Origin of the sequence: Aeribacillus sp. FSL K6-1121 (assembly GCF_038003725.1) — a bacterium.
GTDB lineage: Bacteria > Bacillota > Bacilli > Bacillales > Aeribacillaceae > Aeribacillus > Aeribacillus composti.
In genome coordinates this window covers 3373015-3430685 of sequence record NZ_JBBOPS010000001.1, presented here as the reverse complement: position 1 = coordinate 3430685, position 57671 = coordinate 3373015, and the positions used below count along the sequence as shown (strand labels likewise).

Genomic DNA, 57671 nt, shown 5'->3' with positions numbered 1-57671 from the left:
TTCATTTGGCGGATTGCTTCCAAAAACGGCAATGATTCAATATCTCCGACGGTACCGCCGATTTCGGTAATAACGACATCAGCATTTGTTTCTCTGCCAGCGCGAAAAACGCGGTCTTTAATTTCATTCGTAATATGGGGGATGACTTGAACGGTTCCGCCTAAATAATCGCCTCTCCGTTCTTTTTTAATGACGGCCGAATAAATTTTTCCTGTTGTGACATTGCTGTACTTATTTAAATTAATATCAATAAAGCGCTCGTAATGGCCTAAATCGAGGTCAGTCTCAGCGCCGTCATCCGTCACGAACACTTCGCCGTGCTGATACGGACTCATTGTTCCCGGATCAACATTGATATATGGATCGAATTTTTGAATCGTCACATTCAACCCGCGGTTTTTTAGAAGTCTGCCAAGAGATGCGGCAGTAATTCCTTTCCCTAAAGATGAAACAACGCCACCGGTTACAAAAATATACTTGGTCATGCAAAAATTCCCTCCAGTTGCAATCTATCCTTTTGTTAATTTGCACAAAATAAATCGTCAGAAGGCATCAACAAAAAAATATGAAAGCTCCCTTCCTTTTCGGAAAGGGAGCTTTCATATTGTAATTTGTTTTCCGTACTTTTAAAGCCCAATTAAAATATTAGCGAGGAAAACTATGAAAGTCAACCCTTAAATTTAGGACATTATTGTTCGTCCAATTCTTCCTCATCGAGATCGAAATCAGCATCCAACTCGTCATCTTCTACATCGTAATCATCGTCAATTAGTTCATTATCAAAGTTTTCATCATCTTCTTCGTCCTCAAAATCATCGTCTTCTTCATCAAGATCAATCTCTTCTTCATCCACATAATCGTCAAGATCGTCATAGTCAAGATCGTCTTCAACCAAGTCTTCATAATCGTCAAGATCTTCTTCATCGTATGCAATCTTCGCTTTTTTCTTCTTCGTTTTAACCGTCGGCTGGGTTTCTTCTTCAATTTGATCGAGCGGATACCAGCTCTTAATGCCCCAGCTATTTTCCCCAATGCAAATAAATTTTCCATCTATATTTAAATCCGTATAAAACTGTGCAATGCGTTCGGTCGCTTCTTCCTCCGAAAGCCCTAATAAACTGCTAACTTCTTTCATTAATTCCTCAAACGGTATAGCTTGCCTTTTTTCGGAAAGAATAAGGTAAGCGATATCCACCATCGACATTTCTTTCAGCTGCTCCTGCGAGTATTGCGTTAAGCTCAAGGTCAGGCACTCCCTTTCTCGTCTTTCATCTATCTTTATTAAATGAAAGGGCAACGAAAATAGAATAAAGCATGATATAATTCCGAATGATGAAATGCCGCCCTTTCAGTGATGTACCATATGATACGTTTGCATACCATTCATTATAAACAAATTTTACAACTTTATGCTACCGTATTGTGTCTTGATTTTAAATTTTTTCGTCAAATTCCATTGTCTATCTTTCTATTTTTTAAAATCTTAAGGCGCCCTTGTGGCGCCTTTTAAAATTGCTTTCTATCTAATCATATCTTTATGAAATGAGCTCTTGCTCCTTCGATTCGCCAAAAACAGCTTTTTCCAGCAGCTCCGCTACATCGTACGTTTTCACTTTATTTTCAACCTCTTTTGCTTTCGTTCCATCTGTCAGCATTGTTAGACAATATGGACATCCGGAGCTGATCACGCTTGGATTGACAGCTAATGCTTGTTCGGTGCGCGCAACATTGATGCGCACTCCCGTGTCTTCCTCCATCCACATAAGACCGCCGCCGGCTCCACAGCACATGCCCGTTTCCCGATTCCGTTCCATTTCAACAACTTTTACACCTGGAATGGATGCCAAAATTTCACGGGGTGGATCATAAATTTCGTTGTATCTTCCAAGATAACAAGAATCGTGGAAAGTAATCGTTTCATTCACTTCATATTTCGGAACGAGCTTCTTTTCTTTCAACAGTTTTGCTAAAAGTTCTGTATGATGGTATACTTCGGCTTCAAAACCGAAATCCGGATATTCATTTTTAAATATGTTGTAAGCATGCGGGTCGATTGTAACAATTTTCTTCACATTATATTTTTCAAATTCGGCTATGTTGCTTGCAGCAAGCTCTTGAAATAAAAACTCATTGCCGAGGCGCCTCGGTGTGTCACCTGAATTTTTCTCTTTATTTCCTAATATAGCAAATTTCACACCTGCTTCGTTCAAAAGTTTAGCAAACGATAAAGCGATTTTTTGGCTGCGATTATCAAATGATCCCATGGAACCGACCCAGAATAAATATTCAAACTCCTCGCCTTGCTTTTTCAATTCCTTCACCGTTGGCACGTAGACATCTTCTTGTGATTTGCGCCAATTTTCCTTATCTTTGCGGTTTAGGCCCCACGGATTTCCTTGCCGCTCAATGTTTTGCATCGCCCGCTGCGCATCCGGATTCATTTTTCCTTCTGTTAATACAAGGTAGCGGCGCAGGTCAATGATTTTATCGACATGTTCGTTCATTACTGGACATTGGTCTTCACAATTCCGGCACGTCGTACATGCCCATATTTCTTCCTCTGAAATGACCTCCCCGATGAGGCTTGGATTGTAGTCGAGAGCCGCCGCCGCTTCACCTGTTCCCTTTTGCAGCGACTGAAGAGCCAACTGATTTCCTATCGTATTTTGAAATGCAAAGGCAGGCACCCAAGGGGACTTGGAAGTGATGGCAGCCCCTTTATTTGTTAAATGATCCCGAAGCTTTATGATTAAATCCATCGGCGAAAGCATTTTTCCAGTACCAGTCGCCGGACACATATTTGTACACCGTCCGCATTCAACACAGGCGTACAAATCGAGAAGCTGCGTTTGCCGGAAATCTTCAATTTTTCCGACTCCATATGATGTTTGAGTTTCGTCTTCAAAATCAATTTTCTCCAACTTCCCTGGATTTGACAAACGACTTAAAAAAACATTGGCAGGTCCTGCAATTAAATGGGCATGTTTAGACTGAGGGACATACACTAAAAATGTGAGCAAAATGAGCAGGTGCACCCACCAAAAAACGTAAAAAATAACAGCGGCGCCTGTTTCACCGACAAAGCCCAGCAGGAAAGCAGCCGATGAGGCAACAGGTTCACTAAAGCTTCGTTCATATCCCCTCCAAATCATGTACATACCGTTTCCAAGCAGTACAGACAGCATTAATCCGCTGATAAAAATAAGGACAAGTCCGGATTTAAACCCTCGTTTTAAACGGACAAGCTTTTCAATGTATCGCCGGTAAAAAGCAGCAACTACCGCTACTAAAATAAGGAGGGTAACAATTTCTTGGAAAAAGGTGAAAATCGGGTACAACGGTCCGAAAGGCAAATGGCTCCCCGGAATCAGCCCTTTTAAAATGAAATCAATCGCACCGAATTGGACAAGAATAAAGCCGTAGAAAAAAATAACATGAACCCAGCCCATTTTCTTGTCTTTTAATAGTTTTTTCTGTCCGAACACATTGACCCAAATCCGTTCGAAACGTTCTTTTACCTTCCCGTCGAATTCTTCTTTTTTTCCAAGTTTGATATAAGCAATTCTAGTTTGAATTAAATAAATAAACAAATACACTGCGTAAACGGTTACAAGCAAAAACGCAAAAAAATTAATCCATAATAGTGTATTCATTATTCTCCCCCATTCATAAAATCCCCCTGTTGTATTTGACTGAAATTTCGGACGTTTCTTAATTATATTATATAATGAATGAACGTTCAGTCAATTCACCAAATCGTTGAAAATCGGAACCATTTTTCCTTTGTTTCGTATATAATGACAGTTATTTATTTCTAAAATATTGAACAAATTCCAAAATTTATTTGTTAATTTTGCTAGAGGAGTGCCGGAAAAATGGATACGACTGACATTGTCGGGCTCATTAAACAACACCATCATCAAATAAAAAAAACTGTCAAAAGGACTGTGAAAAACGAATCTCTTGTTGATGATATCGTCCAAGAAGTTTGTATTAAAATATATATATATTTTCAAACGAATGATATGCCTACCAATATCAGCGCTTGGATTACGACTGTCTCAAAAAATACAGCCACCGACCATCTTCGAAAAATTCAACGAAACAATCATTTGCTAAACCATCTGCAGCAAGAAGCAATTTTTCACAACTGCTCAGAGTGGAATCCCGAATCCGAGGCCTTATTAAAACAAATGATTGAATACGTGCAAAATGCATTAAACGAAATGGATCCTAATACAAAAAAGATTATTCTATTGCGGCAGCAGGGATTATCCTATACAGAAATTGCCCAGCAGATGAATTTGCCTAAAAATACGGTGAAAACAAAAATTTTCCGCGGCCGAAAACAGTTAATGACATTTCTGCAAAAGAACGGGGTTTTTCAAAATGATTTATGAGGATGTTAGTTTTCAATATAACTAAGCGACCAATAATCTCTGCAACGACTGCCGGGCGTTTGCTGAACAACTCAAACAGCATTCACATCGCTGTGGAAAACTCTCTTGACCTAGCAATAGAGCCTGCAATTTACTTTTGGATCGCGCTTTTTGTTTTTCGCTTTTTTCATTGTCTGCTTTTCCATAGTCTCAGCTGGTTCAGCCTCATTTCAAAAAGCAGTATGATGGATCCTGTTTAATACAGCAAAAAATGAATAAGCTCTTCCCTATAATAAACAAAATACAAAAGGGGTTATAACTCAACAAACAGCACAGCTGTCGGAAAATAAATAGCATGTCTCCTTCAAATATATGCAAACAAAAAAGCAAAAAGCCCTTTTTCACACAATAACTTGTTGAAAAAAGGCTTTTTCTGCTCTCTTCGTTTTAACATCCTAGAAAATGAGGTGCGATTAGGTTGAAATCGGAAAGCATTCCTATTTCCCTTTTACTCGAATCATTTCCCACATCTAAATTCGTTACATTTTTTCAGGAGCGGATACGCCAATTAAGGTAAGGGCATTTTTCAGCGTGATTTGCGTTGCTTTCATAAGAGCAAGCCGCGCCTTAGATTTCATTTCATTGCTTGCATCAAGCACTTTTTCTGCATTGTAGAAGCTGTGTAGCACAGATGCCAGCTCAAAAATGTAATTCGTAATCCGATGCGGAATTCTTTTCTCTGCGGCTTCAGCGACAACGCCAGGGAATTCACCAAGCTTTTTTAACAGCTCTATTTCTTTCTCAGATTGAATTTCATTCAAAAGATCGCTTTCGTTTGCGTTGTAAGACAGGCCTTGCTCGTTTCCTTGGCGGAGAATGCTGCATACACGCGCATGAGCGTATTGTGCGTAATAAACAGGATTTTCATTTGATTCCGATACAGCCAAATCCAAGTCAAAATCCATATGCGAGTCGCCGCTTCTCATAGCAAAAAAGTAACGAACGGCATCCAAGCCGACTTCTTCGATCAATTCTCTCATCGTGACAGCCTTGCCAGTACGTTTTGACATTTTCACTTTTTCGCCGTTTTTAAAGAGACTGACCATTTGCATAATTTCCACTTCAAGAATATTTTGATCATACCCCAGCGCCTGAATGGCTGCTTTCATTCTCGGTATATAGCCATGATGATCCGCGCCCCAAATGTTTATCAGCTTATCAAAGCCGCGATCCAATTTATCTTTATGATAAGCAATATCTGGTGTTAAATACGTATAAGACCCATCCTTCTTAATCAACACTCTGTCTTTATCATCGCCAAATGCAGTAGAGCGGAACCATGTTGCCCCGTCTTGTTCATAAATGTGGCCGTTTTTCCGAAGCATGTCGAGCGCCTCATCAATTTTGCCGCTTTTGTATAGGGATGTCTCAGAATACCAAACATCGAAGGAAACGCGAAATTCTTCAAGGTCTTTTTTAATTTTCTCAAGCTCATATTTCAGACCGAGGTCACGGAAAAATTGCAGCCGTTCTTCTTCGCTTTTTTCAAGCAGACTGTCGCCATATTCATCAGCAATTTTTTTTCCGATTTCAATAATATCTTGTCCATAGTATCCGTCTTCAGGCATTTCCGCTTCTTTGCCAAGCGCTTCTAAATATCTTGCCTCTACGGACAGAGCTAAATTGTGAATCTGATTTCCCGCGTCATTAATATAATATTCCCGGGTTACATCATACCCCGCTTTTTCTAAAATGTTGCAAAGAGAGTCGCCGAATGCTGCTCCGCGCGCATGCCCTAAGTGAAGATCTCCCGTCGGGTTTGCAGAAACGAACTCCACTTGGATTTTCTTACCTTCCCCAACATTTGATTCGCCGTATTTGTCACCCGCTTGAATAATGGCTGGAATCAACTTAGTTAAATATTCATTATTCATGAAAAAATTAATAAAGCCCGGACCAGCAATATCAATTTTTTCAATGGATGCTTTCGCTCGATCAAAATGTTGAACAATTTCCTCTGCAATCGCCCGAGGCGCTTTTTTAGCTATGCGAGCAAGCTGCATGGCCATGTTTGTTGAGTAATCGCCGTGTGCTTTTTCTTTCGGCACCTCTAAAATAACTTCCGGAATTTGCTCCTCTTCTGCGATGTTTGCTTTCAATACAGCATTTTTTATTTCTTGTTTCAGCTGTTCCTTTACTTCATCTACAATGTTCATTCAATGCTCCTCCTTCTTAAATTGAATGCTTAAACTGTGTAAACGAGGGGTATCTCCATTTATTTCGAGCAAATATTCTATGCTAAGTGTACCATGTTTTTCTTCATCTGTATGCCAGATAAGCGATTTTGTCTCTGCTGCGAGCTTCAGCGTCCCGTACGGTGTTTCATAATTGGCATACGTTTTTTGTCCCTGCTTGAAGCGCTGTCTTAAGCGAATGCCCCCGGAACGTATGAGAGTCGTTTCCTTTTCGCTGATTTTGATTAACGTCTTAACGGTTTCATCATCTTGAATCTCATCATAAACCAAATAAAAAGTGTGCTGCTTTTTGAAAAATTCCCCGGTTGTATAAAATTCAATCCGCTCTTCTTCTGTTTGATTTTGATAAATCTTATTTTGAACATAAATTTGAACAGGTACGCGCATGTCTTTATATCATCCTTTTTAGGGATTTATTCTATATTTTAGTGGAAATCATTTGCTGTTAAAAGCTTTATATTGGCCTTCCTGCCGCTTGACGCTCGATCCAAGCTGTTCAGCTTTTGAATAATAAAAAGCCATAGCAGAAGCACTATGGCAGAAAAATGACTTTACTTTCTTTTTGCCACCCAGCCTAATAACATTTCGCGAATCAATTTGCTCGCTGTATTCGCTGTTTGTTCTGAATGGTCATATACAGGTGCGACTTCAACTAAATCAGCGCCGACAACTTTCACATCAGAACGGGCAATTTCATGTATAGAAGCAAGCAGCTCTTTTGATGTAATGCCGCCAGCATCGACTGTTCCGGTTCCCGGCGCGTGAGCAGGATCCAGCACATCGATGTCAATCGTAACATATACAGGTCTTTGTGAAAGTTTCGGAAGAATCTTTTTGAGCGGCTCGAGCACTTCAAATTTGGCAATGTAAAGTCCAGCCTCTTTCGCCCATTCAAACTCCTCCTTCATCCCAGATCGGATGCCGAATGAAAAAATATTTTCCGGGCCAATCAAATCGCTTGCTTTCCGGATCGGAGTGGCATGAGACAGAGGCTCGCCTTCATAATGCTCGCGCAAATCTGTATGCGCATCGATATGAATGACCGCTAAATTTGGATATTTTTTATGCATCGCTTTAATGACAGGCCATGTTACAAGGTGCTCTCCTCCAATTCCGAGAGGAAATTTATCCGCTTTTAAAATTTTGTCCACAAACTCTTCAATCAACTCAATGCTCCGCTTTGCATTTCCAAACGGAAGAGGAATATCGCCTGCATCAAAATATTTTACGTCCCCAAGCTCACGATCTAAATAAGGACTGTATTCTTCCAATCCGATGGAAACCTCCCGAATGCGGGCCGGACCGAAACGGGAGCCTGGCCGGTAGCTGACTGTCCAATCCATCGGCATTCCATAAATAACTGCTTCACTTTCCTCAAAGCTTGGATGGCTTCTAATAAAAACATTTCCTGAATAAGCTTCATCAAATCGCATGGACATCACCCTCCTGTCTGAAAAAGCAAGAGGCTGATCCCTCTTGCTTAAACTGTATCATGCTATTCGCTTTATGTTCAGCTTTCCTAAAGGCTATTTAATTATTTCGGAAACAAACTTCGGTAAAGCGAATGCAGCTTTATGAATTTCTTTCGTGTAATATTTAGAATCCAAGTCAAAGAAACGATCGTCACTTACCTCAATTGGATCATATTTCTTCGATCCGATCGTGAACGTCCACAGCCCGCTAGGATATGTCGGGATGTTTGCAGTATATAGCCTTGTAATCGGGAAAATCTCTTTCACATCATGATAGACATTTTTTATCAAATCTGCCTTAAACCAAGGATTATCCGTTTGCGCGACAAAAACGCCGTCCTCCTTCAAAGCTTTGGATATTCCTGCATAAAACCCTTTTGTAAAGAGGTTGACCGCAGGACCGACAGGCTCGGTTGAATCAACCATAATGCAGTCATATTGATTTTCGCTTTGTGCAATGTGCATAAAGCCGTCGCCAACTTTCACTTCAACGCGTGGATCATCTAGTTTTCCGGCAATTTCCGGCAAGTATTTTTTTGAATACTCGATCACTTTGCCGTCAATTTCTGCAAGTGTTACTTTTTTTACACTTGGATGCTTCAGCACTTCACGGATAACGCCTCCGTCTCCTCCTCCGACAACTAGCACATATTCTGGCTTCGGATGAGTAAACAACGGTACATGGGCCATCATTTCATGGTAGACAAATTCGTCTTTTTGCGATGTCATTACCATTCCATCCAAGAAAAGCATGTTGCCGAATTCTTCTGTCTCCACTACCTCCAATTTTTGGAATTCGGTCTGTTCTGTATGTAAAGTGCGTTTAATTTTCATCGTAATCCCGAAATGTTCTGTCTGTTTTTCTGTATACCAAAGTCCTCCCAAGATTTAATCTTCCTTTCATATGTTTTTCCAATATCTTTCCCTAATTTGAACAGACAACACGTAAACCTCAAAAAAAGTATAGTGGAATCTATCAAAATTGCAAAGAATAAATTTCATTTTTCATAGGTGGAAGTTTAAAAACTTGCGAATCACCTCATACTGAATAACAAAACGAACGGGCTTAAGAGGTGATGGAAATGGAAGCGATGACGCCAAAAGGCATTCGTCTTACCATCAAAACAATCCGGGCATTATTTTTTATTCATTTTTTTGTTTTTGCTGCGGCAGCTATTTGTATTGCGGTTGTTTTGATTGCGGCTAAAGTACAAGGCGCTCCTTCCATTGTTGTGCCGCAATCAACTGTATTGTACGCAAGCAACGGAACGAAAATCGGTGAGGAGCATCACGGCGGCCGCCGTTTTTGGGTGGAACTTGATGAAATTTCACCCTATTTAATCAATGCGACAATCGCTATTGAGGACAAAAATTTTTATGATCATCACGGTTTTGATTTTAAACGAATAGCAGGTGCTGCCGTTGCCGATCTCAAAGCGATGGCAAAGGTGCAGGGAGCCAGCACAATCACCCAGCAATACGCAAGAAATTTATATCTTGGATTTGAAAAAACGTGGGCTCGGAAAATGACAGAAGCTTTTTATACCATTCGGCTCGAGATGAACTACTCGAAAGAAAAAATTTTAGAAGGCTATTTAAATACTATATATTATGGACACGGAGCCTACGGGGCCGAGGCGGCCTCCCGTTATTACTTCGGCAAAAAGGCAAAGGACTTGACGCTCGCCGAAGCCGCTCTACTTGCCGGCATTCCGAAAGGACCGTACTCCTATTCACCGATGGTGAACTATGATTTATCAAAAAAAAGACAAGAGATGATTTTGCAGACAATGGTCAAACAAGGATTAATTACAAAAAAAGAAAGTGAACTGGCTGCAAAGGAAAAATTAACGTTCAAAACGAACGAAAACACCAAAACAGAAAAGTTTGCCCCCTATTTTCAAGATGAGGTTATGAAAGAAGTAAAAGAAATATTGCAGGACCACCAATTAATTGAAACAGCCGGTCTGAAAATTTTTACTACTCTTGATCCAAATCTGCAAAAAATTGCTGAATCGACCGTAGAAAAAGTCATGAGGAAAGACTCGGATATCCAAGTTGCCTTCTCGGCAATCGATCCGAAAACAGGCGAGGTAAAAGCTCTAATCGGCGGACGGAATTATAAAGAGAGCCCTTTTAACCGCATGACTCAGGCAAAACGTCAGCCTGGTTCAACGATTAAGCCGTTTCTATATTATGCAGCCTTGGAAAATGGATTTACGCCGTCCACAACGCTGAAAAGCGAGCCGACAACGTTCCATTTTCAAAATGGAACAAACACATATTCCCCGGGCAACTACAATGGCTACTACGCAAATGATGAAATTACATTAATAGAAGCCCTTGCTTTGTCCGACAATATTTATGCTGTTAAAACCCATATGTTTATCGGTATGGATCAATTAATAAAAATGGGAAAGCTTTTTGGAATCGGAGAAAATTTTAAAATGGTTCCGTCGCTAGCTTTAGGAACTTCTCCCGTAAGGCCGCTCGATCTCATGAACGCTTACGGCATTTTAGCGAACGGCGGTCAAAAAATAAAACCGATATTTGTCCGTAAAATCATTGATAAAAATGGAAAAGTCTTATATGAGGCAAATGTTGAAAAGGAGCAAATTTTAAATGAACAAACAGCCTTTATCACCGCACATTTAATGACCGGCATGTTTGATCGAAAGCTAAACAGTTATACAACTGTTACAGGGGAAAACATTATCGATCAACTATCAAGGCCTTTTGCTGGGAAATCCGGGACGACAAAGACTGACAGCTGGATGATCGGATTTGCCCCGCAGCTCGTAGCAGGTGTATGGACAGGTTATGACAAAGGAAAGACGATTGACATGGTCGAGGAACGAGCCTATTCGAAAAAAATTTGGGCCGGCTTTATGGAAGAAGCGTTGAAACATGAACCTGTAAAACAATTTAAGCCGCCTGAAGGAGTTGTCGGCGTTTATGTCAATCCGGAAAACGGGCTTTTAGCGACGAAAGAATGTCCCGTCTCCCGCCTTGCGTATTATGTGAAAGGCACGGAACCAACAAAATATTGCATGGAGCACCTCGACAATATGGAAGAGCCGAAAAACAGCGGGCGGAAAAAAAAGGATGAACCATTATGGAGAAGGCTCATGCCGTGGTTTTAGACATATAGGCAAAATAAGGGTTTGCGCATAGTCTTGACGCAAGCCCTTATTTATTTTTCAAAGAAGATGCAGCTCCTATGATATACTATAAAAAAGGACGATATATATTTCAGATGTCATAACAAGAGGCCAGTCCTTGTAGAAATCGACCGATTATATTTATGTTACAGCTCTTATATTTTTCGAAAGCTTCAGCGAAAAATCTGAGGAAACATAAACGAAATAGCCGATTTCTACTATCCTTTTCATGCTTAAAAACACACGACTGAAAGGATTATCACAGCAATGAACGAATTATTAAAACAGCCGGAATGGAGAATCATCGATCATTCAAGCTTAGGACTCTTTTTTGATGCCAAGCAATCATTCGCTTACGATGATACGTTGTGCACGACAGTCGGGAGCGGTATGTCCCCCGCGACAGTCCGCACTTGGGTGCATCATGATACGATTGTTCTCGGCATTCAAGATACAAGAGCCCCGTTTTTAAAAGATGGAGTAGATTTTTTAAAAAAACAAGGATATAAAGTCATCGTTCGAAATTCCGGCGGGTTGGCTGTTGTTTTGGATGAAGGGATTTTAAACGTATCGATCATTTTACCGGAAAAGGAAAAAGGAATTGACATTAACCGCGGTTATGATGCGATGAAGGATTTAATCTGTTTCATCTTGAAACCGTATGGTGCAGAAGTCGAAGCAGGAGAAATTGTCGGTTCATATTGTCCCGGGAGCTACGATCTCAGCATTCACGGCAAAAAATTTGCCGGCATTTCTCAGCGCCGTCTTAAGAAAGGCGTAGCGGTTCAAATTTATTTATGCATCACAGGAAGCGGAGCAGCGCGCGCAAACGTGATTAAACAGTTTTATGACAAGGCGGCAAAAGGAGAAGCCGAACATTTCAAGTTCCCAAACGTAAATCCGAGCACGATGGCGTCTTTACATGAATTATTAAAGGTGAAGTTAACCGTCCAGGATGTGGTGCACGACCTTTTTGCAGCTTTACAACATTTGAGCGGCCGCATTTATTCCTCCAATTTAACCGACTTTGAACTGGAATTGTATGAAGCAAACTTCATAAGAATGATAGAGCGGAATGAAAAATTTTTGCCTAATATGTAAATCGGGAAGGGAGAATGTTATGTTTAAAAAAGTAGCTTCTGATGTTTTAGGATTAAGTGATATCGGCACGGTGATCAAGCCGGAGGATTATGATAAAGTGGACGCGGATGATTATGTCATGCATGAGGATGGGGAAAAAATCTACTTCCTCATTAAGTCGAAAACCGACGAGTATTGTTTCACAAACAAAGCGTTAATCCACGTTGACGGCACAAGCGCTGTCAGCAAAAAACGAACTTTAAAGCGGTATGACTACTATGCCCACCGCATTTCAAACGTTTTGCTTGAAACGGCAGGGACTATTGATTTAGATGTAGAAATCAAATTCCAAATTGGAAACACGCCTTTTTCCATTGATGTTCATAAAAAACATCTAGAAGAGCTAAAAGATTTGTATAAAGCGTTGATTAAAATAGAAGAAATTTCAAACGATCATGACAATTATATGGAGTATGCAAAACAAAGCCTGCAAATGGCCGCCTCTGTTTTCACCAACAACCGCATAAATGAAAGCAATATTTCCGAGCAATTTAAAGAAATTAACGATGTTGCGTTCAATTGGCTGATGAATGCGAAAAAGCAATACAATTTAAAAGATTACGGGTTTGTGTTTGACCTTTTTATCCAGCAATAAAACACTAATTAAGTGCCTAAAAAATAAATCAAGCAGAGAAAAACAAATCGTTTCTCTACTTGATTTTGTATGTTTGATTGAAAGTAGCTAGCGAATGCTTGCTACTCTTTAGTATGTTGCGGATAATGCCGCAATCCCTTTTTATTTTTTGTATGGCTATTATTCAAAATATCGAATAAGATCAGGCTGCCGCCCTTTGTCCTTTAAAAAACGCAGGCGGAGCGTCTTCCGCTATTCCGCCATTTTTTCTAGATTGCCGTTTCGATCCATTTTAAACGTTGTTGTCGGACGTTCTTCTTCCTCAAAGAGAACTAGCTTTCGAGCGCGGTTCATAATCTTCATAAGTGTTTCATAGTCTTCTTGAACTGTTTTCGATTCTTCCTCAAGCTTGGCAACCTTCTTCTCCAACTCTTCGTTTTTCTTAATCAGTTCTTCATTTTCTTTTTTCAAACGCTCGTTTTCTTGCTGCAAAGCCTCGATATGTTCGCTGTTCCCTTGGTAAGTTCTTAAAAATTCAATTACGCTATCCATTGTCAGCTCTACTTTTGAATTGGCTGCAAGCTCTGGATGATTATAATTCTTTGAATTTTGCACCGCATTTACTTCAGTAAAATCACCAGGCGACGCTTCAGGCGGCGTATAAAGCAATCGCTTCTTTGCAGTCTGGCCTTTCCCAAGTGCTCTCATTTTCTGCTTTCTCTGTTTTTTTGCAAGCTGCAAAGCTTTTTCATACTTATGGCGCACAACGGCGTTCCAGCGGAAGCCACAGGCGGCCGACGTGCGGTTCAGCTTATCACCAACTTCTTCAAAAGCGTTTAATTGCGTGCTTCCTTCACGGACATGCCGCAAAACGGTTTCTGCTAATAGCAGATCGTTTTCTTCTGTCCAAGCATCCTGTCTTGTTTTCATTCACTCTCAACTCCCTTATTCTTGAATAATACTATTTGTTCTAGCATCATTTTTTCCAAAAGATTAAAAATATATACAAGGATAGTAGATTTTTACAGAAAAGCGCTGTACTTGATTTCAAAAAACAGACAAGGTATACTACCCGATAGTGCTTATTCATGAAGAAAGGATTGTTCAAAAGGATGGCAAATGAGTTCCGTGTATGCGACGATTGTAAAGCGCCAAATTTAAAATCGCTTATTCCGAAATTAAAGAATTTGGATCCCGATGCTAAAATTGAAATCGGCTGCCAATCGTACTGCGGGCCCGGAAGAAAGAAAACGTTTGTATTTGTGAACAACCGTCCGGTCGCTGCGTTAACGGAAGAAGAGTTAATAGAAAAAGTGAAAGCAAAGCTTAAAAAATAAGAAACCGCCTTTTAAGGAATGAATGCTTCCTGAGGCGGTTTTTTATTTAAGGTTGTTGAACGACATGGACCCGATTTTCCTTTGTGCCTGTTTAGAATCGCACTTTGAAAAACGAGGTGTTCACCTGAATTTAAACAAGTTATAATATAATCATGTCAAAACGGAAGAGGGAAGAAAATGACCTATGCAAGTGAAAAGCTGCCAGAAGAAAAAGTTTTTAAAGACCCGGTTCACCGTTACATCCACGTTCGCGATAAAATCATTTGGGATTTGATCGGGACAAAAGAGTTTCAACGGCTGCGCCGCATCCGCCAGCTCGGGACAACTTTTTTAACTTTTCACGGTGCGGAGCATAGCCGATTCAACCACTCATTAGGCGTTTATGAGATCGTCCGCCGAATTGTTGATGACGTATTTCGCGGGAGACCGGAATGGAACGAAGATGAGAGGTTGCTAAGCTTATGCGCTGCCCTTTTGCACGATGTCGGACACGGTCCCTTTTCTCATTCGTTTGAAAAGGTCTTCCATCTGGATCACGAAGATTTTACCCAAGCCATTATTTTAGGAAATACAGAAATAAACCGCGTTCTCTCAAATGCAGGGGCGGAATTCCCGAAAAAAGTGGCAGAGGTCATTGCGAAAACATACAAAAATAAGCAGGTTATCAGCTTAATTTCCAGCCAAATTGACGCCGACCGAATGGATTATTTGCAACGAGATGCTTTTTACACAGGCGTTCAGTACGGCCATTTTGACATGGAACGCATTTTGCGTGTGATGAGGCCGAGAGAGGATCAAGTCGTCATTAAATACAGCGGCATGCATGCTGTCGAAGATTATATTATGAGCCGATATCAAATGTACTGGCAAGTATATTTTCATCCAGTAACGAGAAGCGCTGAAGTCATTTTGTCCAAAATTCTCCATCGAGCAAAAGCTCTGTATGAAAATAATTATTCATTCCAAGCAGATCCAGTCCATTTTTATTCGATTTTCAAAGGAGATGTTACAGTCGAAGATTATTTAAAATTAGACGAATCCATCATCCTTTATTATTTCCAAGAATGGCAAAAGGAAAAGGATCCGATTTTAAGCGATCTGTGCAACAGATTTATAAACAGGCGCCTGTTTAAATATGTGGAGTTTCAACCGTCCAATGAACAATTGATGAAGCTGATTGAACTAACGAATTTGTTCAAAAAAGCAGGCATTGATCCGGAATATTATCTTGTTGTCGACTCGTCTTCAGATCTTCCGTACGATTTTTACCGACCGGGCGAGGAAGAAGAACGGCTGCCGATCCATTTGCTCATGCCAAACGGGGAAATACGGGAGCTTTCAAGAGAGTCGGAAATTGTGGACGCCATTACCGGAAAGCGGAGAACGGATCATAAATTATATTTTCCTCTTGATTTTTTAAAAGATTTCTCGGAGAAACGAAACTTGAAAAAACAAATTTTAGAAATTTTGCAGCTAACTGACAAAGATGGATTTATTCTGTAGGTGAGGAGATGAAGGGTGTGTTAACCGAACACGCAAAATTAATGAAAGTGCTGTCCGCTTCGAAAGAGATCATCGGACGAAAAAAACTGCAAAAAATTATATTTATAGCAAAAAAACTTAATTATCCCTTTTATGAAAAATACGAATTCCATTTTTACGGGCCGTATTCAGAAGAGCTGACGCTTCGCATTGAAGAGCTTTGCAACATGGGCTTTATCAATGAAGTAAAAGAAAAAAAAGGCGGCTATTATCAATACAAATATTCCCTTACAAAGTCGGGACAGGAATTTTTAAGCCATTACGATTTGGACATGCCCGAATTGCAGAATTGCATAAATGAATTAAACGCCCAATCAGCACGTTTTTTAGAACTTGTATCAACCATTTTATATTTTGATCATTTGGACAAGGAAGAAGTGAAGGAAAAAGTATTCACGCTCAAAAAAAAGCAGCGTTATACGGATGAGGAAGTGGAGGAAGCTTATCAATTTATTCAACGATTGCAAGATCACAAATTCAGTGCAAAAATCAGCTGAATTTTCCCCTAAAAAAATGAAGAAAATCCTTTTTATGTATTTCAACCTTTTTATAGTATACTGTAAGCAAAGGAAATTGTTAGAATAGGAGGGCGCATTTTTGCCGTTTTTATATTACGATTTAGAAGTTATACCGTTTGTCATTATTGCTTTGATCGTCGGCTTCACTATCCATGAATTTTCACATGCATTTGTTGCCTATAAGTTCGGAGATCCGACAGCGAAAAATCAAGGGAGGCTGACCCTTAATCCGATCTCCCATTTAGATCCGATCGGTACTCTTTTAATATTTTTGGCAGGGTTTGGTTGGGCAAAACCCGTTCCGGTGAATCGTTTCTATTTTAAAAATCCCCGCTTATCCGGGGTATTAGTATCTGTTGCTGGTCCATTGAGCAATTTATTCATTGCCTTTCTCGCTTTTTTGCTTCTGAACTTTTTCTTTTCGTTTGGATTATTTGCTGGCTTATCTTATGATGGAGCCAGAATGGTTGAACAATTTTTTAATATTCTTATATCATTAAATATTATGTTGTTTATCTTTAATTTATTGCCGTTTCCGCCGCTTGACGGTTATCGCATCATTGAAGATTTAGCCCCGCCGGACATCCGCGCCAAGCTTACTCAATATGAAAATTACGGAGTGCTTATTTTTTTAATTATTGTTATCACCCCTTTGGATCAATATATTATTCATCCGATATTTAATTGGGGAAGCCGAGCCGTTATCACTCTTTTTCATTTCGTTTTACAACCGTTCTTTTAAAGGAGGGATGTTTACATGACAGAAAAAAAGAAAAAGGTCGAGTTCCAAATTATTAAAAACGATCCAACTGACGGCCATCGCGGCTTTGGAGCAGGCACCCTTAGCCTGGAAAATGTTTCCCCTGTCTTCATTGACATCGAGGAAAAAACGGCATTTGTAGATATCGGCGCAATGCATGCAAGGAGCCAGGTAGAACGCGGCATTAAATTTACTCATGTGAAAGAAGACGTTCCGAACGGAAAACCGTATTGGCTTGTATGGGTAACAATTGACAGAAAAGAAGATGGGCCATATTATGCCGGGGTTGCTGCCTGTTATATGACTGTTGATCGCGAGGCAAGACGAGGTTATAAATCATTGCCTGAACACGTAAACCGCATGGATAAATCGCTAAAACGGAACATCATTGTCGACCACATGGATGAAAGCTCGAAAAAAGTTCTTTCCGATTTTCTTCGAAACCATGATGAAGGCATGTGGGAGCGCTCAAGCGATGAATTAAAGCAAAGCCTTTCTGTTTAGAAGCGGAAGGGTTGTTGATTCAGCAAAAAATGTGAAAAGCAGGGAATTTTTGATGGAAAATTCCCTGCTTTTTGTTTATGCAAGCGCCTGAAGGGCTGTGATTATCGCTAATTTATATACATCTTCAACGTTGCAGCCGCGAGAAAGATCGTTCACTGGAGCATTCAATCCTTGGAGAATCGGTCCGATCGCTTCAAAGTTTCCAAGTCTCTGTGCAATTTTATAGCCGATGTTTCCAGCTTCAAGGCTCGGGAATATAAATACATTGGCATCGCCTTTAATTACAGATCCCGGCGCTTTCTTTTCCGCAACAGACGGCACGAAAGCTGCATCAAATTGAAACTCTCCGTCCAATATTAAGTCCGGAGCCATTTCTTTTGCCAATTCAACTGCTTTTGCCACTTTTTCTGTTTCCGGGGATGTTGCTGAACCTTTTGTCGAGAAGCTGAGCATAGCAACGCGAGGGTCGATATCAAACATTTTTGCCGTTTTCGCGCTTTCAATAGCGATCTCTGCTAACTCCTGACTGGTTGGAGCGATGTTGATCGCGCAATCAGCAAATATATATTTTTCCTCACCACGAACCATGACGAATACGCCTGATGTTTTTTTCACGTTTTGTTTCGTTTTAATGATTTGAAGAGCCGGCCGCACTGTATCTGCGGTTGAATGTGCAGCACCGCTCACAAGCCCGTCCGCTTCCCCTTTATAAACAAGCATCGTGCCAAAATAATTTTCATCCAAAAGAAGCTTCCGTGCTTCTTCTTCTGTCACCTTTCCATTGCGGCGTTCAACAAAGCTTTGAACAAGCTCTTCTATTCCACTGTAATTGGCAGGATTATATATTTTTGCACCTGCAACAGAAATATTTAAACTCTTTGCTTTTTCTTCAATTTCTGTTTCATCCCCAATTAAAATGGGCTGTAACAAATTTTCCTCTGTTAATCGGGAAACTGCTGTTAAAATTCGCTCATCCAATCCTTCAGGAAAAACAATTTTAATATTTTTTCCCGATATTTTATTTTTCAATGCTGCAAAAATGTCTGCCAAAACAAAGTCAGCCTCCTTAATCTTAAAACATTCTTTTAACATGAATTGTTCCATTCACTTTTAGCATACCCCACCTGCTCTTAAATTTAAAATGAAAAATTTCATCATAGCGCTTTCAACAGCACTTTTTTCTGTCACATAATTGTCATACTGTTTTACCCGGATATTCTCCCCTAAACTGTGGTATAGTAAACTTGTACATAGCCAATATGAGAGGTGACGAAAATGAGTGAAGAAGTTCGTTCAAATGAAGCCGTTGAAACGCTCGATGGTTGGTATTGTTTGCACGATTTCCGCTCGATCGATTGGAGCGCTTGGAAAACTTTATCTAGCGATGAACGCCAGGAAGCTATTCATGAATTTCTGAATTTGTTAGAAAAATGGAGTGCAGTGGAAAAAGACCAACAAGGCAGCCACGCTTTATATACGATCGTTGGACAAAAAGCAGATTTGATGATCATGATTCTCCGGCCAACGATGGAAGAATTGAATGAAATTGAAACGGAATTTAATAAAACAAAACTGGCTGAATATACAAGCCCAGCCTATTCATATGTTTCCGTTGTGGAATTGAGCAGCTACGTAGGCGGCGGAAATGATGAAGATCCGTATCAAAATCCATATATCCGATCTAGACTATATCCTATTTTGCCGAAATCAAAATATGTTTGCTTCTATCCGATGGATAAACGCCGTCAAGGCAATGACAATTGGTATATGCTGCCGATGGAAGAGCGCCGGAGCCTCATGAGAAGCCACGGACTTATCGGCCGCAAGTACGGAGATAAAGTAAAACAAATTATTACCGGTTCTGTCGGATTTGATGACTGGGAATGGGGCGTCACGCTCTTCTCTGATGATGTTTTGCAGTTTAAAAAGCTCGTATATGAAATGCGTTTTGATGAAGTAAGCGCCAGATACGGCGAATTTGGCTCCTTCTTTGTCGGAAACATTTTACATCCTGAAAAAATTGCAGCATTTTTACATGTATAAACCAGTACTGCTTTCAGTACTGGTTTTTTCTGCTGAAGACCTACCAATAGTAAGCAAGCAATCTAGCTGCATGCTTAATGTGCAAGAAAAAATGTCATGCTATACAGGAAGTGTAATAAATCACGATTTATCTCTTTCTTCACATGCAAAAAATAAAAGTACGGGAGATTTGAAGAAAAATTTCAATGGAAAGAATGGGCGAGAAAGCTTGTCATGCGCAGGCGCAGCCGAATTTGAAAGGCAAGCTTCATACCCGGAGCTGCGCCTAGAGATACTCTATGAAATTGAGTTTTTCTCTTGCGGCAAATGAATTTTCTAGTCCTATTTTATTTAATGGTTCTCATGAATTATCGCAATATCGCTGCTAACTCATTTGGTCTTGAGTAAAATGGCGAATGGTCTGTATCCAAAGTTACACATGCTCACATGGATTAGCTGAATACATTGCCCATTGACACTGGATGGTAATGGCGTTGACGTGCAGACATTCAATATAGTATTTTGGAACACTGCCGAATTTTCCTCTGTAAGGCTTAATTTCGTTGAAAGAACATTTAGTGCTTAAGGATTTAGAAGTGATTTCGCTGTGTCCGCATCAGCGTCGTCACAGCCCTCATAAAAAACATCCTGGTAAGCTTTCCTCTCTCAAGGCAGCAACACCTTCTTCTTCAAATAAAATCATATTAGATGAGACTTGAGCTTCTATATAGCAGGAATTATATCTGTCATAGCTTCTCCTGCAAAAAAGCGCTTACATATATGAGTGCCTTAACTTTTTCAAATCTGTATTCTGCGCTCTGCGAGACAACGATACCTCCCATACTATGCCCGACAAGGTAAACCGATTCTTCAGCATCATCTAAAATGGAACATGCTTTGTCAGTATAGCTCTTTAGCGAAACTTGTGAAATTGGTGTCTGATCTGAACCGTGACCGGGTAAATCAATCGCATAAACGGTGTGTCCGGCTTTTTCAAGCAATGGGGTGACTTTTCCCAACACCATGCACCATGCCAAGCGCCATGGATGAATACATATGCTGCCATTCATGCCACTTCTCAAAATATGGGGCTGTCCAGAAAGTTAAAATCCACTGAAAATAAAATATCATAAGCATTGATATATCAGCGTTTCTAAAACATTAAAGAGACGTCTATAAGCCGGAAAATCGACTTATTATTAGACAGCCCCTCATACTTTATAAGCTTCTTTTTTTCTTTTACAGAACAAATGATGTCGGAATGGGAATTTTTCCGAATGTCATAAAAAAGACTTCGTCGTCATACATTGGAATGAAAGATTACTATTTAGGCAATGTCTTTTAAAAAAAGGCAGGTGAAAAAATGGCTGTAATTCCCACATACTGAAGAAGATGTAAAGCTATTGGCCAGATTGATGAGAGCTGAAGCAGAAGGAGACGGAGATTTAGGCATGCTTCTAGTAGGCAATGTCGGTGTCAACCGTGTCCTTGCAGATTGTTTAGACTTTAGGGATATACGCACCGTTCGCAGTATGGTGTTCCAAAGTCCTGGAGGCTTTGAAGCCACGCAGAAAGGATATTTTTATCAGGCTGCAAGGCAAAATGAAATAGACTTAGCAAGAAAAGTTTTGAGAGGAAACCGCTACAATCCTGCAGAAACCGCTTTGTGGTTTTTTAAGCCATATGGCGATTGCCCTGCTACATGGTATAACCAATATAACTCAGGTCGATATAAATCCCATTGTTTTTATTTTCCTGCACAATCTGCTTGCCCAAGCGTATACAGATTTTAGGAGGTTGAACATGAGCAACAAAAAACAGAACCAACGGCAGCAGCAGGGGTATCCAGTTCCTGCAGTTACTCCTGTACAGCCAACCTATCCGTACGGATTTTACGCGCCCAGCGGGTCTGTTATCGGCGCCCCTCCCTCAGCTCAACCAAGCGGCACCAGCGGTCAAGCTGTACCCGGAATGCTTCCGCTTGAAGAATCCTATGTCGAAAACATTTTGCGCTTAAATAAAGGGAAATTGGCCACCGTATACATGACCTTTGAAAACAATCCTGAATGGCCGGCGAAAGTATTTCGCGGCGTCATTGAAGCTGCCGGAAGAGATCATCTCATTTTAAGCGACCCGCAAACAGGAAGGCGATATTTATTGCTGATGGTTTTTTTGAATTACGTCACTTTCGATGAGGAAATCGTATATACATCCCCTCAAAGTCTCGCTTCTTATCCACCAAGATAAGAAAAACGCTAGACAGAGAGAGGCCGGTAGGAATGCTGCAAGACGCTTTATAATTTCTTGAACAGCGCCCTGCCCTTGTCTAGCTTCCTTGTCAAATAGACAGAAGTCTAAGCAGGACAGAAGTCTAAGCAGCCTTGCTTCTTTAATGAAGCAAGGTTATTCAGCTTTTCTATGAGCTTTTATTTTCATTTCGATCTTACTTATATAAATAAAAGCACTTAAATTTCAAAAACGGCCAATAAAGCTTTTTTTCCCTTCGACTTAAAACGTATAATCGAGATTCAGAAAAAATTTCCGATTACCTCCCCCATTTCATCTAGGGCATTTTCCGCATCCATAGCAATAAAAAAAACCGGGCGTGAAAATTCCACGCCCAGTTTCTTCTACCAGAATTTAAATCCCGGTGAACTTGGTGCATTTTCAATGATATCGATGACCGGTACTGTATAAGCGATTACAATTAGCACAACAGACAGACCGATCCAAATTTTCCAATTTTCTAGAAGCAATGGCGTTTTTTCCGCATCTTCATGAACTTCACCAACTGGAAATTCTTCCGTTCCTTTTGGAGCAGCCACTGCCAAATTTATAACAATATAAAGAATCATCAAAATGGCAACGAATAAGATGGCTCCGCCAACCGCCATGATAGTTTGATAAGACATCCATTCCAACGCCTGCGGATGGTCTCCATATGTTGTATAAGCGGTCCGCCGAGGAGCTCCAAACAGACCAACTGTATGCATGGCTCCTGACATTAGGAACATACCGATGCACCAGAAAACGGTTTGAATGATCCCTAATTTATTTAATCGCGGTGTTAACGTTCTGCCTGTTAAATGAGGAACCAACCAATAGGAAATACCAAAAAACGTCAACGCTACAGTGGTGGCCACTGTTAAATGGAAATGTCCTGTTACCCATAAAGTGTTATGAACGACTTGGTTCATTTGGTTACTTGCATTAATGATTCCGCCTGCTCCGCCAGGAATAAAAACGAGCATTCCCATAAACGGTGCAAAAAAGCGAACATCTGTCCACGGAAGCTTTTTCACCCAGCCAAACAGTCCGCTAGCCCCTTTTTCTCTTCCGCTTATTTCAAATGTTGCAAACAAAGCGAAAGCTGTCATTAAAGATGGAACAATGACCATAAACGTCAACACAATTTGCAAAAACTTCCAAAACGGAGTGATCCCAGACTCTAGTATTTGATGATGGAAGCCGACTGGGATGGAAAAAAGAACAAACAGTACAAACGCCAGTCTTGCAAGCGAATCGCTGAAAATTTTCCCGCCTATTATTTTTGGAATGATGACGTACCAGCACATATAGGCAGGCAATAACCAGAAATACACTAATGGATGGCCGAAATACCAAAAAAGTGTTCTGCTTAACAGCACATTGATTTTATCGACTAACCCGAAGGACCAAGGAATAAACTGGAATAATACCGTTACTGCTACGCCCAATGTTGCTATGATCCATAAAATCATTGTGGCAACTGCCATAAAGCTTAATAGAGGAGACGGCTTTCCTTCATTTTTCTTTTTCCAGACAGCGTATTGGCTAAACATGCCAGCTCCGCTTACCCAGCTGCCGACTACAACAAGCGTCAGACCGATATAAAACCATGGCGATGCTTTAAGTGGTGCATAAAAAGTGTATAGAACGGTCGCTTTATTTAATAAGATCATAACCGTTGTAATCGCTGTTCCAATCGTCATAAGCCAAAAGCCGATCCAAGCCGACTTTTTGGCAAACGGAGTTAAATCACCTGTCGTCCGACTCATGGAAGCATATAAAAAACCAATGATAAAAAATGTTGTAAAAACAAGTGCCAACAAAACGCCATGAGCAGTCAAAAGCTGATAATACCCGATCCCTGCCGGAAGCTCAAGCGTTCCGCTTCTAACAAAAGCCTGCAATAACCCGGCAATCGCTCCTAAAAACAATGCAATATAACCAACTGCAATATGGGCGAGCGCCAGCTTTCCATCGTTTGGGTGAAGCGCTGTATTTTTCATGCTTTTGTCACCTCAATTTTCGTGCTCATCATTTGGTGCCCAGTACCGCAATATTCGTTGCAAATTATTAAATAGCTGCCGGGTTTATGGAATGTATGTGTAAGCGAATTCACATGTCCCGGGGTCACCATCATGTTGACATTTGTGCCAACGATTTCAAGGCCATGAACAACATCTTTGCTTGTCACGATAATATGAACTTTTGCTCCCTCCGGTATTTTTATGTCATTCGGCATAAAGGCAAAAGCTTGAGAAACTATAACAAGTTCGTATTCGTTGTCTCCAATTTTCTTTAAGCCTGGTTGATTAAACGGCTCTGTCGTATCGACTTTTTGCGGATCCAATGTGGTCAGATCACTCGGCGGATGATGACCTTGTGCAAATGCACTGATGCCCACGATTGTTAAAAACATCACAAGCGTACCTATACCTATTAATAGCCAAACCTTTTCAAGTTTGTGCAAATGCAAGATGATCCCCCTCCTTTATAATCGTTGAATAAATAAGTAGTAAACTCCAAACCAAGAAAGTATTAAAAAAAGAGCCAGCATAAGAACAGATAAAAAAGTGCCAAATAACGAATATTCTTTCTTTTGAGCAATTTCCTGCTCTTTTTTATCGGAGATGAATTCTTTTGCCACCCATAACACCACCTTTTCTTCTTTTAAAAAAATTGTAGTTTAGCTTACGTTAGTCAATCTGTGAAAAAAATCACATTTTTCATAGTACTTTTTGACAGTATGTTGAACAAAAAACATTGCATTCACACTGAATCTTCTATCATTAGGAAGCTAGGAGCCAAAATGAACGGGACACATTTTTGGATGAAGCTCTGGCTATGACCTTTGAATCGGTTAAGAAGGTCACCCTTTCATTTCTTTGCACAAAAAAACGCCTGTCCCGATATAGTAGACAGACGTTTATATTTACATATATTTAACTGCAGCAACAGCAAGAAGAACCCATGCAATTAAAAATGAAATGCCTCCAAGCGGCGTAATTGCACCTAACACTTTGATCTGCGTCACACTTAATATATACAGGCTTCCGGAAAACAGGAGAATACCGATGAGCATCAGCCACCCGGCCCAATTTGCATAGCCTGCCTGCGGATGCTGCTGCAAAAACAGAGCCGTGACAAAAAGGCCTATCGAATGGAACATTTGATATTGTACACCTGTTTGCCATGTCTCCAAATATTTTTGCGGAATTTTCCCTTCCAAACCATGGGCGCCGAATGCTCCTAAAGCTACAGACAAAAAAGCACCGACGGCTCCAAGAATGAAAAATATTTTCATCATCTTCACCCCTTTTTCCCTTCATCTTACCTTATCGTCCGTTTTTTTTAAATGAAGATTTTACAGATGACAAGATTTTGTTAGAAATCAAAAATAGATTCTCCATTTGCATCGTCTTCGACCAACAAACGTTCTTTCATTGTCAGCGTTTTGCTGTTTGCATTTCCGATCATTTTTTCCAGCTCTAATGGAGTTATTTCACTTTCGCTTTTTGGCTCTTGACTAGCTGAAAAATCATAATTTTCCTCTTGTTGATCCAAAATAACATCACATAAAGAACGGATGACAAGAAGCCGGGCTTTTAGATCATGAGGTGTTCCTGCTGCCTTTGCCTTTTTCAGTTCCTCCTCCATTTTTCCTATTATGCTTGAGACCGGTATATTCAACTCCTATCGCTCCTTATTGAAAGATAATGATCTTGCTTTTTTTTATCATATTTGATTTTTTCCTTATTGACAAACTTGTCTGCTTCATTCACTTTTCATAACAAACTTGTTACAATAAGTAAGGAATTTTTGAGCACAAGGAGGGCCTGCAGATGGACAATCAATATTTGCAAACAATAAACGGCGATTTATGGTTAACAGAAGATGAAAGAGAAAATTTAAAAATCAGCTATAGAATCAAAGAAGTGCTTTTTTCAAAGCAATCCCCTTTTCAACATGTTATGGTATTGGATTCATATGATTTTGGCCGCATGCTAGTGCTAGATGGAGTTGTGCAAACCACTTCTATTGATGGGCATATATATAATGAAATGATTTCCCATGTCCCGCTCAATCTCCACCCAAATCCGGAAAAAGTGCTGATCATCGGCGGCGGAGACTGCGGTGTTGCCAGAGAAGTATGCAAATATGATTCAGTGAAGGAAATCGATATGGTGGAAATTGACGAGCTTGTCGTTTCCGCATGCAAGGAGCATCTGCCTGAAGTGTCAGGAAACTTAAGCGACCCGCGCGTAAATTTCTTATTTATTGACGGCGTGAAATATGTAGAAAACAAACAAAATGAATACGATGTGATCATTGTTGACTCTTCTGACCCGATTGGACCGGCAGAACAGCTGTTTTCAAAAGATTTTTATACCAACCTATATAAAACGTTAAAAGACGATGGCCTCATGGTATGCCAAAGTCAATCGCCTGTTTTCCATTTGGATGTTTTAAAACGGTCTTATAGCCATATTCAATCTTTATTCCCGATTACAAAACTATACACAGCTGTTGTTCCTACATATCCGGGAGGACTATGGAGCTTTACAATCGGATCGAAAAAATATGAAGATGTAAAGTCGGACAATTTTTCGAAAGATACAAAATATGTAAATCAAGCCATTCTCGAAGGATGCTTTAAGCTTCCTGAGTTTTTGCAGCAAGCATTGAAATAATGGAGCTGGCCCAAAAGTCATTGAAAGTTGGCTTTTTGGGCCTCTATTTTTTTTGACAAAAAAACACACTTTCTAGTAAAAATGCAAGCGTCAAACGAACAATTAAGAAAGAACTGTGTGCTGCAAAATAAAGTACATAATATTGCAATCAGACAAAGACGAGAATTTGCTTAAAGAAACGCAAAAAGTGAGAGGCGATGGTAAAGCACCTCTCACTTAGATAAAATCTCTTTTGCAACTGGGAATTCGCCTATGCTGGTATTCGCCAGCTACTTTCAAAAATACAAAAGCCAATGAAGAAAAACGAGCTGTTTTCTCCACTTACTTCATTTAGCGACTTTATCAGAAAGTCTAAAATATGATATGTTGCTTATTTTTCAAACAGTTTACAAATAAATGGGATGCCAATCATCAAATGGTATTTTGATAACTTGATGAAACTATTTGTGAAATATACTCACCTACTAAAACAACTAATCCCGCAAAAACTGCGGAAAAAACGGCTTGTTTCATAATAATCATTTCTCCCCCAATTGGGGAAAGACTATAGAATATTTACTATAATTATACTTTCTATACTGGGACGCCAGTTACATATTCAGATAAAATAGCCCCTACGATAGCTCCTGCAACTGCTCCACCAATTCCACCTTTAATTATTGCTCGGAAATCAGTTTTAGTTAACCAGAATTCGACTCGGACGAGTGTGCTCTTTTATTATTTTGTTGAAAGAATCTTTTTGCATACTGGAAAAAGGTTATCTTCATCTTTTGCAAATTTTTTTAATAGGTTTTCAGTAACTTCAATTGGAAAACTTTGTTTGTCTTCATCAGTGAGAGAAAGTGTTTCAATGACATACTGATGAAACTCCTGAAGATTTGGAAATTCACCAGTTTTTCTATACATTCTTTCTGTTTTACTGACTAATAAGGTTAATTTATGATACTTAGTTGCATCAATATTTAATTTTAAAAGAACATAGTCTATATCATTTTTATCAATATGTTTGTTTGTTTCAACAAGTTCAACCAATAGTTTCATTACTTTACCCAGTTTTTGTGTTAATTGATATGTTTCTTTATCAAGTCTGTTAATTTGTTCAATTTCTTCTTCAATATGTTTAATTCTATCCTCTAATTCTTTCATTCATACTTCCCCTCCCTACCTATGTGTCTTACACTGGAGCCAAAAATTCAATAGCTTCTCTAATTACGGAGGCTACAATTCTAGCTGTGGTTTTTCCTAGAGGTTTTTTTAATGCTTGATAAACAGCATCTTCTATCTTACCATAGGTTAAATTTTCCACACTTTCTAATTTTCTTAAAGCAGGTTTAACGTAAGTATGCATTAAATTTCCTACTTTAACAGTTGCGTCTTTCCCTAAAGTTTTACCTACAAAATTAGTTATGGTAGTAGTGTTACTAATCGCCCATTTTAAAGCTTTTTTAACTGCATAGCTAGGAACAGAGTTTGTTTGAACGCCGCTAAGTCTAACTGGGTCAGTTACTGTAATAGAACCTGGTCTATCTAATTGATAATTTTTAGCAAAACTATTATAGTCGAGAACTAACTCTTTTTTCTCATTATTTAAAGCATCATAATCATTTTCAGTTGGTAATACAGTAGTTGATTCATTTGTCGCAGCACTTGTTTTATTACCTTCAAATCCTACGAATGTTGTTAATAGTATTGCTGTTTAAGATTAAGATACCTTTTTTTAACATATTTTTCCTCCTTGTAATAAATAAAATTGTTAGGAATGATCGTACTTTGTCAAATCCTCTACTCCGCAAAGAACAAAGCGATGCTTTTGTAGTCTTGAGATATTGGTCATTTGCTTCGAACCTCCTTTCTATTTGAAAGACGTTTTACAAGTCTATATTGCTTCAATATTTCCTAAAAAATCCTTTCATGCGCAAATATGACAGATTCCAATGCAATGACGAGGGTGCACAAATCTATTCTTGAAGAAAAACCGAGGCAGAAAGTGCGCCCCGTCATATTAAGGCAATCGGTCGTTCCGCAGATTTTCTTTTCGAGGGCTTTCGAAAGTCCAAACGGAGTTGGAATTGTGGCCATGGAACACAATCTATTGAAAGCGTCCGGAAAATCATTCACTTTCAACAGAATCTCCAAAAAAAAAGACGGATGAAGAAAAACTTTATGATGTTTCTTCATCCGTTTTATTTTTGGATAGTCCCTTTTTCATGTTTCCACTTATCACGCAAACGGCAGGCAGCAATTAAATGTCATTATCGCTGATGCACCAGTCAATTTCTTCTGATCCGATGGACTTTAAAAATTGATTTGCTTTAGAAAAAGGCCTGCTGCCAAAAAAGCCTCTGTTTGCCGAAAATGGCGATGGATGCGGCGACTCAATGACAAAATGCTTATTCATGTTAATCATTTCTTTTTTCGCCTGTGCATGCCTTCCCCATAAAATAAAGACGACTGGACGCTCTCGCTCGTTTAAACAGCTAATCACTCGATCGGTAAATTGTTCCCATCCTTTTCCTTTATGAGAATTGGCTAGTCCCTGCCTTACCGTCAGCACAGTGTTCAATAATAGAACACCTTGCTTCGCCCATTTGACAAGATGACCGTGGTTTGGAGGCTTGCAGCCGAGATCGTTCTCAAGCTCGATGAAAATATTTTTCAGAGACGGCGGCTGAGCAATCCCCGGCTTTACGGAAAAGCTTAATCCATGTGCTTGATTTGGTCCATGATACGGATCTTGGCCTAAAATGACAACCTTTACTTCTTCATAAGGCGTGTAATGCAAAGCATTAAAAATGTCGTACATATCCGGATAAATCGTATGATGGGCATATTCCTGCTTCAAAAATTCCCGCAGCTCTTTGTAGTATGGCTTTTCAAACTCTTCTTTCAACAGTCCCCACCAATCATTTTTTAAAATCTGCTTCAACGTTTGCCACCCTCTTAGCTTCTACTGATCTATCACTATTTTTAATGTTATGATGATTCGGCTTTTTTTGTCAAAGGGTGACAGCTGTCGCTAATATTTTGCAAAATGTTCCACATGAAACATTAAGGCTTTCGACAGAAGCAAGAGGGCAAAAATCGCAGTAAAGACTGAAATATCAACTTTTTTGCCGTTCCCATTATAAAGTGAGAAGCTTGGTGCCCTAAATGTACGAAAAACATTTGATGCATTTTTATCACGTTTAAACAAGCCGTAATGCTCCAAGATAACGCAAATGTTCTGACGATTCTATTGATTTTCGTCTGTTAGAAACTCGCAGGTAAACGGAATATCCATTCATTTTTAACTATTACCGAATAGCCAAATGAGACAAAGCTCGTCATTGAAAAAATGCTGAAACAGACGGACAAGGCCTACGACATCAAATATGCTGCCCCTCTCGATGCTTTAATGTGGCAGACGCCCATAAGGAAGGCATTTTAGGCGAGGGTCATGATCCTGAGGCACACCTCATCCCAATCATTTGCTAGAAGAGGTTTCTAGCTTGATGTCGATACACACGACGGAAATAATTTTTTTGCTTACTCCTTTATTCAAGTTCACAAAAAAATTATTTATGTTTCTTTTTGATTACAAATTTTTTCGTAATTGCAGCTTTTTTTGAATAGTTCTTTGCATAAGCACATAATTTTATAAAGAGAATGAACAGAAAGGACAGGTTTAAAAACATATGAGCATAAAGAAAATCTATATAGGTATCGCATTTATTTCTTGTTTCTTTTTTATTCTTTCATCACCAGTTGCAGCTGAACAAAAGATTGATGGTCAGCTGATCATAATAAACAAGAGCGTAAATAAACTGGCATTTTTTGAAGACGGAATTCTTCAAAGAGTATTTCATGTCGCAACAGGAAAATATGCTCAGCTAACTCCAGAAGGCATTTTCCCCATTGTCACAAAAATTAAAAACCGCCCTTATTTTAAAGAAAAGATTCCAGGAGGAGACCCGAGAAATCCATTGGGTGATCGCTGGCTTGGTCTTGATGCTTTAGGATATTATGGAAACAATTTTGCCATTCACGGCAATAATAATCCAAGATCGATTGGAACGTATGCAAGCAGCGGATGTGTCCGCATGCATAACGCCGAAATTCGCTGGCTCTTTGAAAAAGTTGAGCTGCATACGCCAGTCATTATTCTAAAATCCAATAAAAGCTTTGACGTTATTGCAAAAGAGCATGGATATTATACTGAACAAGGGGTTCCTGTCACTATTCGGAATGGAAGAGTGCTGTTTGCAAGGGAACAGTTAACGAAATCACCCGAAAATATGTATTCACCGCAGGGAGCTTTTGCTAAACAATAAACCATGGGGCGGAGACGGAGCAAGCAGCTGAATTACTCCGTTCCACTCAAAAGGTTTGCTGAATTAGACGAAATCGGGAAAGTATTGAGCATTTAGTCTCTCCGTTCCATGCGAAGCCAGTTGCAACATCGGGAGTGATCACGCTTCTTCTTGATGTTTCATAAAATCAACAGTTGCGATGATGCCTTGTTCGTAAGGAGTTTTTGGCAGCGGCCCGATTCTTTTTTCAAATTTTTCACCCGATAATACGACAGGCTCTTCGACTAAGTACATCATTTCAACCATTTCCTTCATCATCGGGCTGAATAACCCTAAAAAATAAATCATCGATTTCGTGACAACACTTACTTTCTTTTCATATTGAAGCTTTTCCCTCAAGATTTGAATAATTTCCCGTCCGGAAATAACTCCCGCCCCCGGTATATTCCAGTGCTCATGATAGGTATCGTCCCTTAATGCAAGCTCAACTAAAGCTTTGGCACCGTCCGGCAAAAAAATATATTCCCTCGGTATATTTAAATCCCCGATAAATTGAGATCGTTTATTTTGGACAACTTTTTTTAACGTATGATGCAACAATGTTTTTTCCCCACATGGACCGTAAAAATCGGGGAAGTGAGCGATCAAGTAGTCTACTCCACTCTTTTCCACCATTTCAGCAAGCCGCAATCGTATTTTTCCTTTTTTAGTATGAGGATTTTTCGGATCAGTCTCGGACATTGTTTTTCCATTTGACCGTCCATATGCATAAATATTATCAACGACAACAAGCTTAGCTTTTTCTTTTTTTGCTGCCGCCAGCACATTTTCCATGATGATCAATAGATCTCTCTCCCACTGCGGATACGGTATGTTAATGGCATGGAAAATCCATTCCGCACCTTCGCATGCTTGCAAGATGCTGGATCGATGGAGGGCATCTCCAGCGACAATGCTGACGCGATCGTTCAAACGGTGAAACATTTTTTTCATTTTTTCTGTATTGCGGGCTACGGCGACAACCTCAATATTCTCTCTATTCAGCAATTCATGAACTAAATTGTAGCCCATTCCGCCTGATGCACCTAAAATAACCGCTTTTCTCATCCTTTTTACCTCCGATCTTAAAATTAACCATTGGTCAATAATATGCAAAAAAGTAAATAAGCTTAAGTGCTTATTACTTTTTTCAACTTAAAAATCCTTTGATTAAAAAAGCAACATATTGTTCAGCAAGTCCTTCCATATCTTTATACTCAGCATCGGTCTGTACATATTTCGTTACAAAACCGCTTACTGCAAGAAACAAACACCAAATGACTGTTGGATTTGCTTTATCGGGAGCAAACTGAAAAATAGCCTGCGCAAAACGTTCATATGACTTATTCGGCTCTTGCTCCATCAGCATATCAAGCTCGAGATTTTGTGTTAAAAACATCAGCTTATAATGACTTTTATATGTCAGCCCGAATTCAATAAACTTTAACAAGATCGTTTTTACAGCTTCTTCTTTAGAAGAATACGAGGCTTGCAGCACTTTTTCTAACAGCCCGTCTAAAAATTGAAAATCCGTCTGCACAATTTTATAAAAAAGCTCTGCTTTATTTTGAAAATGATAATAAAGCGCTCCATGTGTGCAGTGCAATTCTTTGGCGATTTCTCGCATGGAAACATGTTCATATCCTTTTATGACAAAAAGCTCTCTAGCAGCATTCATAATTGCCTCTTTTGTTAATTCAGTGTCTTTTTTTCTTGGAGCCAATTGTTCCATTCCTTTCTTAACAACAACAAGCGTGCCTCTGATTTTGGCGTGTTGGCATTTAGCTGCATTCTTATTTATTAACCGATGGTTAATTATATTTTAATCCTTTTTTTGTTTTTAAGCAAATGTTTTTCTCTTCTTATGGTACAAACTGCTATAATGTTGTTATAAAATCTTTACAGCTGGATGGAGGTAACAAAATGACAATGAAAAAAGCCTTGACGATCGCAGGTTCCGATTCCAGCGGTGGAGCAGGTTTACAAGCGGACTTAAAAACGTTCCAAGAATACGGAGTTTATGGAATGACTGCGGTCACTACAATTGTAGCAATGGATCCTCATAACGGATGGCAGCATCAAGTATTCCCTATTGAAATCGATACCATAAAGGCCCAGCTCGCAACGATTATAGAGGGAGTCGGTGTAGATGCCATGAAAACCGGAATGCTCCCAACAGCAGAAATTGTCGAGCTGGCAGCAGATACAATTAAAAAATATAATTTAAAAAACACGGTCATCGATCCTGTCATGGTATGCAAAGGGGCAGATGAAGTGCTTTATCCCGACCATGCGGAAGCGATTCGCAATTCTCTGACAAAAGTCGCGACGGTTATTACTCCAAATCTCTTTGAAGCAGGGCAATTGAGCGGGTTAGGTACTATTCAAACGGTCGATCAAATGAAAGAAGCAGCTGCCATTATTCATGATCTTGGTGCAAAATATGTTTTGGTGAAAGGCGGCGGAAAGCTTGAACATAAATATGCTGTTGATGTTTTATATGACGGAAAGGATTTTGAAATCCTAGAAGGCGAACGAATCGACACAACCTATACACATGGTGCTGGGTGCACATATTCAAGCGCGATTACAGCTGAACTAGCAAATGGCAAAACGGTTAAAGAAGCCGTTTATTCCGCCAAAAAGTTTATTACAGCAGCCATCCGCCATTCCTTTCCTTTAAATCAATATGTCGGCCCAACTTGTCATGCCGCATTAAGATTATACGAATAAATAATAGAGCCGAATCGATTAGCTCACGACCATTGTGGCTGTTCGTTCGGCTCTTTTCATGTTAATAATCCATATTTTTAACTTTTTGCTTTACTTCCTCAATATTTCTCATTTTATTTTCCCAGCACAATTCGCTCAGATCAACAGGGTATTCGGCAGGATTTAAAATGCGTTTATATTCATCCCATAACAGCTCCAAATTTTCTTTTACATATGACCGGATTTCTTCCAATGAAGGACATTCATACGTAAGCTCGCCATCAACAAAAATATCGTGATGCAAATCCTTTGCCGTAAAATCGGTTACATATTTTTTGATAAATGTATGGACAGGATGGAACATTTTCAGCCGCTTTTCTTTTTGCGGCTGTTCAAAATGTAATGTAATATAATCTCCTTCAGCCCTCTTATCCTTGTTGTTGATAATTCGATATACATTTTTCAAGCCTGGTGTTGTCACTTTTTCCGGATTTGATGAAATTTTTATTGTATCGACTAATTTGCCGTCGTCCCCTTCAATGGCAACCAATTTGTACACAGCTCCCAATGCAGGCTGGTCGTAGGCGGTAATCAGCTTCGTTCCAATTCCCCACACATCGATTTTCGCTCCTTCAGCTTTTAAATTGACAATCGTATGTTCATCAAGATCGCTCGAAGCTATAATTTTTGCGTTATGGAAACCAGCATCATCAAGCATTTTTCTCGCTTTTTTGGACAGATAAGCCAAATCCCCGCTGTCAAGGCGAATACCGATAAAATTAATTTTATCGCCAAATTCTTTTGCAACCCGAATGGCATTCGGAACACCGGAGCGAAGCGTATCATATGTATCCACCAAAAAAACGCAGTCTTTATGAGTACTTGCATATTTACAAAATGCAACATATTCATCACGATACGTTTGAACAAATGCATGTGCGTGGGTTCCGGAAACAGGAATTCCGAAAATCTTCCCTGCTCGGACATTGCTTGTCCCATCAAAGCCGGCAATATAAGCTGCACGGGTTCCCCAAATAGCTGCATCCATCTCATGGGCTCTTCTTGTTCCAAATTCAAGCGCTGATTCATTTCCAATAATTTGTTTAATTCTTGAAGCCTTTGTTGCGATAAGCGTTTGATAGTTCACAATATTTAAAAGAGCTGTTTCAATAAGCTGCGCTTCCCCTAGAGGGGCTTCCACACGCAAAATCGGTTCATTTCCAAATACAAGCTCTCCTTCTTTCATGGACCGAATCGTGCCGGTAAAACGAAGGTTCTCCAAGTAACGGATAAAATCTTCTTTGTAATTCAGCTCTTCCCTTAAATAAGCAAGGTCCTCTTCTGTGAAGCGGAAATTTTGTATATAATCAATAATTCGTTCCAGGCCGGCAAAAACAGCGTAACCGCTCCCAAAAGGAAGTCTTCTAAAAAACAACTCAAAAACTGCCTTTTTTTGGTGGATGTCATCCCTCCAATACGATTCGACCATGTTGATTTGGTATAAATCGGTATGGAGCATCAAACTATCATCATTATACATTTTCATCATCATGAAACCCCCATAATATTTAATCGCTGTCTGTTCCATACGGAATGTTGAAATGTCCAAGAGGCCCATTTGTGTCTAGCGGCGATGATAGATGGATGAAGCCTGTTCAGCAAAAATTTGAAACCTTTCATAGCAGGCATCCCCTTCAAGCTTCCTTGCAATCTATCAGATCTTTCTAACGGGCTTAATCGTTGAAACAAATCTCAAGGACGAATCTCCATTATATTATGAAAGCACTAACCGTATTGTACTCCTTTCTATACCGTCATTCAATATTTGCCAAAATTAGTGTCCATTTTAAAAGCCGAAATTACCTAATCCTGCTTCTTTTACTATAAGAGAGCGATTTTGGCAAACTTGTCAAATAATCGGGATAATCCGTAATAATTCCATCGACATTCATGGCCATTAAATGTTGAATATCGTGTATATCTCTAGCTGTATAAGGCATAATTTTCATGCCGTTCTGATGAATCATATAAACTAATTTAGGGGTTACAAGCGCTTTATTCGGATTGATATATGTCGCAAATGCTGCATATTGCTGTAAATTCTCCTCCGTAATAGCGCCATGTCTATATCCGATGAGCACTCCAAGAGAAATCGACGGCAAGACACTGTGGAATTCCTGTAAAAAAGCGGTATCAAAGGATTGAACGACCACATTCAGTTGCTGATCCCCTTTTTCGATCAGTTCTTTTGCCAACCTCTCTACAATGCCGAACTGCTTTTTCGGTTCTTTGACTTCTATTAAAAAATTGATCTTCCCCCTGTATTTCTTAAGGACATCGCATAAAAGCGGTATTTTTTCTCCGGAAAATTTTCGATGAAACCAAGCTCCAGCATCAAATTGTTTTAGTTCTTCATATGTGAAATTTTTAACTAAACCTGACCCGTTTGTTGTACGATCAATCGTTTCATCATGAATAACGGCGAGCAACCCGTCTTTCGTCATCCGTACATCCAATTCTAAATAATCCGCCTTCATGTCAATAGCGAGATCAAAAGCTGCAAATGTGTTTTCCGGAGCATATCCAGATGCTCCCCGATGTGCGACGGCAATTGTTTTGTTGGGCTCTTTTTTAAAATGAAATATTTTATAAAAAAAGCGGTGAACATAATAACGAACATAATCAAGCATGCATAACCATCCCCGTTTTTTTTGGATTTATACTAAATAATAATCACTTACATTAATTTATAACATTTTTTTTACAATTTTACTCAACTTTCTCACAGTAAATTGGATTTCTAAGCCTTACGGTTAATGGGTTTGTTGGTTGTTTCGAATACTTCTTGACATAAAAATTTGCAAAAAAAAAACACCTCAACTTTTGGTATAGTTTAATTGTCCAGAAAAAACATTACCAAAAGCAGGTGAGGTGTCTCTTATTATGATAACGAATAACAGACTGAACAATCAACTACCAAAAGAAGTAAAAGCTATATTTGATGAACTTGAAATCTTAAAATATTTAAGGAAAGTGGGAATTAACAAGGGTTTCGGTTATTCCTGCGCCTATTTATTCCAGCTAGTTTTTAGTTTAGTTTTTGAAGGCAAAAATTTGTTTCGACTTCTTCAAAGTAAAAAAGCTAAAGATTTGCCGGAAAAAAACGCTATTTATCGCTTCTTAAATAACCCTCAATACAATTGGCGCAGGTTTTTACTTGTTTTGAGTACTTTCACCATTATGAAGGTAAGTAGTTTAACGAGACACGACCGTCCGAAAGTGCTGATCGTGGACGACTCATCTTATGAACGAAATCGCAGTAAAAAGGTTGAACTGCTTGCTCGCTGTTTCGATCATTCTTCTCAAAAAATGCGTTATTACAAAGGATTTCGTATGCTTACACTCGGCTGGTCAGATGGTGCTACATTTTTGCCTATTGATTTTGCTTTATTAAGCTCTACGAATTCCCAAATCAATGGGATTGATAACCGAATCGATAAGCGTACATCCGGTTATAAGCGGCGTGTCGAAGCTTTACAAAAAGCGCCGGAAGTTATTCCCAATATGATTAAACGGGCACTTTCTCAAGGAATCGATGCCTCATACGTTTTAATGGATACATGGTTTACCCAACAGCCTTTGATCAAGTCCATTGTGGATCAAGGGTTGGATGTTATTGGAATGGTGAAGGATACAAAACAAAGATATCAAGTGAACGGTGAATGGGTGAGCCTAAAAAAACTATACCAAACAGCTAAACCATCACAACATCAAAAGGGTATTTTGCGCTCTATTCACACAACGATGGCAAATGGCGTACCTGTTAAAGTGGTATTTGTCCGTAATCGTAATAAAAAGAGACAGTGGCTAGCTATTTTGAGTACAGACTGTACTTTATCGGATCAAGAAATCATTCGTATTTATGGGATACGTTGGGATATTGAAGTATTCTTCAAAACAGTCAAATCCTTATTGAAACTCCAAAAAGAGTTCCAAGGAAGATCTTATGATTCCATGATCAGCCATACCACTATTGTGTTTACAAGGTACATTGTTTTGTCTTGGCAAAACCGAGTAAGTACAGATTATCGAACATTAGGCGGCATTTTTTATGAACTTTGTGATGAAATCGATGAACTAGATTGGGCCTTTGCACTTCAACTACTCATTGAAATTCTTGAAGATGCACTTCAAAATGTAAATCAAAAGATTAAAAAATTCATCGAAAGTCAATTACGTAAATGGATTGTAGTTTTGCCTAATTATATCAAGGCTTATTTACCAAAATTGAGCTGCGAAAGTTGAGAATTTTATTTTTCTTTTGCAGGATATTTCGTTTTGGAATAGAATAGTATTTAGAATATAAAAAAATTTTTAATTAGCGCATCTTACAACACACCATTGTTTCCAGCCTGCACCTCATGATGAGAAGTTTTGGCCAAATCTCCTCTTCATAACACCCATTTCGCTTTTGTCCCGGATTATGTCCTATGCAAAAAATCTTAAGTTCAAGGAGAGTGATGGAATGATTAGAAAAGACGTGATGACAAAAACATGGGGAAATAAAGAAATTGTGACAAGTCCGTTTTATGGTGTCATAAAAAAAATTATGACCGAAGCAAAAAACCGGATTTATGAATGGGAACCGTTGTTTACCATTCAAACGGATGAGGGTACTCTTGTCCAAATCAGCGTCGGTATTGGAGGAATCATTGACAAGCTGTTCGTCAAAGAGGGAGATCGGGTTATTCCTGGAGCAGTCTTAGCATACATTGATGAAGATTTAATAGTCACTGGCAGCGATTAAGAATTAGGACCCCTAAGAAGAAAAAAGGGGTCCAGTAATAGCTACTTGTATTGAGCAACAACAATTTTTCTCAATCGGTTATTTAACGACTTAAGCATCCAATCCCGAAAGATCTCCTGTTTTTCTTCCAATGTTAAATAATACTCGGCGCCAGCTCTCCCCTTTGCAAGATCCGTTATATGTTTAATTGACAAGGCAGCAGCAACGGAAATGTTTAAGCTTTGCACAAATCCTTTCATAGGAATTACAAACGTTCTGTCAGCCATGTCAACCGCCTCTTTTGAAACACCGCTATGTTCATTTCCAAAAACAAGGACAGTCGGTCTGCTTACATCAAGCTTTTCAAGAGGAACAGCCTGTTCACTCAAATGGCTAACATATATTTGATATCCTTTCTTTTTTAATTGACTGATGGCTGCACTAATATCTGATTGATAATCAATTGTCAGCCATTTGTCTGCACTTTTCGTCACCAATTCATTAGGGGCAAAAGGCGCTCTTCCGGTGACAACCGTTACATTCTGCACGCCAAAAGCTTCGGCAGAACGAAGAACAGCCGCTTGATTATGGCCGTCATCCACCGCTTCCAACAATATGGATACGTAACGAGTCCGTTCCTTCAATACCTCATATAAACGATTCAGCCTTTCCGGCACAATCATATCAAGAATTTGGCGATCCTCATCATTTACAATCTTCTCTTTCAGCAATAATTCCACAATATTATTTTCTTTATTAACATTCACATCCCTTTACCTCCTTGAAAGCACGTGCGGGCAAGAAGATCGAACGTTCTCATTTATTATACGTCTTCTCCAAAAAAAATCTACCTCCTATAGCTGGAAACGTTATAGATCAGGTTAAATATAAACAGTTTATCCACATTATCTTTGTACTGTTTCGTTCGTACTCATTGGGCAAAAACAACAAAGTATAAACATTTGTTTTTTTAAAAGAAGAAAATTTCCGCAAAGCTTCTTTGTATATATCAACGGATATTCACAGGAAATCCCCCTACTATAAACAGCTTTTACACATATTTTATCCACATATCCACATTAGCTATCCACATTTCGTATTGGCACATTTGTTCCCTACTACATATATGATTAAATAATTCACATTTGTTGATAAACTTATCCACTTATGCACAGTTTACAAACAGAAAACACTCAATTGCTTGTTTTGAACAAAAAAATCCCGAAAAGAGGTCTCGTAACCTTTTTTCGGGACGCTTATGTTAATAGTGATGTTGATGGCCCAAGGACATAACCCATATAGACCCTGCAACAATGACAATTGCGATATAGATCCCGTAATAAATCATTGTTGCCTGCCAAGAACCGCTTTCTCCTTCTTTCATATGCATGAACAGCAAAAGCTGAATAAACGCTTGGCAAAATGCTAAAACGACAATTAACGTAATAATCGTATTTGTTGGCAGATCGGTTGAAAATGTAATCCACACCGCCAATAACGTCAATATTATGGACAACAAAAACCCGAAGACATGCTTCCAAGGAAATCCTTTTTCGTTTTGTGCCAAGTTAACTCACCATCCCTGTCAAATAGACGAGTGTGAAGAGGAAAATCCAAACGACATCAAGGAAATGCCAATATAGACTTGAAATAAACACTTTTCTTGCCGTATCCGCGTTAAGACCTCTTTTCAGCACCTGCAAAATGATAATCAAAATCCAAAATATCCCGATCGTGACATGAAGCCCGTGCGTTCCAACAAGAGTGAAGAAGGATGAAAGGAACGCGCTTGTTTGCATTGTTGCACCTTCATGGACAGCATACAAAATAAACTCTTCTATTTCAAAGTACAAAAAACCGATTCCCAACAATATCGTAACAATCAGCCAGCCGATCATACCGGCTTGCTTGCCTCTTCGCATTTCATAAACGGCAAGACCGCAAGTGAAGCTGCTTGTAAGCAGAAGAAAAGTTTCAATCAAAACTGTTTTCAACTCATACAATTCCTCGGGACCTGGTCCGCCCGCTGTTCTGGAGACGAGCACAAGATACGTAGCAAAGAGGGTGGCAAACAGGGCAAGCTCTGCCCCGAGAAAAATCCAAAAACCTAAAATATTTAATTGATTTTGTTTCGTTGAATACTCAAGTGGAAGATTCGATTGTTTTGGAGCAATTTCCGACATGTTACTCCCTCCCTGCTTCCGTCTGTTTAATTTCTTCGACCGGCACATAGTATCCATCATCATATTCAAAAGAGCGCAAAATCATGCAGATTATAACGCCGATCAATCCGATGATCGCAACCGGCATCCATTCGAAAACTAAACCGAATCCGGCTATAAAGAAGAAGATCGACATGATGAAAGGCCGCCCCGAATTTGATGGCATATGGATTGGTTTATATTCCGGCTTCTCTTCTTCTTTTCCTTCTTTCCGTTCCTTCTTCATCATCCACCAAGCGTCAAGACCTTTTACCTGCGGTGTTACGGCAAAGTTGTAATGCGGTGCAGGCGACGGAATAGACCATTCCAGCGTTCGGCCATCCCAAGGATCTCCCGTGAGGTCACGCTCGCCTTTAAAGTACGTGTACACAACATTAATACACAGGAAGATAAAGCCGATTCCCATCATAACTGCGCCAATAGTCGAAATGACGTTTAATTCCGTCCAGCCGGCATCTGCCGGATATGTGTAAATTCTTCTTGGCATGCCCATAAATCCTAAAACATATTGCGGCAAGAAACATACATTAAAGCCAAGGACGAAAAACCAGAACGTAATTTTGCCGAGCTTTTCATTTAAAATGACGCCAAACATTTTCGGATACCAATAATGAAGCGCTGCAAAGACAGCAAAGACCGTACCGCAAATTAACGTATTATGGAAATGGGCTACAAGGAAATACGTATTATGATATTGGTAATCGGCCGCAGCCATCGAAAGCATCACACCTGTAACCCCGCCGATGACGAAAGTTGGAATAAACGCCAAAGACCATAGCATCGCAGATGTGAATTTGATTCGACCTTTATATAAAGTGAAGAGCCAGTTAAAGATTTTTACCCCTGTCGGTATGGCTATCGCCATCGTCGATACAGAGAAAAATGCATTAACCGGGGCTCCTGAACCCATTGTGAAAAAGTGGTGCACCCAAACGAGCATACTTAATACAGAAATCGCCACCATGGACCAAACCATGGCTGTATAACCGAAAAGACGTTTTCTTGCAAACGTTGAGACAACTTCCGAAAAAACCCCAAACGCTGGCAAAATGGCAATATACACTTCCGGGTGCCCCCAAATCCAGAACAGGTTCGCCCAATGCATTGGCACTCCATCGCCTGAAAGCGTAAAAAAGTGAGTGCCAAATATTCTGTCCAACGTCATTAATGCTAAAGCAACCGTCAATACCGGAAAAGCGAAAACAACCAATATAGACGTAATAAGTGTTGCCCATGTAAACATCGGCATGCGCATTAAAGTCATTCCAGGAGCTCTCATTTTTAGAATCGTTACAATGAAATTAATACCGGAGATTAATGAACCGATCCCTGAAATTTGCAATCCTAATAAATAATAATTTTGGCCCGGCCCCGGGCTGAGTTCATTTCCAGCAAGAGGCATGTATGCCGTCCACCCTGCATCCGGTGAGCCGCCGATCACAAATGAAATGTTGAACAGCAAGGCGCCAAAGAAAAACGTCCAGAAGCTGAGTGCATTCAAATACGGGAACGCCACATCTCTAGCTCCAATTTGGAGAGGAACTGCAATGTTCATGATCCCGAATATGAACGGCATTGCCATAAATAAAATCATAATGGTTCCATGTGTAGTGAAAATTTCATTATAATGCTGTGAATCTAAAAACGTATTATTTGGCACTGTCAATTGGGCGCGCATTAAAAGTGCGTCTACGCCCCCTCGGAATAGCATTAATACGGCGGAAATAATATACATAATCCCTATTTTTTTATGGTCAACAGTCGTTAGCCACTCTTTCCACAGCCATTTCCATTTTTTAAAATAGGTTAATACAAAAACGATACCAATAATTGTTAATACAATGGCTGCATCCGCCATATATATAAGGGGTTCGCCGGTAACGAAAAATTCATCCCATTTCACAGCACGTTCCTCCTTCCTTCCGATTAATGTCCTTCGTGCTGATGGCTTTCATGTTCACGATTATCATGATGATCAGATTCAACTTCCTCCAATTTTATGGTACCGTGCTTTTCTTTTGCAGGGATATTGTCTAAATGCTCACCTGGTTTCGCAAAATCAACCCACGCCAAGTGTGTTCCAGAAAAAGTCAATTTATCTTTTAAAACTCCGACTTGGATGATTTCGTTAAATTGTTTTTTCGTCAGCAATGGAGCTGATGCTTGTGTTTCTTTCACCCATTTATAAAAATCTTCTTTTTCCATTGCGTTCACATCAAATGTTTGATGGGCAAATCCTTCTCCTGTAAAATTTGAATTCCGCCCTTTAAACGTACCGACATGATCAGCCTGCAAATAAAGAGTCATTCCCATTCCAGCCATATTATATTTTTGTCCGCCCAACTCTGGAATCCATAAAGCGCTCATCCCGCCGACAGCTGTCAATTTAAATTCAACTGGAACATCTTTTGGAATGTTGACATAATTGACTGTTTCAATATTTTCCTCCGGATAGCTGAAAATCCATTTCCAATCGGCTGCTGTCGCATGAATTACAATTGGTTCAACTCCTCTAGATTCCTTCGGCGGTTTTTCAAGCTCAAAAGTCGCCTTAACCGTTGGTATCGCCAATGCAATGACAATCAACACAGGAATAGCTGTCCAAATGATTTCCAGAAGTGTATTTCCGTGCTGGTCAGGAGGCTCATAATCAAGATTTTCCGGTCTCTCCCTGTATTTCCATAAAATAACGGCAAACAGCACAAAGATGACAACAATAATAAACAGCATAAACCAAATTGACCAAAGGATTAAATCCTTTTGAACCTCTGCAACAGGTCCTTTCGGATTTAATAAAACAAAGCGTTCACTGCAACCTGTCAACAAAAAAAGCAATGACAGTGGTAAAACCTTCATAAACAAGTTCAACCATTTTTGTTGTTGTGCCGGCATTTTCGATCCCTCTCAAATCAGAAATGTTTTAAATTTTCATAAAAAACCGACTTAATCGATTCAAAAATTAATTGAGTTGTAAATGAACTTTATCACATTTTTATCGAAATAAACTTTAATTCAAAAAACAGTCAAGAAACGATAAATTTTTTGTAAAATTTTTGCCACGAATCTGACACAATATAGAGAAATTCCGTTTTTTCAGGGAATCTCCTCTATATTTTCCAAATAAAAGCTGATGGGAATGTATTCGAGGGATATACGTGAAGAAGCTGAAAAATGACGTTTTCATCTGATTTCTTGAACCGATGTATCATTCTAAATTTGCCAAGTTGCCAAGTGAGGAAATAAGCAGAATGAGTTAGCAGCCGAGTCAGGGGAAAAATAAACAAATTCACGCTGAAAGGAAGAGTTCGGATAAATGACTTACATACAATTTTCTGTTCAAAAATAAAGCTCCTATCTTCATAAAATCGAGATAGGAGCTGAAGCTTTAGTTTAAATTCAATCCTTTTTTCTCAACAAATTGCTTCATGTACATTCTTGTCGGATTCGAAAGCATGCGAGCCATTTGACCAGTCCAAGTATCTTTGCGAATCCCGTTTGTTCGCTGATCATAATAATTGGATACTATTTCATTATATTGTTCAAGCTCGCGCACATATGCTTCTTGATCTTGCTTATATTCTTCCTCATGATAAATATGCTCAAAAGGTATTCTTGGTTTTTTCGCCGTTTCTTTTGCAGGGTAGCCGACAGTTAATGCAAAAAGAGGAATAACCTTGTTTGGAATTTTCAACAGCTTCGATACTTCTTCTAAATTATTGCGGATGCCTCCGATGTAGCAAATGCCGAGTCCCATTGACTCAGCCGCCAACGCAGCATTTTGAGCGGCCAGTGCAGCATCAATGAGAGCTACCATAAATTTTTCAGTGCTCCTCAATGAATCTTCTACATTTTTGCCTTCCATTTCACCAATGACTTCATGACGGTGCAAATCAGCGCAAAAAATAAATAAATGTCCGCTCTTCTCTACGTAAGCTTGGTTTCCTGCCTGTTCAGCGAGCTTTTTTTTCGTTTGTATATTTTTCACCCCGATAATGGAATAGGCTTGCATGTAACTTGAAGTTGAAGCGGCTTGGGCGCATTCGACAATTAATCGGATTTGCTCATCTGTCAAAGGCCGATCCTCAAAATGACGAACGGAACGGTGATTTAAAATGGTTTTGATAATGTCGTTCAACATAATCATCCTTTCTATGGTCTCACTTATTTTTTGAAAAATCACACTTCTTCCAATCCAAGTATTAACATGAAAATGCTTCTCTTTCAAATGATTCGTATTGAAAAATACGTTTTTTACAGCTCCTTTTTCAGTGAAGGCTCCAAGCACCTAATTTTACCATCGTATCTCAAACTATTCACTACAACGCTCCTGTATTGTAAACAACAAAATTTTTCAAATTTACGTTATTAGAAAAATTAAATTTTAAAAACGACCCTATAAACATTTCGCAATTTGTATGCGAATTTCTGCTTCTGTCCATTGATTTCCCAAAATAGGGCAGCACTTTTCTGAACCTAAAAAATAGGGATTGAAAAAACAAAAAAAATCATCTATTCTGATAATTATAGTTTCATATAGTGTTCCAAGCAGCAGGTGCGTCATATTGCGTCGGCAATATGCGCTTAAAAGGGAAGATTGGTGAAATTCCAACACGGTCGCGCCACTGTGATGGGGAGCTTTTGGCCATCATCCACTGTTTCAATTTTTGAAATGGGAAGGAGGATCGAAAGCGATGATCCTAAGTCAGGAGACCTGCCTGTTGTATGCACTGCCACCTACGCGTCATAGGGAGGAGTGATGAAGCCATGTTGAGATTTAAGCCCTTCATGTATCTCAACACGAGTTAGAGTCCACAATTCCCTCTTTCACGCGTAAAAAGAGGGTTTTTATTATGTGTTGAGATACAAATCAAATGGGGGTGTCATTATTGACATTAATTAGTTCAAATCTTGGCTATCCAAGAATTGGTGAAAGAAGAGAATGGAAAAGAGCGCTGGAATCATTTTGGAACGGAAACATTTCAGAAAGCAGCTTGGAGGAAACATTAAAAGATATACGTCTTCTCAATCTGAAAAAACAGAAGGAAAAAGGAATAGACCTGATTCCTGTCGGAGATTTTTCATTATATGACCATGTCCTCGATACTGCTTTTATGTTTGGGTATATTCCTTCTAGATTCCAGCATATGGAGCCGACTTCATTAAAAACATATTTTGCAATGGCTAGAGGCTCTGATGAAGCAGAAGCAATGGAAATGACCAAATGGTTCAACACAAACTACCATTATATTGTTCCGGAGCTTGAAAATAAAACGCCGGCGTTAGTAAAGAACCGTCTGCTTGAACTTTTTCAGGAAGCGAAAAACGAGCTGAATATTGAAGCAAAACCGGTTTTGCTAGGTCCAATTACTTTTTTAAAGCTGGCAAAACAATACGATCAACACGATTTTCATAAACATTTGTCTGCTTTAATTCCTGTTTACGTCCAATTGTTGACGGAACTTGCTCAGGCCGGTGCGAAATGGGTGCAAATTGATGAGCCGATTCTTGTACAGGAGCTAGATGATTCATCGATTCCTTTGTTTAAAGAGGTATACGATGCTTTCCACAAAGCGCTTCCTTCGTTAAATATCATTTTGCAAACATACTTTGAAAGTATAACCCATTATCAAGAAATTGTGTCTCTTCCTGTCGCTGCAATTGGCCTGGACTTTGTACATGATCATGGCGTCAATCTGTCGAACATCAAAACGCTCGGCTTTCCGAAAGACAAAATTCTCGCAGCTGGTTTGATCGACGGCCGCAACATTTGGAAAGCATCCTTAGTATCGAAAGCTAAGGAAATCGATGATCTTGCGCAATATGTAGATATTGATAGATTGATCATTCAGCCTTCATGCAGCTTGCTTCATGTACCTGTTACAGTTCAAAACGAACAGAGCTTGCCGTCCATATTGAAAAATGCTCTTTCCTTTGCTGATGAAAAATTGGATGAAGTAAATGAACTCGCTCAATATGCAAAAGGGAAAAGAACGATCGATGATTTAAAACAATATGACCGCTCTTATACGGATTTTATCCATTCTTCCTTTCGGACAAATGAGAAGGTTCAAGAGGCCGCCAAAAATATCGGAGCATATCCAACGAAACGCTTGGATTATACCGAACGGCAAAAACTGCATAAAAAAAGATGGAATCTGCCGATTTTACCAACTACTACGATCGGAAGCTTTCCGCAGACGAAAGAAATCCGGCAAATCCGCTTAAAATGGCGGAAAGGCGAATATTCAAACGAGCAGTATGAATCGGTCATCAATAATGAAATAAAAAAATGGATTGACATTCAAGAGCAGCTCGGTTTAGACGTATTCGTCCATGGGGAATTTGAACGGACCGATATGGTCGAATTTTTCGGGGAAAAATTAAATGGAATTGCTGTTACGAATAACGGCTGGGTGCAATCATACGGGTCACGATGCGTGAGACCGCCGATTATTTACGGAGATGTAGCATTTGATCAGCCGATGACCGTAAAAGAAAGCGTATATGCACAATCACTGACAAGCAAGCCTGTTAAAGGGATGCTGACAGGACCTGTCACGATCCTAAACTGGTCATTTGTGCGCAATGACATCGACCGTATAAGCGTTCTTCGCCAGCTCGCCCTTGCCATTCGCGAAGAAGTGCTAGCTTTAGAGAAAAATGGAATAGGCATGATTCAAGTTGATGAGCCTGCATTACGTGAAGGATTGCCTCTGAAACAATCAAAACAAAAAGAATATATCGAAGGAGCTGCTGAAGCCTTCAAGCTCGCCACCAGCTCTGTTCGTCCGGAAACACAAATCCATACTCATATGTGCTATTCGCAATTTGAGGATATCATGGAGGCAATTGATGACCTTGATGCGGATGTCATTTCTATTGAATCTTCCCGAAGCCATGGAGAGCTTGTTCATGCTTTTGAAACGTATCAATATAAAAGAGAGATTGGCTTAGGCGTATATGACATTCACAGCCCGCGAATTCCATCCGTTGAAGAAATGGCAAAAAATATCGACCGCGCCTTAGCAGTGCTTGACGTGCGCCAGTTTTGGGTTAACCCTGACTGCGGACTAAAAACAAGATCAGTGGATGAAACGATTAGTGCTTTAAAAGTCATGGTCGAAGCTGCGAAAACCTATCGAGAAAAAATAACTGCTGCACAAATTTAAGAAAAGTATGGCCCGATTCTCTCAGCAGTCAAATCCCGATAAAACCGGCAGAAATGTCAGTTTCTATACTTTCATTTAAAAAAGGAGCCTTGCCGCTCCTTTTTTACGTTTATAAAAGAAATCCCCTTTCGCCGACTTTCAAAAGCCGATCCTATATGTAAATATTTTATATCCACAAAATCTTATTGAAAAAAATGTTTCACATCGTTGCTTTCTTCAGTTGAGCTGCACTTTCCTTAACATCATCCGCTAGACAAATGGCAGAAATGACGGAGATGCCGTCTGCTCCGCTAGCGATCACCTGACCGGCGTTGGCGATGTTGATCCCGCCAATTCCGACAATAGGGATGTCGATCCCTTGTTTGCGCATGCTTTCAATCAATTTTGGACCTTGTGGCTTTTTTGCATCCTCTTTCGTGTTTGTAGAAAAGATTGGCCCCACACCGATATAATCAGCGCCTTGGACAACCGCCTTTTGCGCCTCTTCAATTGTATGTGCAGAAACGCCTAAAATTTTGTCACCGATTTTTTTCCGGACAAGATCAGCCGGTTCATCCTCTTGCCCGATATGAACGCCGTCTGCATCTAGTTCAATAGCCAGATCAACGTCATCGTTGACAATAAATGGAATGTGATGTTTTTGGCAAATAGCCTGCAGCTCTTTTCCAAGCCGCCATTTTTCTTCGCCTGTTAAAGCCCACGCACCTTTTTCACGGTATTGAAAAAGCGTAATTCCGCCTGCAATCGCCTCTTCAAGCACATCAGCAGGCTTCCTTTTGCAGTTTACACTGCCCATAATAAAATACACCTTTAGCAGCTCCCGCATTTTATTTGCCGACACTCGCGCCATGTTTATCACCTTTGCTTTATTTTTTTATAAAAGACCCTTTTTTCAGCAACTCGTCTCCCGTCACCTTTGCCAGCTGGTTCAATAATTCGATTTGAAAGCTTCCAGGACCTTTTTCTTCCGTTAAATCAAATGCGATTTCTGCAGCGACCCCATAAGTGACGAGGCTGGCTACTGAAGCAGCAAGAAAGTCCTTTTCAACGGCTGAAAAAGCACCGATAATGGAAGTCAATAAACAGCCTGTTCCGGTAACTTTTGTTAAAATTTGATGGCCGTTTTGAATCAAATACGTTGTCTTCCCATCCGTTGCCACGTCTTCTTTTCCGGTAATGACTGCAACTGTATTCAGCTCTTCGGCCGCTTTTTTGGCCAGCGAAACAGGATCAGCAGCTGAATCCGCCGCATCCACCCCTTTCATTGCAAGCTTTTCACCTATCACATTGGCAATTTCAGGTGCATTCCCGCGAATAACTGAGATGCGAACCTCCTTTAATATTTCCCGAACAGCTTCCGTCCGGTAAGGGGTGGCGCCCGCACCGACAGGATCTAAAATGACTGGAACCCCGTGTTCATTCGCTGATTTTCCTGCAATGATCATTGCTTCGATTACTTCAGGAGATAATGTGCCAATATTTAAAACGAGCGCGCCGGATATTTTCGCCATATCCGCAACCTCTTCCTTTGCATACGCCATAACCGGAGAAGCGCCGATCGCCAGCAAACCGTTTGCAGTAAAGTTGGTGACGACGACATTCGTAATGTTGTGGACGAGAGGATTTTGGGCGCGAACCTTTTCTAGCGCCAAAATCAATTGTTCTTTATTCATTTTCTCACTCCTTCTAGAAAGCTAAAGCACCTTGTCCAAGCTGCAAAGTGCATCATGGATTAGAAATTATTCCAACAACTGCCGTAATTCCCCAACAAATTCGAACGATAAGACAGAAGAATTTGTATTTTCAGGTTGATGCCAAAAGTTCCGTACCTGCTTTTTTATGATAATTTCTGCCAATTATTATACTCTCTTTTTATTTACAATCCAAATTTTCGTCTTCTTCATGAAAAATTTGCTCTTTATCCGCCTGCAATTGTTCATTTTAACATGACACTTTTTATGATATAATTTCAAATAAAACAATAATTTCGAATCAATATGCATGTTATTGAAAGAATATACATCTTTCATTTATAATAGACCAGTGAATGTCGAAACGAATTTCATTCTTTGATTCATTTATAAGGAGGTACTTATGAAAAAATATTTTAGCAAAATAATTGCACTTGCTGTTTTTATAAGCCTAATGCTTATACTTTCAGCATGCGGTGCAGGAGGTTCTGAAGACGATAAAGGAGCAAGCAGTGAGAAGAAAGAAACGTTAAAGGTTGTTACAAACGCAGCATACGCTCCGTTTGAATATATCGACAAAGGTAAAGTTGTCGGCTTTGATATTGATTTCATAAACGCTGTGGCTAAAGAGGCCGGTTACAAAGTAGACATTAAACATACCGGATGGGATCCAATGTTTGCTGAAGTTCAAAGAAAACAAGCTGACTTGGCAGCTTCCTCTGTGTCCATTACTGAAGACAGAAAGCAAACATACGATTTTTCTGTTCCGTATTTTGAATCAACTCTTATGATTTTAGTTCCTGAAGACAGTGATATTCAAAATGCGCTTGATCTGAAAGGCAAAAAAGTTGCTGTCCAAAACGGAACAACCGGTCAGACAGCCGCTGAAAAAATACTTGCCGGCGATGGAACGGTTAAAAAATTTGAAGACAACGTCCTCGCGATCATGGAACTTCTGAACGGAGGCGCAGACGCAGTTGTGGCCGATAACGCGGTTGTCAATGAATATATTAAAAATAATCCGGACAAAAAATTGAAAGCAATTAAAGATCCGGAAAATTTCGATTCGGAGTTTTACGGTCTAATGTTCGCGAAAGGAAGCAAATTAAAACCAGAACTTGACAAAGCGATCAATACACTGTTTGAAAACGGAACGTACAGTGAGATTTATAAAAAATGGTTTGGTGTCGAACCAGATATCGATATATTAAAAAATCAGCAATAATTTTCAGCATTCCACAGGTATTTTGCTTGTCCGGAATGCACGCGGGGAGATATATGTATGAATTTTCGTTTTGATCTCATAGCTGAATATGCACCCTTTTTCTTCCAAGGAACGCTTGTAACAATTGGGCTCTCTCTTGGTGCAATCGCCATCGGCACCATTTTGGGTCTTTTTATCGGCATCGGGAAAATTGCTCAAAATAAATTTATTCGCCTGCCCTTTTCATGGTACGTTACATTTTTCAGAGGCACGCCTCTTTTTGTCCAGATGCTGCTCGTTCATTTCGGGCTCGTACCGCTGCTAATCGGTGATACGAATGGAATTATAGCAGCAATTGTTGCACTTTCTTTAAACTCTGCCGCCTACATTGCAGAGATATTCCGTGCAGGTATTCAATCGATTGATAAAGGACAGATGGAAGCTGCAAGATCTCTCGGTATGAGCCATAAACAGGCGATGCGCTATGTCATTTTGCCGCAGGCGACGAAACGGATGATTCCGCCTCTTGGCAATGAATTCGTCATTTTAATAAAAGAGTCGTCAATCGCCGCCATCATTGCCACCCCTGAGCTGATGTATTGGGGACGGGCTATGCAGGGGCAATATTATATCGTTTGGGAGCCATACCTCACCGTTGCGCTCATCTATCTTGTTCTGACATTGTCCTTAAGCAAATTATTAAGCTTTGTTGAAAGGAGAACAACAACCGGATGATTCAAGTAAAACATTTAAAGAAAAGCTTTGGGAATCTTGAAGTGTTAAAAGACATCAGTGTAGACATTAAAGAAAAAGAAGTTGTATGCGTCATTGGTCCATCCGGTTCAGGCAAAAGCACGTTTCTTCGCTGTTTAAACAAGCTTGAGGACATTACGGCAGGACAGGTTATCGTGAACGGTCAAGATATTACAAATCCAAACTTGGACATTAATAAAGTTCGCCAAGAGGTTGGAATGGTGTTTCAGCAGTTTAACCTATTTCCGCATAAAACAGTGTTGGAAAATATTACACTTGCTCCGATAAAAGTAAAAGGAGTCTCGGAACAGGAAGCAAACGAAAAAGCTTTGCAGCTGCTGAAAAAAGTGGGATTAAGCGAAAAAGCTTCAAGCTATCCAAGCGAATTATCAGGGGGCCAAAAACAGCGCGTTGCCATTGCCCGCGCTCTTGCAATGAATCCTAAAATCATGCTTTTCGATGAACCTACATCCGCCCTCGATCCAGAAATGGTCGGTGAAGTGTTAACAGTTATGAAAGAATTAGCGGCGGAAGGAATGACGATGGTCGTCGTGACGCATGAAATCGGATTTGCCAAAGAAGTGAGCGATCGAGTGATTTTCATGGACGGCGGATATATTGTAGAGGAAAACACACCTAGCGAGCTTTTTAACAATCCTAAACACGAACGAACAAAAGCTTTTTTAAGCAAAGTGCTGTGAATAAGGCAAGTATCCGGCATGCGGGTTGACTTAAACTCCTTTTCAATCAAATCTCATACGAATTCATTTCGGACAAGCCGAAAAGCTTGTCCTTTATCTTTTTCTCAATGGAGCTTCTCCCCTCTTACGCACTACGCACTCGTTCTTCATATATTATTTGCCATCAGCATCCAAAAGTGTTTGGACGGTAAGCCTTTCGTATATTTCCCAGCCTGAAGTTCCTGCTTGGAAGTACTATTTGAATTGTCGTAGCATCGCGGCTTGTACCAAAGTTGTTCAGTTTTTGAAGACTGACATTTCTCATCTTGGATTAGAAAGCAGAAGGCACAGATGCCGATAACACATCCAATTTTTTTAGGTCAGTAACTTTTTTTCTAAAAAAAAACAGGGTCTAAGACCCTGTAAGCAAAAAAACATTAAATTTCATATTTAAACTCACGGTATGCATCGATCAAAAGGAAAATTGCCGTTATGATATGCATCACCATTCCAACAATCGGAATCCATGCAATGCAGGAAGTAATAATTCCTAAAATGCTGCCATGCTTGTTTTTATTTGTTATAATGGCAAAAATCAACGTCACAAGGTGCAGTACAAACATAAACGCCAAAGGCGTCCATAGGAAAGATAATATAATCGTTCCACCTATAACTGGAATTCCGAAAAATGCTTCAAGACCCCCGCTTACCCATTTTAAAATGTTGACTACTGACATATAAATCCACCTCTGTATCCGTTTTTTCAATATACGAATTTGCGAATTGAAATGTTTCAAACATTCTTCAGCCCGGCACAAAAACTATTTTTGCAAGACAATTCATCTTGTTAGAGTTTTCACAATTTTTATTTTATGATAAAATCTTACAACAAAATAAATTTTAACGGGAGTTTATGGAGATGACATATAAACTTTTATTTTTGGACATAGACGGAACAATTTTGACACCGGATGATCAAATTCAAGAATCTACGAAAAGAGCTGTAGCTGAAGTTCAGAAACAAGGTGTAGAGGTCTTTCTGGCAACAGGGAGACCTTTGCATGAAATTTCGCATATCGGCAAAGAGCTGAACGTTCAATCGTTTATTGGCTATAACGGCGCATTTACGGTTTATAGGGGCCGCGAGATTTTAAAAGAGCCGATGAATCCAGATCTTGTTCAAAACTTTGTGCATACCGCCAAACACCATGGACATGAGCTCGTCATGTATACAAGAGAAAAAAATGTCCTTAGCTCGTTTGATTCCCCTGCTATGAAAAATTTCATTCAAAAATTTCATTTACAAAAAAATGAGTTGTTTTCATATGATATCATCGATCAAGTTTTAGGAATGACGATATTAAATTTAGCTGATCGCGATGTTTCTCTTTATGAAAAAGACGATCTTATATACTTATCCCAAGTGAATATCGAAGGCCTGGCCCAATGCTACGATGTCATTAGGGAAAAGGTCAATAAGGGCAAAGCTGTCAAAGCAATATTAAATTATCTTGGCGTGCCAAAAGAAAGCGCCATTGCCTTTGGCGATGCCATGAATGATAAAGAGATGCTCTCAATAGTCGGCGAAGGTTTTGCAATGGGGAACGCAGATCCAAACCTTTTGCCATATGCAAAGCACCAAACAACAGACGTAACAAATTCCGGTGTCTATCACGGTTTGAAAAAGCTTGGTCTCGTTGAATAAGTAAGAAGACTGTGTAAATAGTCTTTTCCCTGCCAAATAGACAGTTGTAAAAAAAGATTATGCAAAACTGTGTTTCGGTATTCAGCTGGAGCACAATGCAAAAATTGTTCATGATGTTGTTTTACAGTGAGAAAAATACAACATTTCTATTTTAAGGAAAAAAAGGACTCGATGCAGCGTGATCCAGGCAGATGTCTTTGCCAAAACGGCTGCCATGTGACCGAGTCCTTCTATTCTGCTTAGACGAATACCAGAAAAGAGAAAACTGGTCTTCCCTCATCTTCAAAACGAAGTGAGTCATCTTTGTTCACATTGGAGAGAAAAAACGGGCGATGAAGGTTTTGCGGCAGGGAGAGGACCGAATTTATTTGACGAAATAAACTGAAAGGTCAGGAAATGTGCTCCTAATTATGAGCGTGAACCGATACAATATATATTCCTTTATCCGCATAAAAAGAAACGATTAGACTATTATTGAAATCATGAGCAATCGATTGGTGTTCAGAATTACTGGAACATACTGAGTTAACTTTATTGCATATAGTTTATGAAGGTGTATTTATTTTATCCTCATGAGTGGAAAGGAGAAAAAGCTTTGATAAAAGCAATTATTTTTGATTTCGACGGTTTAATTATAGACACAGAGACTCCCTGGTTTGAGGCTTATAAAGAAACTTTAGGTTATTATAATGTTGATTTGCCCCTTGAACAATATGTAAAAAGCGTTGGGTCAGATAATACAGTACTTTACGAGTTTTTCAAACAACAATTGGGAGAAAGCTGTAATATTGAGGAAATTGATGCCAAAGCAGAAAGCATTTATAAAGAAAAGATGAAAACACCTCAGGCACGTGAAGGTGTAAAGGATTATTTGCAAGAAGCAAACAATTTAGGATATAAAATTGCTATTGCTTCAAGCTCCACAAGGGAGTGGGTAACTCATTATTTAGATGAACTTGGGGTGTTAAACTATTTTAATACTATTATCACACAGGATGATGTTGAGAAGGTAAAACCGGCACCTGATTTGTATTTAAAAGCAGTTGATGCCTTAAACATCAGCTCAAATGAAGCATTAGCATTTGAAGATTCTTTAAATGGGCTCCAAGCAGCTCTAGCTGCTGGACTGAAATGCGTAATTGTGCCAAATCCAGTAACGGAGTCTTTACCTTTCGAAAATTATGATTTGCGACTTCATTCCATGGCAGAAAAAAGTTTGAGCGATGTCATAAAATTTATTGAACAATAAAGAATTAAAATCTCGTATTAATGCTAAGCTCTATCAAATAATATTTGATAATTCGCTAGATAAAGAACCCCCCAAGGAGGTCCTTTATCTAGCTGCTTCCTCAATGAACACCACCTGCAAATGTTTTCGTGAAATCATTTACGTGTGCACTCATTTCTTTATAACGAGTCCAATGAAGATAATGATTTCCTTCTAAAGTAACTATTTTACTGTAGTTGAACAATTTTCATAACAATAATTACCATACCAAAAGAGACAAACAGGGTACCCCTTATGCCACATGAAGCTGTTTTTTAACGACATCAATGGGAATATCTTGTTTCGCTGCATCGTAAATAAACTCCACGAGGCTATGTCCTTTCTTCTTTCGAAGGAAGTCAAGCCCGGTAGAGAAATCGCTGTTGGATTCGACCATACTGTACACATAAGCGAGTTGCACCAAGATCCAATACCGTTTCACCGCCCGACGTTGACGAACGCGGTTCCCATCGAGCTTCAGCTGGTCTTTCGCTTGTCGAAAAAAGCATTCGATCGACCAACGCTGGGCATAGTAGCGCAAGATCTCTTCATCGCTTAGCTCCCGGTCGGTGCTCAAGACGCAGTGAAGATGTTCAGGTGTCATCGGCTGATCGGCTTTCCAAGCCAACAACACAACGGCATCATCGAGACCTTTCAGCGCTCCCTCGTAGCGATACACGCGATAACGCTCTTCTCCCACCGTGACGAGATGGGTGTCGTTCGGTTCGATATAGCGGGCAAACTGTTTGGCTTGGATGGCGATGCCTTTTGGATAAAGAACCCGATTCGTCTTGAGCATCGCAATGACGTGGAATCCTTTTTTCAGGCAGGCTTCCACGAGTGTTTTCGATGGGTACCAAGAATCCATCAGCACATAAACAGAACCGTGCACATCCAAAGAAGAAAGCATCTCGATGGCCCATTGACCCTTGCTTTTCCCATCCGCCTTGTCGTAGAGGCGAAACGCAAAGGGAAAGGCTTGCGTCATCGTATGAACCATGAGCCAGACGAGAGAGTGTCCCCAAATCGACTTTTTGTCCGCGTGAGAATAATGCCAATTACACCCTTCAATAGCGTGTTTCGCCTGTGACGAAGGCTTCGTTTTTCGGCAGATCGTATCATCGATCGAAACAAAAATGGGGTGATTCTTTCGCTTGGCCGTTCGTTCCACATGACGAAGCATCCACTGCTGGAGTTTGCGAAGCAAGATTTCTTCATCCCAAGGGCTTTTCGTGAAAAAATGGCTCAGTGTCGTTCGATGGTTGGGATGAAAGCTCTCATGATGCAGATCGGTCAAGGTTCCCACAAATCCTTTCGTTGTCAGCGCATCGATAATATGAACGAGATGCTTCATGACCGGCTTAGAGAAATAAAGGGCCAGCCCCAACATTGCGAAAAACTTGTCGATTCCTTGGTGATGTGGTAGTCTATTCATGAGACATGAACCTCCTTGAGAATGGTTTGGTGACACATCTATTCTAATCAAGGAATCGGGTTCATGTCTCCTTTTTTGTTCGGATGTAAATTTATGTTAGTGAATTTGCTCATCTACAGTATTTTACTTGAAAAACTGCGGCTTAATTTCGTTTGATAAAACGTTACATTGGATTTCCCATCTTCGTTCACTCGATCTTCTTTCGAAGTAAAAATCAAGACAAAGGATACAACAAGAAGCAAATGAAATAAAAAATATATTGAGCAAACAGTCAATTTAACTTTCCCGCCTGATATGCCTGGTCATTGTTAAATTCTCTTCGGAATAAGTACCTTTTTCAGCTACTAGGAAGGAAATCATCAGGAATGATATATAATGCCAATCGTGCAATTCCAATTGGTGAAAACATACTTCATATATTCGGACATTGTTGGAGCTGACTCGCCGAAATACTCTAAAACCTGCGGCAAGGTGAAATCAATCCCTATAACTGCTTTCACTTCATCTGGGTATGCATTAGCATAATACATGCTGTATATGCCAGAAATAGAGTGCGGCATCAATATGTAAGGACCTTCTATATTTGATTTTAAAGCGGTTCTAATTCCCTCCACTATATTTTCCACTGTTCGTTCCTTATTCGTTACGTTGCTCCAACCATATCCAAAGCTCTCTACTACGACCACTTTATGATTCTTTGCCAATTCATTTACTAAGGGGTCGAAATCTAACACGGGAGCTGCTGTGCCTAAACCGCTTAATAACACAATCGTGTTTTCTCCATCACCTTTTGTATAAACGTGCATATTCTTTCCATCTACTTCAACTAATTGTCCTAATGGTGGATATTTTGCTTATACACTGTCATGATGTGATGGAAAACGCCTCAAATCAGAGCCGCTGTAATCATAAACAAAAAAATATTTTTTGGAATTATCCAAAATCAAGATTTCTTTTTACTGTTCATTCTTTCACTTCTCTCTATAAAACATTCTATTGATCGGCTATGCCAACGCCATTCGAACCATCTCTCCCGCCCTGATTCCTTTGCAATAAGCCAATTGCTTGCAGAGGTTAAACAAAAATAAAAAACGCGAAT

At 39.7% G+C, this 57671-nt stretch carries 57 protein-coding genes and 1 riboswitch (1 of these 58 running past the window's edge); of the genes, 24 read left to right on the top strand and 33 right to left on the bottom strand.

All coding sequences use genetic code 11. The features are described from left to right. The 3 genes from NSQ61_RS16765 to NSQ61_RS16755 form a co-directional block, all read right to left on the bottom strand. A protein-coding gene (locus NSQ61_RS16765) for a CTP synthase (protein ID WP_063389043.1) crosses the window boundary here: on the bottom strand, positions 1–485 show its 5' portion. It extends 1120 nt beyond the left edge of the window; only the first 485 of its 1605 coding nucleotides appear in the window; it begins with the start codon at positions 483–485; its stop codon lies off the left edge, out of view. Positions 486–688: 203 nt separating this feature from the next. Next, a complete protein-coding gene (rpoE, locus tag NSQ61_RS16760; protein WP_340807622.1) occupies positions 689–1243 on the bottom strand; it encodes a DNA-directed RNA polymerase subunit delta in 555 nt (184 codons plus the stop codon). Positions 1244–1535: 292 nt separating this feature from the next. Continuing rightward, the gene (locus tag NSQ61_RS16755) at positions 1536–3653 is read right to left on the bottom strand and encodes a (Fe-S)-binding protein (RefSeq protein ID WP_327873553.1); all 2118 of its coding nucleotides are present in this window, start codon (positions 3651–3653) and stop codon (positions 1536–1538) included. Between the two features lie 222 nt (positions 3654–3875). Between NSQ61_RS16755 and NSQ61_RS16750 the strand changes: the two genes are divergently transcribed. Continuing rightward, positions 3876–4400, top strand: coding sequence for an RNA polymerase sigma factor (locus tag NSQ61_RS16750; protein WP_063389046.1), 525 nt, complete (start codon positions 3876–3878; stop codon positions 4398–4400). Positions 4401–4918: 518 nt separating this feature from the next. Here NSQ61_RS16750 and argS read toward each other — a convergent pair. From argS to speE (NSQ61_RS16730), 4 genes are all read right to left on the bottom strand, one after another. Further along, complete coding sequence (argS, locus tag NSQ61_RS16745; protein ID WP_340807619.1) at positions 4919–6595, bottom strand: arginine--tRNA ligase; 1677 nt, start codon at positions 6593–6595, stop codon at positions 4919–4921. Beyond that, positions 6596–7021, bottom strand: a complete 426-nt coding sequence (locus NSQ61_RS16740) for a DUF1934 domain-containing protein (RefSeq protein WP_340807616.1) — start codon at positions 7019–7021, stop codon at positions 6596–6598. 164 nt (positions 7022–7185) lie between these two features. After that, positions 7186–8067: an agmatinase gene (gene speB, locus NSQ61_RS16735; RefSeq protein ID WP_063389049.1), complete on the bottom strand. Its 882-nt coding sequence runs from the start codon at positions 8065–8067 to the stop codon at positions 7186–7188. A gap of 93 nt (positions 8068–8160) precedes the next feature. After that, complete coding sequence (speE, locus tag NSQ61_RS16730) at positions 8161–8991, bottom strand: polyamine aminopropyltransferase (RefSeq protein WP_082829608.1); 831 nt, start codon at positions 8989–8991, stop codon at positions 8161–8163. A gap of 197 nt (positions 8992–9188) precedes the next feature. On the opposite strand from speE (NSQ61_RS16730), the gene NSQ61_RS16725 reads away from it, so the two are divergent. From NSQ61_RS16725 to NSQ61_RS16715, 3 genes are all read left to right on the top strand, one after another. Next, entirely contained in the window at positions 9189–11249 is a 2061-nt protein-coding gene (locus NSQ61_RS16725; protein ID WP_340807614.1) for a transglycosylase domain-containing protein, read from the top strand. A 285-nt stretch (positions 11250–11534) separates the two neighbouring features. Further along, positions 11535–12368: a lipoate--protein ligase family protein gene (locus tag NSQ61_RS16720; RefSeq protein WP_340807612.1), complete on the top strand. Its 834-nt coding sequence runs from the start codon at positions 11535–11537 to the stop codon at positions 12366–12368. A 19-nt stretch (positions 12369–12387) separates the two neighbouring features. Further along, a complete protein-coding gene (locus NSQ61_RS16715; RefSeq protein WP_340807610.1) occupies positions 12388–13002 on the top strand; it encodes a PH domain-containing protein in 615 nt (204 codons plus the stop codon). 231 nt (positions 13003–13233) lie between these two features. Here the strand turns inward: NSQ61_RS16715 and NSQ61_RS16710 are convergent, their stop codons facing one another. Beyond that, the gene (locus tag NSQ61_RS16710; protein ID WP_066251351.1) at positions 13234–13911 is read right to left on the bottom strand and encodes an RsfA family transcriptional regulator; all 678 of its coding nucleotides are present in this window, start codon (positions 13909–13911) and stop codon (positions 13234–13236) included. Positions 13912–14093: 182 nt separating this feature from the next. Between NSQ61_RS16710 and NSQ61_RS16705 the strand changes: the two genes are divergently transcribed. The 5 genes from NSQ61_RS16705 to NSQ61_RS16685 all read left to right on the top strand — a co-directional run bounded on the left by NSQ61_RS16705 (position 14094) and on the right by NSQ61_RS16685 (position 17642). Continuing rightward, on the top strand, positions 14094–14318 hold the full coding sequence (locus tag NSQ61_RS16705; protein WP_063389054.1) for a DUF1450 domain-containing protein: 225 nt from the start codon (positions 14094–14096) through the stop codon (positions 14316–14318). A gap of 177 nt (positions 14319–14495) precedes the next feature. Further along, complete coding sequence (locus NSQ61_RS16700; protein ID WP_063389055.1) at positions 14496–15821, top strand: HD domain-containing protein; 1326 nt, start codon at positions 14496–14498, stop codon at positions 15819–15821. A gap of 17 nt (positions 15822–15838) precedes the next feature. Beyond that, complete coding sequence (locus NSQ61_RS16695; RefSeq protein ID WP_063389056.1) at positions 15839–16357, top strand: YwgA family protein; 519 nt, start codon at positions 15839–15841, stop codon at positions 16355–16357. Between the two features lie 100 nt (positions 16358–16457). Next, positions 16458–17120 carry a site-2 protease family protein gene (locus NSQ61_RS16690; protein WP_144597598.1) on the top strand — a complete coding sequence of 221 codons (663 nt, stop codon included), beginning with the start codon at positions 16458–16460 and terminating at the stop codon, positions 17118–17120. A gap of 15 nt (positions 17121–17135) precedes the next feature. Beyond that, positions 17136–17642, top strand: a complete 507-nt coding sequence (locus NSQ61_RS16685) for a YwhD family protein (RefSeq protein WP_063389058.1) — start codon at positions 17136–17138, stop codon at positions 17640–17642. Positions 17643–17717: 75 nt separating this feature from the next. Here NSQ61_RS16685 and pta read toward each other — a convergent pair whose 3' ends face one another. Next, entirely contained in the window at positions 17718–18692 is a 975-nt protein-coding gene (gene pta, locus NSQ61_RS16680) for a phosphate acetyltransferase (RefSeq protein WP_327848490.1), read from the bottom strand. 225 nt (positions 18693–18917) lie between these two features. On the opposite strand from pta, the gene hemQ reads away from it, so the two are divergent. Further along, the gene (gene hemQ / locus NSQ61_RS16675; RefSeq protein WP_063389059.1) at positions 18918–19685 is read left to right on the top strand and encodes a hydrogen peroxide-dependent heme synthase; all 768 of its coding nucleotides are present in this window, start codon (positions 18918–18920) and stop codon (positions 19683–19685) included. After that, the gene (locus tag NSQ61_RS16670; protein ID WP_340807606.1) at positions 19678–19995 is read left to right on the top strand and encodes a hypothetical protein; all 318 of its coding nucleotides are present in this window, start codon (positions 19678–19680) and stop codon (positions 19993–19995) included. The genes hemQ and NSQ61_RS16670 overlap by 8 nt, the downstream gene beginning before the upstream one ends. A gap of 415 nt (positions 19996–20410) precedes the next feature. Here the strand turns inward: NSQ61_RS16670 and NSQ61_RS16665 are convergent, their stop codons facing one another. After that, positions 20411–20734, bottom strand: coding sequence for an alpha/beta fold hydrolase (locus NSQ61_RS16665; RefSeq protein WP_082829609.1), 324 nt, complete (start codon positions 20732–20734; stop codon positions 20411–20413). Between the two features lie 345 nt (positions 20735–21079). Here NSQ61_RS16665 and NSQ61_RS16660 point away from each other — a divergent pair, with 345 nt between their 5' ends. Together NSQ61_RS16660 and gerQ are read left to right on the top strand one after the other, a co-directional pair. Next, positions 21080–21457 (top strand): cell wall hydrolase, encoded by a 378-nt coding sequence (locus tag NSQ61_RS16660; RefSeq protein WP_066251518.1) that lies wholly within the window; start codon positions 21080–21082, stop codon positions 21455–21457. 10 nt (positions 21458–21467) lie between these two features. Next, positions 21468–21911, top strand: a complete 444-nt coding sequence (gene gerQ, locus NSQ61_RS16655) for a spore coat protein GerQ (RefSeq protein WP_063389060.1) — start codon at positions 21468–21470, stop codon at positions 21909–21911. Positions 21912–22294: 383 nt separating this feature from the next. Here gerQ and NSQ61_RS16650 read toward each other — a convergent pair whose 3' ends face one another. From NSQ61_RS16650 to NSQ61_RS16630, 5 genes are all read right to left on the bottom strand, one after another. Next, entirely contained in the window at positions 22295–23935 is a 1641-nt protein-coding gene (locus NSQ61_RS16650; protein WP_063389061.1) for a b(o/a)3-type cytochrome-c oxidase subunit 1, read from the bottom strand. Next, positions 23932–24405, bottom strand: coding sequence for a cytochrome c oxidase subunit II (locus NSQ61_RS16645; RefSeq protein WP_094244737.1), 474 nt, complete (start codon positions 24403–24405; stop codon positions 23932–23934). The genes NSQ61_RS16650 and NSQ61_RS16645 overlap by 4 nt, the downstream gene beginning before the upstream one ends. A 15-nt stretch (positions 24406–24420) precedes the next feature. Continuing rightward, a complete protein-coding gene (locus NSQ61_RS16640) occupies positions 24421–24576 on the bottom strand; it encodes a cytochrome c oxidase subunit 2A (RefSeq protein ID WP_117016867.1) in 156 nt (51 codons plus the stop codon). A gap of 285 nt (positions 24577–24861) precedes the next feature. Further along, positions 24862–25233 carry a DUF423 domain-containing protein gene (locus NSQ61_RS16635; protein ID WP_063389063.1) on the bottom strand — a complete coding sequence of 124 codons (372 nt, stop codon included), beginning with the start codon at positions 25231–25233 and terminating at the stop codon, positions 24862–24864. A gap of 80 nt (positions 25234–25313) precedes the next feature. Continuing rightward, the gene (locus NSQ61_RS16630) at positions 25314–25619 is read right to left on the bottom strand and encodes a YwdI family protein (protein ID WP_144597606.1); all 306 of its coding nucleotides are present in this window, start codon (positions 25617–25619) and stop codon (positions 25314–25316) included. Positions 25620–25771: 152 nt separating this feature from the next. Here NSQ61_RS16630 and speE (NSQ61_RS16625) point away from each other — a divergent pair, with 152 nt between their 5' ends. Continuing rightward, the gene (speE, locus tag NSQ61_RS16625; protein WP_340807603.1) at positions 25772–26620 is read left to right on the top strand and encodes a polyamine aminopropyltransferase; all 849 of its coding nucleotides are present in this window, start codon (positions 25772–25774) and stop codon (positions 26618–26620) included. A 717-nt stretch (positions 26621–27337) separates the two neighbouring features. Here the strand turns inward: speE (NSQ61_RS16625) and NSQ61_RS16620 are convergent. The 3 genes from NSQ61_RS16620 to NSQ61_RS16610 form a co-directional block, all read right to left on the bottom strand. Continuing rightward, a complete protein-coding gene (locus tag NSQ61_RS16620; RefSeq protein WP_063389066.1) occupies positions 27338–27766 on the bottom strand; it encodes a hypothetical protein in 429 nt (142 codons plus the stop codon). A 28-nt stretch (positions 27767–27794) separates the two neighbouring features. Beyond that, positions 27795–27968 carry a hypothetical protein gene (locus NSQ61_RS16615; RefSeq protein ID WP_161939832.1) on the bottom strand — a complete coding sequence of 58 codons (174 nt, stop codon included), beginning with the start codon at positions 27966–27968 and terminating at the stop codon, positions 27795–27797. A gap of 894 nt (positions 27969–28862) precedes the next feature. Beyond that, positions 28863–29546 carry a uracil-DNA glycosylase gene (locus NSQ61_RS16610; protein WP_063389069.1) on the bottom strand — a complete coding sequence of 228 codons (684 nt, stop codon included), beginning with the start codon at positions 29544–29546 and terminating at the stop codon, positions 28863–28865. 748 nt (positions 29547–30294) lie between these two features. Here NSQ61_RS16610 and NSQ61_RS16600 point away from each other — a divergent pair. Beyond that, complete coding sequence (locus tag NSQ61_RS16600; protein WP_339198048.1) at positions 30295–30930, top strand: L,D-transpeptidase; 636 nt, start codon at positions 30295–30297, stop codon at positions 30928–30930. A gap of 138 nt (positions 30931–31068) precedes the next feature. On the opposite strand, the gene NSQ61_RS16595 is transcribed toward NSQ61_RS16600, so the two are convergent. Then, positions 31069–32016 carry an SDR family NAD(P)-dependent oxidoreductase gene (locus NSQ61_RS16595; protein WP_340807599.1) on the bottom strand — a complete coding sequence of 316 codons (948 nt, stop codon included), beginning with the start codon at positions 32014–32016 and terminating at the stop codon, positions 31069–31071. Between the two features lie 82 nt (positions 32017–32098). After that, complete coding sequence (locus NSQ61_RS16590) at positions 32099–32671, bottom strand: TetR/AcrR family transcriptional regulator (RefSeq protein ID WP_157727879.1); 573 nt, start codon at positions 32669–32671, stop codon at positions 32099–32101. A 200-nt stretch (positions 32672–32871) separates the two neighbouring features. On the opposite strand from NSQ61_RS16590, the gene NSQ61_RS16585 reads away from it, so the two are divergent. Continuing rightward, complete coding sequence (locus NSQ61_RS16585; protein ID WP_066251370.1) at positions 32872–33681, top strand: bifunctional hydroxymethylpyrimidine kinase/phosphomethylpyrimidine kinase; 810 nt, start codon at positions 32872–32874, stop codon at positions 33679–33681. A gap of 61 nt (positions 33682–33742) precedes the next feature. Here the strand turns inward: NSQ61_RS16585 and NSQ61_RS16580 are convergent, their stop codons facing one another. Both NSQ61_RS16580 and NSQ61_RS16575 read right to left on the bottom strand, forming a co-directional pair. Next, positions 33743–35209, bottom strand: a complete 1467-nt coding sequence (locus NSQ61_RS16580) for a nicotinate phosphoribosyltransferase (protein ID WP_066251373.1) — start codon at positions 35207–35209, stop codon at positions 33743–33745. Between the two features lie 310 nt (positions 35210–35519). After that, positions 35520–36350, bottom strand: coding sequence for a glycerophosphodiester phosphodiesterase (locus tag NSQ61_RS16575; RefSeq protein WP_340807595.1), 831 nt, complete (start codon positions 36348–36350; stop codon positions 35520–35522). Positions 36351–36603: 253 nt separating this feature from the next. On the opposite strand from NSQ61_RS16575, the gene NSQ61_RS16570 reads away from it, so the two are divergent. Further along, positions 36604–37965: an IS4 family transposase gene (locus NSQ61_RS16570; RefSeq protein ID WP_094245809.1), complete on the top strand. Its 1362-nt coding sequence runs from the start codon at positions 36604–36606 to the stop codon at positions 37963–37965. A 220-nt stretch (positions 37966–38185) separates the two neighbouring features. After that, positions 38186–38467: a biotin/lipoyl-binding protein gene (locus tag NSQ61_RS16565; RefSeq protein ID WP_235600486.1), complete on the top strand. Its 282-nt coding sequence runs from the start codon at positions 38186–38188 to the stop codon at positions 38465–38467. Positions 38468–38508: 41 nt separating this feature from the next. Here NSQ61_RS16565 and NSQ61_RS16560 read toward each other — a convergent pair whose 3' ends face one another. From NSQ61_RS16560 to nfsA, 6 genes are all read right to left on the bottom strand, one after another. Continuing rightward, positions 38509–39213 carry a TrmH family RNA methyltransferase gene (locus tag NSQ61_RS16560; protein WP_240326741.1) on the bottom strand — a complete coding sequence of 235 codons (705 nt, stop codon included), beginning with the start codon at positions 39211–39213 and terminating at the stop codon, positions 38509–38511. Between the two features lie 494 nt (positions 39214–39707). Continuing rightward, positions 39708–40013, bottom strand: a complete 306-nt coding sequence (gene qoxD / locus NSQ61_RS16555) for a cytochrome aa3 quinol oxidase subunit IV (protein WP_063389077.1) — start codon at positions 40011–40013, stop codon at positions 39708–39710. Position 40014: 1 nt separating this feature from the next. Continuing rightward, the gene (gene qoxC, locus NSQ61_RS16550; RefSeq protein ID WP_144597610.1) at positions 40015–40629 is read right to left on the bottom strand and encodes a cytochrome aa3 quinol oxidase subunit III; all 615 of its coding nucleotides are present in this window, start codon (positions 40627–40629) and stop codon (positions 40015–40017) included. A gap of 1 nt (position 40630) precedes the next feature. Then, positions 40631–42571 (bottom strand): cytochrome aa3 quinol oxidase subunit I, encoded by a 1941-nt coding sequence (gene qoxB / locus NSQ61_RS16545; protein WP_144597612.1) that lies wholly within the window; start codon positions 42569–42571, stop codon positions 40631–40633. Between the two features lie 23 nt (positions 42572–42594). Further along, positions 42595–43560 (bottom strand): cytochrome aa3 quinol oxidase subunit II, encoded by a 966-nt coding sequence (gene qoxA, locus NSQ61_RS16540; RefSeq protein WP_063389080.1) that lies wholly within the window; start codon positions 43558–43560, stop codon positions 42595–42597. A gap of 493 nt (positions 43561–44053) precedes the next feature. Beyond that, positions 44054–44803 (bottom strand): oxygen-insensitive NADPH nitroreductase, encoded by a 750-nt coding sequence (gene nfsA / locus NSQ61_RS16535; protein WP_063389132.1) that lies wholly within the window; start codon positions 44801–44803, stop codon positions 44054–44056. 398 nt (positions 44804–45201) lie between these two features. After that, a riboswitch (cobalamin riboswitch) is annotated at positions 45202–45401 on the top strand. Between the two features lie 138 nt (positions 45402–45539). On the opposite strand from nfsA, the gene metE reads away from it, so the two are divergent. Next, positions 45540–47837 (top strand): 5-methyltetrahydropteroyltriglutamate--homocysteine S-methyltransferase, encoded by a 2298-nt coding sequence (metE, locus tag NSQ61_RS16530; protein WP_340807591.1) that lies wholly within the window; start codon positions 45540–45542, stop codon positions 47835–47837. A gap of 199 nt (positions 47838–48036) precedes the next feature. Here metE and thiE read toward each other — a convergent pair whose 3' ends face one another. Next, positions 48037–48687: a thiamine phosphate synthase gene (gene thiE / locus NSQ61_RS16525; protein ID WP_117016874.1), complete on the bottom strand. Its 651-nt coding sequence runs from the start codon at positions 48685–48687 to the stop codon at positions 48037–48039. Between the two features lie 16 nt (positions 48688–48703). Beyond that, complete coding sequence (gene thiM / locus NSQ61_RS16520) at positions 48704–49510, bottom strand: hydroxyethylthiazole kinase (protein WP_063389083.1); 807 nt, start codon at positions 49508–49510, stop codon at positions 48704–48706. 421 nt (positions 49511–49931) lie between these two features. Here thiM and NSQ61_RS16515 point away from each other — a divergent pair, with 421 nt between their 5' ends. From NSQ61_RS16515 to NSQ61_RS16505, 3 genes are read left to right on the top strand one after another with little or no spacing between them, the layout of a single operon-like run. Next, positions 49932–50753 carry a basic amino acid ABC transporter substrate-binding protein gene (locus NSQ61_RS16515; protein WP_144597618.1) on the top strand — a complete coding sequence of 274 codons (822 nt, stop codon included), beginning with the start codon at positions 49932–49934 and terminating at the stop codon, positions 50751–50753. Between the two features lie 57 nt (positions 50754–50810). Continuing rightward, the gene (locus tag NSQ61_RS16510; RefSeq protein WP_063389085.1) at positions 50811–51467 is read left to right on the top strand and encodes an amino acid ABC transporter permease; all 657 of its coding nucleotides are present in this window, start codon (positions 50811–50813) and stop codon (positions 51465–51467) included. Then, positions 51464–52186, top strand: coding sequence for an amino acid ABC transporter ATP-binding protein (locus NSQ61_RS16505; RefSeq protein WP_063389086.1), 723 nt, complete (start codon positions 51464–51466; stop codon positions 52184–52186). The genes NSQ61_RS16510 and NSQ61_RS16505 overlap by 4 nt, the downstream gene beginning before the upstream one ends. A 416-nt stretch (positions 52187–52602) precedes the next feature. On the opposite strand, the gene NSQ61_RS16500 is transcribed toward NSQ61_RS16505, so the two are convergent. Then, complete coding sequence (locus NSQ61_RS16500) at positions 52603–52902, bottom strand: hypothetical protein (RefSeq protein ID WP_063389087.1); 300 nt, start codon at positions 52900–52902, stop codon at positions 52603–52605. 182 nt (positions 52903–53084) lie between these two features. On the opposite strand from NSQ61_RS16500, the gene NSQ61_RS16495 reads away from it, so the two are divergent. Both NSQ61_RS16495 and NSQ61_RS16490 read left to right on the top strand, forming a co-directional pair. After that, the gene (locus NSQ61_RS16495; RefSeq protein ID WP_130156406.1) at positions 53085–53870 is read left to right on the top strand and encodes an HAD family hydrolase; all 786 of its coding nucleotides are present in this window, start codon (positions 53085–53087) and stop codon (positions 53868–53870) included. Between the two features lie 595 nt (positions 53871–54465). Then, a complete protein-coding gene (locus NSQ61_RS16490; RefSeq protein WP_311066674.1) occupies positions 54466–55119 on the top strand; it encodes an HAD family hydrolase in 654 nt (217 codons plus the stop codon). Positions 55120–55390: 271 nt separating this feature from the next. Here NSQ61_RS16490 and NSQ61_RS16485 read toward each other — a convergent pair whose 3' ends face one another. Next, positions 55391–56572 carry an IS701 family transposase gene (locus NSQ61_RS16485; RefSeq protein ID WP_340807588.1) on the bottom strand — a complete coding sequence of 394 codons (1182 nt, stop codon included), beginning with the start codon at positions 56570–56572 and terminating at the stop codon, positions 55391–55393. Between the two features lie 359 nt (positions 56573–56931). After that, positions 56932–57378 (bottom strand): alpha/beta fold hydrolase, encoded by a 447-nt coding sequence (locus NSQ61_RS16480; RefSeq protein WP_242009307.1) that lies wholly within the window; start codon positions 57376–57378, stop codon positions 56932–56934. Between the last annotated feature and the right edge of the window lie 293 nt (positions 57379–57671).

Coding starts and splice junctions, on each gene's coding strand:
- NSQ61_RS16755 (WP_327873553.1), bottom strand. CDS start 3,653: ATGAATACACTATTATGGATTAATTTTTTTGCGTTTTTGCTTGTAACC.
- NSQ61_RS16750 (WP_063389046.1), top strand. CDS start 3,876: ATGGATACGACTGACATTGTCGGGCTCATTAAACAACACCATCATCAA.
- argS (WP_340807619.1), bottom strand. CDS start 6,595: ATGAACATTGTAGATGAAGTAAAGGAACAGCTGAAACAAGAAATAAAA.
- NSQ61_RS16740 (WP_340807616.1), bottom strand. CDS start 7,021: ATGCGCGTACCTGTTCAAATTTATGTTCAAAATAAGATTTATCAAAAT.
- speB (WP_063389049.1), bottom strand. CDS start 8,067: ATGCGATTTGATGAAGCTTATTCAGGAAATGTTTTTATTAGAAGCCAT.
- NSQ61_RS16725 (WP_340807614.1), top strand. CDS start 9,189: ATGGAAGCGATGACGCCAAAAGGCATTCGTCTTACCATCAAAACAATC.
- NSQ61_RS16720 (WP_340807612.1), top strand. CDS start 11,535: ATGAACGAATTATTAAAACAGCCGGAATGGAGAATCATCGATCATTCA.
- NSQ61_RS16715 (WP_340807610.1), top strand. CDS start 12,388: ATGTTTAAAAAAGTAGCTTCTGATGTTTTAGGATTAAGTGATATCGGC.
- NSQ61_RS16710 (WP_066251351.1), bottom strand. CDS start 13,911: ATGAAAACAAGACAGGATGCTTGGACAGAAGAAAACGATCTGCTATTA.
- NSQ61_RS16705 (WP_063389054.1), top strand. CDS start 14,094: ATGGCAAATGAGTTCCGTGTATGCGACGATTGTAAAGCGCCAAATTTA.
- NSQ61_RS16700 (WP_063389055.1), top strand. CDS start 14,496: ATGACCTATGCAAGTGAAAAGCTGCCAGAAGAAAAAGTTTTTAAAGAC.
- NSQ61_RS16685 (WP_063389058.1), top strand. CDS start 17,136: ATGACAGAAAAAAAGAAAAAGGTCGAGTTCCAAATTATTAAAAACGAT.
- hemQ (WP_063389059.1), top strand. CDS start 18,918: ATGAGTGAAGAAGTTCGTTCAAATGAAGCCGTTGAAACGCTCGATGGT.
- NSQ61_RS16670 (WP_340807606.1), top strand. CDS start 19,678: ATGTATAAACCAGTACTGCTTTCAGTACTGGTTTTTTCTGCTGAAGAC.
- NSQ61_RS16665 (WP_082829609.1), bottom strand. CDS start 20,734: ATGAATGGCAGCATATGTATTCATCCATGGCGCTTGGCATGGTGCATG.
- NSQ61_RS16660 (WP_066251518.1), top strand. CDS start 21,080: ATGAGAGCTGAAGCAGAAGGAGACGGAGATTTAGGCATGCTTCTAGTA.
- gerQ (WP_063389060.1), top strand. CDS start 21,468: ATGAGCAACAAAAAACAGAACCAACGGCAGCAGCAGGGGTATCCAGTT.
- NSQ61_RS16650 (WP_063389061.1), bottom strand. CDS start 23,935: ATGAAAAATACAGCGCTTCACCCAAACGATGGAAAGCTGGCGCTCGCC.
- NSQ61_RS16635 (WP_063389063.1), bottom strand. CDS start 25,233: ATGAAAATATTTTTCATTCTTGGAGCCGTCGGTGCTTTTTTGTCTGTA.
- speE (WP_340807603.1), top strand. CDS start 25,772: ATGGACAATCAATATTTGCAAACAATAAACGGCGATTTATGGTTAACA.
- NSQ61_RS16620 (WP_063389066.1), bottom strand. CDS start 27,766: ATGAAAGAATTAGAGGATAGAATTAAACATATTGAAGAAGAAATTGAA.
- NSQ61_RS16615 (WP_161939832.1), bottom strand. CDS start 27,968: ATGCATACTTACGTTAAACCTGCTTTAAGAAAATTAGAAAGTGTGGAA.
- NSQ61_RS16600 (WP_339198048.1), top strand. CDS start 30,295: ATGAGCATAAAGAAAATCTATATAGGTATCGCATTTATTTCTTGTTTC.
- NSQ61_RS16595 (WP_340807599.1), bottom strand. CDS start 32,016: ATGAGAAAAGCGGTTATTTTAGGTGCATCAGGCGGAATGGGCTACAAT.
- NSQ61_RS16585 (WP_066251370.1), top strand. CDS start 32,872: ATGACAATGAAAAAAGCCTTGACGATCGCAGGTTCCGATTCCAGCGGT.
- NSQ61_RS16580 (WP_066251373.1), bottom strand. CDS start 35,209: ATGATGAAAATGTATAATGATGATAGTTTGATGCTCCATACCGATTTA.
- NSQ61_RS16575 (WP_340807595.1), bottom strand. CDS start 36,350: ATGCTTGATTATGTTCGTTATTATGTTCACCGCTTTTTTTATAAAATA.
- NSQ61_RS16570 (WP_094245809.1), top strand. CDS start 36,604: ATGATAACGAATAACAGACTGAACAATCAACTACCAAAAGAAGTAAAA.
- NSQ61_RS16565 (WP_235600486.1), top strand. CDS start 38,186: ATGATTAGAAAAGACGTGATGACAAAAACATGGGGAAATAAAGAAATT.
- qoxC (WP_144597610.1), bottom strand. CDS start 40,629: ATGTCGGAAATTGCTCCAAAACAATCGAATCTTCCACTTGAGTATTCA.
- qoxA (WP_063389080.1), bottom strand. CDS start 43,560: ATGCCGGCACAACAACAAAAATGGTTGAACTTGTTTATGAAGGTTTTA.
- metE (WP_340807591.1), top strand. CDS start 45,540: ATGGGGGTGTCATTATTGACATTAATTAGTTCAAATCTTGGCTATCCA.
- thiE (WP_117016874.1), bottom strand. CDS start 48,687: ATGGCGCGAGTGTCGGCAAATAAAATGCGGGAGCTGCTAAAGGTGTAT.
- thiM (WP_063389083.1), bottom strand. CDS start 49,510: ATGAATAAAGAACAATTGATTTTGGCGCTAGAAAAGGTTCGCGCCCAA.
- NSQ61_RS16515 (WP_144597618.1), top strand. CDS start 49,932: ATGAAAAAATATTTTAGCAAAATAATTGCACTTGCTGTTTTTATAAGC.
- NSQ61_RS16510 (WP_063389085.1), top strand. CDS start 50,811: ATGAATTTTCGTTTTGATCTCATAGCTGAATATGCACCCTTTTTCTTC.
- NSQ61_RS16505 (WP_063389086.1), top strand. CDS start 51,464: ATGATTCAAGTAAAACATTTAAAGAAAAGCTTTGGGAATCTTGAAGTG.
- NSQ61_RS16500 (WP_063389087.1), bottom strand. CDS start 52,902: ATGTCAGTAGTCAACATTTTAAAATGGGTAAGCGGGGGTCTTGAAGCA.
- NSQ61_RS16495 (WP_130156406.1), top strand. CDS start 53,085: ATGACATATAAACTTTTATTTTTGGACATAGACGGAACAATTTTGACA.
- NSQ61_RS16485 (WP_340807588.1), bottom strand. CDS start 56,572: ATGAATAGACTACCACATCACCAAGGAATCGACAAGTTTTTCGCAATG.
- NSQ61_RS16480 (WP_242009307.1), bottom strand. CDS start 57,378: ATGCACGTTTATACAAAAGGTGATGGAGAAAACACGATTGTGTTATTA.